This window comes from Sagittula sp. S175, from assembly GCF_049800975.1.
Taxonomy (GTDB): Bacteria; Pseudomonadota; Alphaproteobacteria; order Rhodobacterales; family Rhodobacteraceae; genus Sagittula.
In genome coordinates, this window is record NZ_JBNAGB010000002.1 from 168,724 (window position 1) to 213,271 (window position 44,548).

The window sequence follows — 44,548 nt, forward strand, 5'->3', positions numbered from 1 at the left end:
ACATGGCGACCCGCCGCCGACACCTCGGACTCCATGCGGCGCTGGAACAACATGGGGACGGACCGGCTGCCCAATGGCAATATCCCCGGCCTGCCGCGCGGCTACGGCGGCTCTGACGCCGAGCGTATCCGCTGGATCGACGGCCATTACGACATGCTGCGTGACCTGTTCGGTGACGATCCGCGTTACCTCGAACTGCCCGTGGGTGCCGACAATGCCCGCGACCTGCTGTCCGCGCATCTAGGGATCGACCTGCCGTGGTGGGGCCGCCTGAACGTCAACGACACGCCCGACGGCATGGAGGGGGCCGCATGACCCCGCTCCGCCCGCCGCATCGCCCCGTCGTTCGTCCAATCTCAAGGGTTTTCGGCCCAGACTTCCGGCGCACCCGCGCCACGGAAGGACGCCGCATGACCCGCGCCTCACGCCTGAAGATCGTCAACCTCGGCCTGCCGAAGACCGGGACCACCACGCTGGCCCGCGCCCTGCGCGAGGCGGGGCTGTTCGCCGCCGACCACCGCGTCCGCGAGGACGACACAACCGACCGCCGCGTGCGCAACACCTTTGTCGCGCTCAGCCTTTACGCGGGCTGGTACGACGATGGCGACCCGCTGGGACGCCTGACCTTTTACGACGCCCTGACCGAGATCAGCGCCCTGCGCCCGCCCCTGTCGCTGTTCCCGCAATGCGACTACCCGGTGCTTAAGGCCATGCGCGACCGCCACCCCGAGGTCAAATTCGTCGCCACGACCCGCCCGCCCGAGGACGTGTGTGAAAGCATGGACAACTGGCGCGACCTTGGCCGCCGCATCGCCGACGGCACGATCCCCGGCCTGCCGCATGGCTACGGCGCGGACTGGTCCGAACGCATCCACTGGATCGAATCCACGCTGCAAACCCAGCGCGACGTTTTTGCCGGGCGGGACAATTTCCTCGAACTCGACGTGGGCGCGCCGGACGCGCAGGAGCAGCTCTCCGACTTTCTCGGCCTCGCGCTGCCCTGGTGGGGCCGCGAGAACGCCAATCCGAAACGCAAAAGACACAAGGTTGCCTGATGCGGATCTACGTACATATCGGCCCCGACGGGGCCACCGCCGACCGGCTGCAACACATCCTCGACGCCAAGCGCGACCAGATGCTTGGCAAGGGCGTGCTCTATGCGCGCTCGCCCGGCGCGCGCAACCACACGCGCCTGTTCATGGCGGTCACCGACCCGGACAACATCGACAGTCTGCGCTTCAACCGGGGCTACATCGCGCCCGAGAAACAGCAGGTCCTGCATGACGACGTGGCGCGATCGCTGGCCGAGGAAGTCGCGCGCGCCAATTGTCACACGCTGATTCTGTCCGCCCACCAGCTGGGCAGCTCGCTTGTGACCCGCTCGGAACTGGAACGGCTGAAGGCGCTGCTGGCCCCGATCTCGACCGACATCCGCATCGTCGCGCATCTCGACGACCCCGCGCGCCTGCTGATCCGCCGCTATGCCGCGCAACTGCTCGAAGGGCGCTCGACCTCGCTCAGCGCCGAACTGGACTGCTGCGCGGCACCGTCCTTCTGGGACGCGGCGCTGGTCACGCGGCCCCCGTGCGACCCGCAGGGCGGCCAGTTCGGCGAGGTGCAGGGCGCGTGTTTCTGGCTGGATTTCAAACGCCTGCAATACGAATGGGAAGCGGTGTTCGGCCCCGGCACGATGTCCTTCCGCGCCACGGACATGGACCTGCTGACGTCCGAGAACGCCCCCGAGGAAGCCCGCGCCGCCTTTGGCATCACCGACACCATCGGCAAGGCCGAGCCGTGGGAGCCGCCGCAGCAACCCGCCGCAGCCTGGCTGACCCGCTGCCGCATGTTCAACGACGCCGTGCTGCGCCTTCTCGCGCTGAAACAGGTGATCCTGCCGCGCCAGCTGTGGCGCAAGTTCCTGGGCGAGATCAAGGTCCATGGCCCCGCCATCGAGCCCGGCACATTGCATGCCCTCTCCGAGCGTTTCGCCAAGGATATCAAGCTGATCTGCGTCGAACATGATCTGGACGACGAACTGATTGCCCCTGACGCACCGCTGGACAACTGGACCGAGGCCGATCCCACGCGCGGCTTCCGCGCAACGCAATACCTGATGGCCTTCCGCTGGCGCATCAACCAGGCGACCAAGGAAGAACTGGCCAACAAGGCCGCCGATCTCGCGCGTCTGGCTGCTGCGACGCCTGTCCCGGTGGCGGCCCCGGCCATGACTCACGCGATGGCCCCCGCCATGGCGATGGCCGCTGCGGCCCCCACGGCAATCTCCGTCACCCTGCGCGAGGCCGCAGAGGCCGCGCCGCCCACCGCGCCCGCAGACGTGGACGCGATCCTCTCGCCCACCGCCCGCGCGCTGATGCCCGATCTGGCGAAACAGAACTTCGTGAAACTCCAGACCTCGCCCTTTGCGCCGCACAACCGGCTGGGCCGGGTGAACGAGGACGTGCAAGGCCCTGACTACGCCGCCATCGCACCGCGCCAATTGCCAGCTGGCAATTCTGGCCGCGTCATCGTCGGCTGCATGAAGAACGAAGGCCCCTATATCCTCGAATGGGTCGCCTACCACCGCGCCGTGGGCTTCGACAACTTCCTGATCTACACCAACGACTGCTCGGACGGCACGACCGAGATCCTCGACCGCCTGCAGGACCTCGGCCTCCTTCAGCACCGCAACAACGACAAGTGGGAAGGCAACTCGCCCCAGCAATTCGCGCTGGACAATGCTCTCGAGGAACCGGTGATCAGGAACGCCGAGTGGATCGCCCATATCGACGTCGACGAATTCGTCAACATCCGCACCGGCAACGGCACGCTCGACGACCTCTTTGCCGCCGCGCCGGATGCGACAAACTGGGCAATGACCTGGCGGTTGTTCGGCCACAACGACGTGCTGGCGCTGGATGACCGCCCGGTGATCGAGCAATTCGACGCCTGCGCCCCGAAATTCTGTCCCAAGCCGCATACCGTCTGGGGCTTCAAGACCATGTTCGCCAATATCGGCGCCTACGAGAAGATCTCCTGCCATCGCCCGAACAAGCTGGCCGACGGATTTGACGACCGGGTGAAATGGGTGAACGGGTCCGGCAAGGACATGACCGGCGAGGCGATCAAGAACGGCTGGCGGTCCTCCAAGAAATCCATCGGCTACGACCTGGTGCAGCTGAACCACTACGCGCTGCGCTCCGCCGAAAGCTACCTGGTGAAACGCCAGCGCGGCCGCGCCCTGCACGTCGACCGCAACATCGGGATCAACTACTGGATCCGCATGGACTGGTGCGATCACCGCGACATCACGATCAAGCGCAACCTGCCCCGGTTGCGCGCGGAACTGGACCGGCTGAAGGCCGATCCGGTCCTGAAGGAATGGCACGCAAAAGCCTTTGAATGGCACCGCGCCAAAGCCGCTGAGCTGCATGGGATGCCCGAGTTCGAGGAACTCTACCAACAGGCCCTCACGCTGAAGCTCACGGAAACCGAACGGGTGGCCTATGCGCTCGCCCTTGACCTGGAGAACTGACATGGATGGCAAGATCGACGTTGCAGAAGCGACCGACGATACCACGGTGACCGATGTGGCCGCAGCCACCGAACGCAATCCCTACCTGCGCTCGCGCGGGCTGCGGATTCCGAAGCACCCGGAACTGACCGTGGGCCGCGTGCGCGCGGCGCTGAAGGAAGGCACCTACGAGCGCAAGGAATGCGACGCGGTGATGAAGGTCGTGAACCCGGGCGACACGGTTCTCGAACTGGGCGCGGGCATGGGTTACATGTCGACGCTGCTGGCGGCCAAGAAGAAGGTGAAGAAGGTCCTGACCTTCGAGGCCAACCCGACGCTGATCGACTACATCAAGTCGGTGCACGACGCCAACGGCGTGGACAACGTCGAAGTGCGCAACGCGCTGCTCTCGCCCGAGGCCGGTGACCCGGTGCCGTTCTACATACGCAAGAACTTCCTGGCCTCCTCAATGGATGGCGAGATCGACAAGGAGGCCATCACCGGCGAGGACCTGATCGAACGTCAGGCCATCGGACCGGTGCTGGAAGAGCTGCAGCCCGACGTGCTGGTCTGCGACATCGAAGGCGCCGAGGCAGAGCTGCTGCCCGCGGGCGACTGGTCCAGCTTGCGCTGCGCCGTGATCGAACTGCATCCGCAGTGGATCGGCCAGAAAGGCGTGCAGGCGGTGTTCGACGCCATGCAAAAGGCCGGGCTGACCTTCTATCCGAAGGCCTCCGAAGGCAAGGTCGTCACCTTCCGCAAAGGCTGGTAATCGCCACCCGTGAAGGCTTTTCGTCGAAAAGCCTTCACCCCCGAAGCGTTTTCGTCCGAAAACGCTTCGCACCCACAACACATTGATCTCATGACCATTACCGCCGTCCTTTGTGTCCGAAACGAAGCCGCCTTCCTGCTGGACTGGCTGGCACATCACCTCGCCTGCGGGGTGGATCACGTGGTGGCCCTGTCGAACGACTGTCAGGACGGAACGGATGCCATGCTCGACCGGCTGGCCGAGATGGGACATGTCACCCACATCCGCAACGACGGCCCCTACGATCAGGGCGGCATCCAGTTCACCGGGCTGAAGCTGGCCGACAAATGCAAGGCAGTACAACGCGCCGACTGGCTGCTCCCGCTCGACATCGATGAATTCGTCAATGTCCATGTCGGCGACCGTACCCTGCCCGCGTTGATCGCCGCCTGCCCCGAGGCCACGGCCATCACCCTGACGTGGCGGCTGTTCGGCAACGCGGGCGTGGTGCGTTACACCGAAGTGCCGGTGACGCAGCAGTTCACCCACGCCGCCCCCGAGATCATGCACTGGCCATGGCGCGCGGCCATGTTCAAGACGCTCTATCGCAACGACGGCACCTACCGAAAGCTGGGTGTCCACCGCCCCCGCGGCCCAGACGAGGGAAAGCTGCCGAGTGCCAGATGGGTCGACGGCAATGGCGCGCCGCTGGACGACCAGTTCCGGACCCGACGGATCTTTTCCAATTTTGGACGTCCCATGTACGGGCTGGTGCAGCTGAACCATTACCCGCTGGGGGCCATGGAAAGCTATGTTCTGAAGGCCGATCGCGGGCGTGCCGTGCATTCCGACCATTCACTCGGCATGGACTACTGGGTCGAACGCAACTGGTGTGTCGAAGAAGACACCTCGATCCAGAACCTGCCCGGCGTCACCGAGCTGCGCGGTTCTCTTGGCGCTGATCCGATCCTTGGCGACCTTCACGACAAGGCCGTGCGCTGGCGGCAGCAGCGGTTCGAAGCGCTGTTGGCACAGGAACCGATGCGGGCCTTGTTCGCGCGGCTCCTGATGACTCCCCCGGCGCGCCCGGTGCCCCTTGATGCCGCGCTGTTCCTTGCGCATCACGCGACGATGGCCCGCCAGACCGAGGGCGGCGCCCAGGATTGACGCCAGAGGGGGACGCTGTCCCCCGCTCCTTCGGAGCCCCCCTGAGGTATTTCCCAAACCAAAGAAGCAGGGGCCCGGGCGCCCTACGCACAGAATTACCCTGTGTTTGACACAAATTTGCCAGTTCCGCCGGACATTGTTTCCTGAAACGCCGCCAGAAGTGCGGCGCGTGAGGGTATCGACGTGGCAGCACAGAACGGCTTCTCCCCCGATTTTTCCGAACTCGCCCGTGGCGAGTGGCTGGCGGCTTTGCGCGCGCTGGGTGACGAACACGGTTTCGCGGAACCGCTGGGCAAGCGCCATGCCGGGATATTTGTCGAGGATGGCGACACGCTGCTGGTGTCCTTCGAGACCATGTCCGGAATCGAGGCCCTGTCGGAGACTCGGACGCCGCTGGGCTTCGACATGGTGCGTGACTTTGGCTGGTCGTCGCTGTCCCTGCTGTCGCATGGCGACACCTGGTTCCGGGACCCGATGGTCTACGGCTTCTTTGACCAATTGATTGACGACGACTTCTTTGACGAGTTCGAGACGGTAATCTTCTACGGCGCGGGCCCCTGCGGTTACGCTGCGGCGGCCTATTCCGTTGCCTCGCCGGGCGCGCGGGTGTTGGCGCTGCAACCGCAGGCGACGCTGGATCCCAGGGTCACGGAATGGGATGATCGTTTCACCGACCACCGGCGGTCCGACTTCACCTCGCGCTACGGCTATGCTCCGGAAATGGTGGACGCTGCCGATCAGGTTTACGTGCTGTATGACCCGCGGGAACGCCTCGATGCCATGCATGCCGCCTTGTTCGAACGGCGCAACGTCGCCCGCTATCGCATGCCGTTTTTCGGCGGCGCGCTGCAAACCGACCTGAGAATGCTCGACCTGTTGCCGCAGATGCTCCAGGCCACGGCGGAAGCCAGCCTGACTCCCGACCGCTTTGCCGCGATGTTCCGCGGGCGTCGCGGCTACCCGCCCTACCTGCGCAAGTTGTTGGCGCATCTGGACGGCGAGCGCCGGGATCTGCTGACCCGGATGCTGTGCCGCAATGTCTCGACCCGCATGAACGCACCGCGTTTCCGCCGCAGGTTGGCCCAGCTGGAGGCCGAGGCAGGTGCCACGCCGACGGCCCCAGAGGACGACCCGACCGTCCTGTAAGACGCGTCAGGGTTTGCGGTTCAGTGCGAAATCCCGCAACTCCTGTTGGAAATACCCCAGGCTCGCCAGCAGGGTGAACAGGAACACGCGCCCGCCCTCGCCCAACAGCGACAGAACCGCCGCTGCGGTCAACAAACAGACCAGAAGCGCCGCGACTCCCCGGTCCTGATCGGCGATCATGCCTTCGTCGCCCAGCCAGCGATAAAGCTGATCTGTCACCTGCGGTTCTATCCGTTTGGCCCCCCAGCCAGCCAGCGCCCCAGCGATCAACGTCAGGATCATCTTCCTGCCCCCGTCTTCCATGTACGTCCGCACTCCACCGCAAAAGGCATAGCCCACCACGCCCCTCTGGTGAAGTCCGCCTGCGTCATGCTAACGGGATCGCATGACCCATATCACGCTCCCCCGCCCCGATGACTGGCACCTGCACCTGCGCGACGGCGCGATGCTGCGTGCCGTGGCCCCGGAAACCGCGCGCCATTTTGGCCGCGCCATCATCATGCCGAACCTCGTGCCGCCGGTCGTGACAGGCGCACAGGCAGCCGCCTACCGCGACCGCATCCTGGCGGCGCTCCCCGAGGGCAGCGCCTTCACGCCGCTGATGACGCTCTACCTGACCGAGGAGACAGACGCGGCCGACCTCGTGCAGGCGCATAAGGACGGCATCATCACCGCCGTCAAACTCTACCCGGCGGGCGCGACCACGAACTCGGCCTCGGGCGTGCGCGACTTTGACAAGGTCCGCCCCGTGCTGGATGCCATGGCCGAGAACGGCGTGCCGCTTTGCGTGCACGGCGAAGTGGTGGACAGCGACATCGACATCTTTGACCGCGAGGCCGTGTTCATCGACCGCGTCCTCGACCCGATCCGCCGCGCCACGCCCGGCCTGCGCGTCGTGATGGAGCACATCACCACCTCGCAGGGGGCTGATTATGCCCGCGAAGGCGGCGATACCCTTGGCGCGACCATCACCACGCATCACCTCGTCATCAATCGCAACGCCATCCTCGTTGGCGGGATCAAGCCGCATTACTACTGCCTGCCCGTGGCCAAACGCGAAGAACACCGCCTCGCGCTGCGCCGCGCCGCGACCTCGGGCGATCCGTCCTACTTCCTTGGCACGGATTCCGCGCCGCACCTCGACCCGCTGAAGGAAAACGCCTGCGGTTGCGCCGGGTGCTTCACCGCGACGAATACGCTTTCGATCCTCGCCGAGGTGTTTGAACAGGACGGCGCGCTGGACAAGCTGGCCGCCTTCGCCTCGGAAAACGGTCCGCGTTTCTATGGCCTGCCGGTCAGCAGCGATACCGTGACCCTGACCAAGGGAAATCCGGTCACCTACCCGGCCAAGATCGAGACCGAAGACGGCGACGTCACGGTGTTTGACCCCATGATGCCGTTGCACTGGGCGGTATCGTGATGAAATAGCAGGCACGGGGCGGTCAATCAGCCGCCCCATGCCACCGTGACCTGCGACCAACGTCGTAGACGTGTTATCCTGGTCGAAGGGAGGAGCCGCAACGCGAGGCTCCCATGGATGCACTGATCGACTTGCTTCTGGACTGGATCGGCGACAACTCCGCCTATCGCACAAGCAACCTGCCCCATCCCGATGTGATCGAACTCTCGCCGCAACAACTGACGCGCGAGTTCTACAGCGGCGTGGCCCACCTGATGCCCGACAGTGGCATCGACGAACGGCTGAACGCGCTTTATGCGGCCGGCGACGGGCCGCATGGAACCGTCTATATCCTCGCGCCCAAGGCTGTGGCCGATGCCGGGCACTTCGAAGACCCGCATGACAATCCCCTGTGGCGCGAAATCCTGCTGCATGAACTGGTGCACCACGTGCAACACATGTCCGGAGCCGTCGAGGGATACGCCTGCGTCGCCATGGGCGAGGCGGAAGCTTACGGTCTGGGCGGCATTTACCTGCGCCAGCGCCACGTCACCGACCCGCTGCCGAACCGCAATTTCTGGGCCGCGATCTACGCACGCTGTTGAACCATAACGTCATGCGCCCTGCCGTGTCGGCAAATTTTTGCGGAACAATTGTTCATCTTTTACATACGCTTACCGTCGAAAGCCGGAAATAAGCACATGTCCCGGGAACCTTTTATTGAAATCGAAAACCCATAGGTTTTAGGCTGATCCCAATGACCTTCAAGAGGTCGAGGGACAGAAAAGGGAGCCAGCCATGGACGCGCTTCTCGACGCGCTGCTTGCCTGGATCGGCGACAACAGCACCTATGACACCGCGCATCTTGCCCACCCGACGGTGGTCGAGGTCAGCGCCGAAGACCTGACCGCCCGGTATTACCAGGGCAAGGCCCACAAGGCCCCCGCTGACGGGGTCGAGGATCGGCTGAACGCGCTGTACATCGCAGGTGACGGCGCAGACGGTACGATCTACATCCGGCCCGCGACGACCATCGAGGGAGCGAAGTACTTCGCCGACCCGCACGAGAACCCCCTTTGGGCGGAAATTCTATTGCACGAACTGGTCCACCACGCGCAGCACGCCCGTGGTGCCGAGACCTGGACCTGCGTCGCGCGAGGAGAGGCGGAGGCTTATCGCATGGGGGGTCTGTGGTTCAAACAGCGCCACCTGCCAGACCCCATGAGTAACCGCGAGATCTGGCGCGATCTGTACGACGACTGCTGACGCGCAGCGGCGTCTACTCCAGAAGCCGCCGTCGCAGCTCCGGGTCGGGCATGGCGCAGAGATCCGTTTTGCCGAAGTGATACCGGTTCCGGGCGATGCGCGCGTATAGCCAGTCTTGCAGGCCGGATGGCAGCCAAGACAGCGCCCGTAACGGCAAGTACGCGCGATGCAGACCCGGCAGCAGACGGATCATGGCATCCAGCGATCCGTAGGCACGCCCTTCCCTGATGAACACCCATGACTCCGGATCGTCGGGCGAGAGGCCGAAATGCGCCAGCAGCGCCCGACCCAGCCGGGATTGTGCCCTGCAGATCCGCACCCGATCATCCCGGTCCAGCCGCGCAATGCGCCGTGCCGTGGCGGAGCACAGCGCACAGTCGCCGTCCATGACGACCAGCCACAGGCTGTCGTCGAATGTCGGCACCGAAGGGTCCAGCCGCCATGAAAACGCGGAGCGTGATCGGGGTCGCATTGCCCTCTCCTTTCCGGCCATCGCCCCGACAGCCTTCTATCAGCGCGATCAATGCGCAAGGCGGCAAAGCGTCCGACGCCCTTTTCCCCGACCGCAAAACCCGCTAAGGGCCACGCCAACCAAAGGAGTGCCGCCCATGATCCCCTCGACCTATCCGACTGCCGAAGAAATGGCCCGCCTGACCGCGCGCATGCTGTGGGAAATCGAGGCGGTGAACTTCATGGGCGACGAACCGTTCAAGCTCGCCTCCGGGCAGCTCTCGCCGGTCTACATCGACTGCCGCAAGCTGATCTCCTTCCCGCGCATCCGTTCGACCCTTATGGATTTCCTGACGGTCACCGTGATGCGCAACGCGGGTTTCGAGGCGTTTGACAACATCGCGGGCGGCGAAACCGCGGGCATTCCCTTTGCCGCGCTGGTCGCGGAACGCATGGGCCTGCCCATGACCTACGTGCGCAAGAAGCCCAAGGGCTACGGCCGCAACGCCCGGATCGAAGGTGCCATGACCGAAGGCCAGCGAGTCCTGCTGGTCGAGGACCTGACCACCGACGGCGGGTCAAAACTGTCCTTCGTGGATGCGATCCGTGACACCGGGGCCACCTGCGGCCACACGGCGGTGATCTTCTACTACGGCATCTTCCCCGAGACGATCAAAACGCTGGGCGACCACGGCGTGCAGCTGCATCACCTCTGCACCTGGTGGGAAGTCCTGGCCGAAGCACCGGCCAAACACGCGGGCGTTCTGTCCGAGGTCGAGTCGTTCCTGAAGGACCCGCACGCCTGGCGCGCAGCCCGCGCGTGAATTAATCATTATTAACGCTACGGAAAGGCGTTCTTTACGCGCGACAAGCGCCTGGCAGAACGCATTTGCCTGTTGCGCAGGCGCAACGCGCGGCGAGTCGCCCCGCCGATCCGGTCAAGATGTTGACGGGGCGGCGGGCAAAATGCCAATATGCGGTAACGATAAGCGAGGCGCAGCTTATCCCCAGAAACATACATTTTGCCCTCTGGCGGGAACCTCTGGTAGGCGGACCGCCTGAGCAGATGGGGGAGAAAATGAACGAGATCACGACGATCAATGCGACGGGTGTCGAGGTCCAGCAGGCCGACACCATGCCCCATTCCATCGAAGCCGAGCAGCAGCTGCTGGGCGCGATCCTGACCGACAACGAGATCTTTGACCGGATCGCCACGTTGATCCGGGCCGAGCATTTCTACGACCCGGTGCACAAGCGCATCTTCGAAATCGCCTCCGCGCGGATCGCGAAAAACAACCTCGCCTCTCCGGTGACGCTGAAGGCCTTCATGGCCGACGACGAGGGATTGCAGGAACTGGGCGGCGCCGCCTACCTCGCGCGCCTCGCGGCCTCTGCCGTGTCCACCTTTGCCGTGCGCGACTACGCGCAGATGATCTATGACCTGTCGATCCGCCGTGACCTGATCCGCCTGGGCCGCGACATCGCCGATCAGGCGGCCAAGGTCGACGTCGCCTCGGAGCCGCGCGAACAGATCGTTGCCGCTGAACAGAAGTTGTACAAGCTGGCCGAACAGGGTCAGTCGGAATCGGGCTTCCAAAGCTTCCTGCGCGCCGTGACCGAGGCCGTGAACGTCGCCAACGCCGCCTATCAGCGCGAAGGCGGCATGGCGGGCATCTCCACCGGTCTGATCGACATGGACAAGAAGCTCGGCGGCCTACACCCCTCGGACCTTCTGATCCTCGCGGGCCGTCCGTCGATGGGCAAGACCTCGCTCGCCACCAACATCGCCTTCAACGTGGCCAAGGCCTACCGCAAGGGCCAGAAGCCCGATGGTTCGGTGGGCGCACTCGAAGGCGGCGTGGTTGGCTTCTTCTCCCTCGAAATGAGCGCCGAGCAGCTGGCGGGCCGTATCCTTGCCGAGGCCTCGGAAATCTCCTCGCACAAGATCCGTCAGGGCGACATGGAAGAGGAAGAGTTCCGCCGCTTCGTGCAGGCGGCGAAGGATCTCGAGGCCTGTCCCCTGTACATCGACGACACGCCCGCGCTGCCGATTTCGCAGGTCGCCGCCCGCTCGCGCCGCCTGAAGCGGACGCACGGTCTGGACCTCATCATCGTCGACTACCTCCAGCTGTTGCGCGGCACCGCCGACAACCGCGTGCAGGAAATCGCGGAAATCTCCATGGGGCTGAAGGCCATCGCCAAGGAACTCAACATCCCGGTCATCGCGCTGTCGCAGCTGTCGCGTCAGGTCGAAAGCCGCGAGGACAAACGCCCGCAGCTGTCCGACCTTCGGGAATCGGGCTCGATCGAACAGGACGCCGACGTCGTCATGTTCGTGTTCCGCGAAGAATACTACGTGGAACGGGAAAAGCCGGGCGAACACGAGCTGGACAAGATGGTGGAATGGCAGGAGCGCATGGCCCGCCTGCACGCCAAGGCCGAAGTCATCATCGGCAAGCAGCGTCACGGCCCCATCGGCACCGTGGAACTGTCGTTCGAGTCGCAGTTCACCCGCTTCGGCAACCTCGTCAAACCCTGGCAGCAGGGCGAATGACCGATCAGGGGGGCCTCGCGCCCCCCTGTCTCATGCCACCAATGCGATGCCCAGCAGCGCGCCCAGTTCGGCGCATATCTGCACCGCCGCCAACCCCTCGCGCGTGTAACCGCCGAGCCGGGTGACGAAGACCCAGCGCATCACCTGTCCCGACACCACCGCACCCAGCCCCGCCGCCAACCCGGCAGCAGGCCCGGAGACCAGCACCGGCCCGGCACACAGCAGCAGCGTCTGCGCCAACGCCATGCGGTAGCCATCGTCCGTCACCTCGAACAGACGCGCCTTCATCCCCTCGCGCCGCACGGCCAGCGTCGTGGCCTTGACATGCACCCGCGCCATCTGCCCCAGCCCCAGCACCGTGATCAGCGCCACTCCGGCAACCTCAGCCGGAAGCCCGGACAGCAGCGCCGCGTAAAGGCCGATCCCCAGAACCAGCGCCAGCCCGCCTGCACCGTCCAGCCCGGGCAGCGACATGCGCGCCAACACTTCTGTTCTGCGCCGCCCCGACGCTAGGGCGTCAAAGGTCGCGGCGAAACCGCGCCACCCCCACCCGCGTGTCATGAACACCACAACGATCAGCGACAGCATCGCCCCCACCGCAGGACCAAGCACCACCGCCCCCAGCCAAAGCGCCAGCGCCCCGCCAAGCCCGACCAGTGCCCCCGCCAGCGGCGCATGGCGCAGCGCCCTGACCCGCAGGTCGTCGACGCCCCCGATGCGTGGCACGGCCACCCGCCGCGTCACGTCGTACAGCGCCAGCTGCAAGAGCGTGGCTTCCAGTCGCAGCCCGTTCATCATGATCCTTCACCGTTCACCATGACCAGCATAGTTGCGCCAAATCCCCTCACAAGCCGTTATCGCCGCGCCATTTCCCTCTTGACCCCGAACGCCAAGAGGGCAAACACAGGCGCCATGGCACAGGCGAAACTGACAATCGATCTCGACGCGCTCTGCGACAACTGGCAGAGCCTGAACGCCCTTTCCCAGTCGGAAACCGGGGCGGTGGTAAAGGCCGACAGCTACGGGCTGGGCGCGGATCGCGTCGCCACAGCACTGGCACAGGCGGGCGCGCGCACCTTCTTTGTCGCCGTCGCCGAAGAGGGCGCGAAACTCCGCCGCACCCTCGGTCCCGGGGTCGAGATCTGCGTGTTTTCCGGCCATATGCCCGGCGACCTAGGCCTGATCCGCGACGCCAACCTCGTGCCGATGATCAATTCCATCGACCAGATGCTGTGCCATGTCGAGGGCCTGCCTGGTCACCCCTTCGGCATTCAGCTCGACAGCGGCATGAACCGCCTCGGGATGGAGCCCGCCGAATGGTCTGCCCTGCGCGACATAGCGCTGGCGCAGAACCCGCGCCTCGTCATGAGCCACCTCGCCTGCGCCGATGAACCCGACCACGCCATGAACCGTCAGCAACTGGCGCAGTTCACCGCCATGACCGACGGCATCGACGCGCCGCGCTCGCTGTCCGCCACGGGCGGCATCCTGCTGGGAGAGGATTACCACTTCGACCTGACCCGCCCCGGCATCGGCCTTTATGGCGGCATGCCCTTCGTCGATGCGCGCCCCGTGGTCCGGCTCGACATTCCCGTCATCCAGACCCGCGAGGTCCTCGCGGGCGAGACCGTCGGCTACGGCAACTCCTGGGTCGCCCAGAAACCGACCCGCGTCGCGACCATCGCCAGCGGCTACGCCGACGGCATCCATCGCGCCATGGGACCGCAGGCCCACGTCTGGGTGGGCGAGCACCGCGCCAAGATCCTCGGCCGCATTTCCATGGACCTCATCGCCGTCGACCTGACCGGCGTCGACGGCACGCCCGAGACCGTGGAACTGCTCGGCCTGCACCAGGGCGTCGACACCCTCGCCGACTGGGCCGGCACCATCGGCTACGAAATCCTGACCTCGCTCGGCGCCCGCTACGACCGCGTCTATATCGGCGGATGACCCTTCTCGCGCCCCTTGGTGCGCTGGGGCGCGCCACGCTGAGCCTTCTGGCCGCCATCGGACGCGTGGCGCTCTTTGCCCTGCGCGCGCTCAGCCACATCGTCCGCCCGCCCTATTACCCGCGTGAACTGGCGCTGGCACTGCTGAACATCGGCTGGCTGTCCCTGCCCGTCGTGGGCATGACCGCCGTCTTCACTGGCGGCGCGCTGGCGCTACAGATCTACTCCGGCGGCGCGCGTTTCAACGCCGAGGCCGTGGTTCCCCAGATCGTTGCCATCGGCATGGTGCGCGAACTGGGTCCCGTCCTCGTCGGCCTGATGATCGCCGCCCGCGTCACCTCCTCCATCGCTGCGGAAATCGCCACCATGAAGGTGACCGAGCAGATCGACGCCCTCGTCACGCTCTCCACCAACCCGATGAAATACCTCGTCGCGCCACGCCTTCTGGCCGCGCTGCTGGTCGTCCCCCTGCTGGTCGCCGTGGGCGACGTCATCGGCATCTTCGGCGGCTGGGCCGTCGCCACCGGCTCGCTCGGCTTCAACGCCGCCGCCTACCTCAAGAACACGGTCGACTTCCTCGAACCCCTCGACATCATCTCCTCGCTGGCAAAGGGCTGCATCTTCGGCGGCATCGCTGCCACCATGGGCTGCTACTACGGCATGGCATCGGGCCGTGGCGCACAGGGCGTGGGCGCCGCCACCAAGGGCAGCGTCGAAGCCGCCGCCATCCTGATCCTCGCCGCCAACTTCCTGCTGACGGGGGCCTTCTTCTCGCTATGATCCCTGCCCCGCGCCCCTGCTTCTTCTTGGTCGAAATACTCATGCCCGCCCTCCACCAGAACGGAGGCCGGACGTGATAACCCTCGACGCGGTCCGCAAATCCTTTGGCCCCAAACACGTCCTGCAAGGCGTCGACCTGACCATCCCCAAGGGCACCTCCATGGTCATCATCGGCGGCTCCGGCACCGGCAAATCCGTGCTCCTGAAGTGCGTCCTGGGCCTCGTCACCCCCGACGCAGGCACCATCACGCTCGACGGTCAGGACGTGACGACGCAGGACCGCGACGCCTTCCTCGCCCGCTTCGGCATGCTGTTCCAGGGCGGAGCGCTGTTTGACTCGCTCCCCGTCTGGCAGAACGTCGCCTTCCGCCTGCTGCGCGGTTCACTTAAGCGTCCGACCAACGAGGCGCGCGAGATCGCCATCGAGAAACTCCGCCGCGTCGGCCTGACCCCGGACGTGGCCGACCTCTTCCCCGCCGAACTCTCGGGCGGGATGCAAAAACGCGTGGGCCTCGCCCGCGCCATCGCCGCCGAGCCCGAGATCATCTTCTTCGACGAACCCACCACCGGCCTCGACCCGATCATGGCGGGCGTCATCAACGACCTGATCCGCGAGATCGTGGTGGAAATGGGCGCAACGGCCATGACCATCACCCACGACATGACCTCCGTCCGCGCCATCGCCGACAATGTCGCCATGCTGCACGGCGGCCAGATCCAGTGGACTGGCCCGGTGGCCAGCCTCGACTCTTCGGGCGATCCTTACGTGGACCAGTTCATCCACGGCTCTCCCACTGGCCCGATCGCGGCAGTACGCTGACCCGTTGCCACCCGCGCGCCCCGGTGGCACAAGGCACCACGCCAAGTGGGGACCCCGATGGAAAGCCTGTTCCAACCACCGCCCGAAGTGGCGGCCTTCTTCTTCATCAAGAAGTTCGTCTACCTCGAACTCCTCGCACTGCTGGCGCTGATCCGCGTGATCGTCGGACGCGGCATCGCGCGCTGGCCCGCACTGGTGACGCTTATCCTCGCGGGCGGCGGCGTCCTGACCACCTTCGCACCGGCTTACGGCTGGAACGAAGGACCGCTCTACGTCACCTACGCCCAGTTCATGGCTGGCGGCGGCGGCATGGCGGCCCTGCTGGTGCCCTCGACGGTCTTCCTCATCTGCTCGATCACCCCGCGCGCCCGCTGGCGTGTATTGGATTGGGTCCACCTCGCCATGATGCTGGGGATCGTCGCACTTTGGTGGTGGACGTCCTAAGGCATGACCGCCACAGGGGGAAAGGAACGAACGCTTTCCCACCTTGCGGCAAAGCCTCCTACTGACGATCTGACTGATATGCGCTGGCTCAACCTCTCCTTCCTGATCCTCTACCCGTTATCGTGGTTCGCCCCCCTGATGCGCGCGGGCCTACTGCCGCTCTTCGGCATGTCCGAGATTTCTGTCATCTCCGGACTGCAATCGCTGTGGAAAACCGACGTTTTTCTTGCCTTGGTCGTCACTGCTTTCGCTCTCTTTGCCCCGATGCTGAAGACACTCGGCCTTGCGCTGATCCAGTTCGACCTGCTGGACCGCCGCGCCTTGCCGGCGCTGAACATCCTGGGCAAGTTCGCCATGGCCGACATCTTCCTGATCGCGCTCTATGTGACCCTGGCCAAGGGCCTTGGCGTCGGTCGGCTGGAAACCGCCTGGGGCCTGTACCTTTTCACCGCGCTTATCCTCGGCTCCGTCATCCTCGGCGCCATCGAAGCCAAGCGCCTGAAAACGGTTTCGGACAGCTGACGCTGTCCGATCCGCACGCCTTCGGCGTGCAAGGGGGCTCTGCCCCCGGCCTGCGGCCTCCCCCGAGGGTATTTGCATCAAGATGAAGGGCATGGAGCGCGCGTCTCCTTCATCTTGATGCAAATACCCTCGGGGTCTGGGGCAGCGCCCCAGCCGCGCCGAAGGCGCGCCGGTCGGGCGGGCGCAGCCCGGCCGAAACCCTTCATTCCCATCCGCGCAAAACCCCGCTACACCGCAGGTCCAACGCGACGAGGACACCGACCATGGCCAAAGCATCTGCCCGCTATGTCTGCCAAAGCTGCGGCACCGCCGGAACCAAATGGGCCGGGCGCTGCGAAGCCTGCGGCGAGTGGAATTCCATCGTCGAGGAAACTCCGCTGGCGCAAGGTCCCGCCGGAAAATCCCTTGGTCAAAGCCGGGGCCGCAAGCTGCCCCTGACCGACCTCTCGGCCAAGGAAGCCCCGCCGCCGCGCACCGCCTGCGGCATCGACGAGTTGGACCGTGTGCTGGGCGGCGGGCTTGTCCCAGCCTCTGCCGTCCTCGTCGGCGGCGATCCGGGCATCGGCAAGTCCACGCTGCTGCTGCAGGCCGCCGCCGCCTTTGCCCGCGCCGGGCTGAAGGTCGTATATATCTCCGGCGAGGAAGCCTCCGCACAGGTCCGCCTGCGCGCGCAACGGCTCGACCTTCAGGATGCCCCGGTGAAACTGGCGACGGAAACCAACCTGCGCGACATCCTCACCACGCTCGACGAGGTCAAACCCGACCTCGCCATCGTCGATTCGATCCAGACCATGTGGGCCGACAACGTCGACAGCGCGCCCGGCTCGGTCTCCCAGGTCCGCGCCGCCGCCCATGAGCTGACCAGCTTTGCCAAACGCCGCGGCTGCTCCGTCGTCATGGTCGGCCACGTCACCAAGGAGGGCAACCTCGCAGGCCCGCGCGTCGTGGAACACATGGTCGACACCGTCCTCTACTTCGAGGGCGAGCGCGGCCACCAGTTCCGCATCCTGCGCTCCGTCAAGAACCGCTTCGGCCCCGCCGACGAAATCGGCGTCTTCGAGATGACCGGCGGCGGCCTGTCCGAGGTCCGCAACCCCTCCGCCCTGTTCCTCGCCGAACGCGGTGAACCGGCCCCCGGCTCGGTGGTCTTCTCCGGGATCGAGGGCACGCGCCCCGTGCTGGTGGAATTCCAGGCGCTCGTCGCCCCCTCGCCCCATTCACAACCCCGCCGGTCGGTCGTGGGCTGGGACGGCTCCCGCCTTGCCATGATCCTCGCCGTGCTCGAATCGCGCTGCGGCATCCCCTTTGCCGGCCTCGACGTATACCTGAACGTCGCGGGCGGCATGCGCGTGGGCGAACCCGCCGCCGATCTGGCTGTGGCGGCTGCGCTACTTTCCGCCCGCGAGGACGCGGCGCTCCCCCCCGAGACTGTCGTTTTCGGCGAAATCAGCCTATCAGGTGCCCTGAGACCCGTCGGACAGACCGAAAACCGCTTGAAGGAAGCCGCCAAACTTGGTTTCTCCACCGCGATTCTGCCGACAGGCGGCAAGGCGCAGGGCGGGGCCGAGATGAAGCTCACCCAGATGAGCGATCTGGCCGGGTTCGTCGGCGAGGTCTTCGGGGCCGGCTGACGCAAACACACGGCCCCGGATGTGTACGGGTATACAGGAACTGAGGCGAAAGGCGCGGGTATGGAAGGTTTCACGATCGTCGACGGCATTGTCGGCCTGATCATCGTCATGTCGGCATTGCTGGCCTATTCGCGCGGCCTCGTGCGTGAGGTCATGGCGATTCTCGGCTGGGTCGCGGCGGCCATCCTCGCCTTCATGTTCGCCGCACAGGTCCAACCGCTGGTCAAGGAAGCGCCCGTCGTTGGCAAGTTCCTCTCGGACAGCTGCGAACTGTCGGTCATCGCAGCCTTTGCCGCCGTGTTCACCCTGGCGCTGCTGGTGGTCTCGCTGTTCACGCCGCTCTTCTCCTCGCTGATCCACCGCTCGGCGCTCGGCGCTTTCGATCAGGCGCTTGGGTTCTTCTTCGGCGTGGCACGCGGCATCCTGCTCGTGGCGATCGGCTTCTTCGTCTACCAGACGGTCATCACCTCGCAGGACATCCCGATGATCAACGACTCGCGCTCCGCCGCCGTGTTCAGCCAGTTCACGGGCAAGATCGAGGAACAGAACCCCGAGCAGGCGCTCGGCTGGATCACCGCGCAATACGAACAGCTGGTGGGCGTCTGCGCCGCGCCGCAGCAGTAAGCGCCACTCACACCACATCGAAGGGGCCCACGAGGCCCCTTTTTCATGCGCCCGACGAAGTCTTCAAAAGACTTCGTCCCGGAAACTTTCAAAGTTTCCGGCCCCGCCGCAAATCCATGCATCCCGCATGCAACCACGGCCTTTGTGCCCATTTTCCCCCGCGACAACGCTTCTCACGCATAGTTTTGTGATCCTTCCGTGACACTCGGCCCGATACCCCTTATGTGAGCCATCAACTGCCCCGGAATCGGAGACCTCCCCTTGTCCGAACCCCGCTTCATTGCCGCCAACCCCTTCGACGCAGCCGGTGACGAACTCCACGAAGAATGTGGTGTCTTCGGCGTCGTTGGCGTTGCAGATGCTGCCAACTTCGTCGCCCTCGGCCTGCACGCCCTGCAACACCGCGGACAAGAGGCCGGGGGCATCGTGTCCTACGCCCCCTCCGAAGGCTTCAACTCGGTCCGCCGCTTCGGCTACGTGCGGGACAACTTCACCCGCGCCTCGCTGATGGAAACCCTGCCCGGTGCGCTGGCCATTGGCCATGTGCGCTACTCCACCGCCGGGTCCAAGGCCCCCGCGATCCGCGACGTGCAGCCGTTCTTTGGCGAATTCTCCATGGGCGGCGCGGCGATTGCCCACAACGGCAACATCACCAATGCCAACGCGCTCCGGCGCGAGCTGATCGAGCGTGGCTCGATCTTCCAGTCCTCGTCGGATTCGGAATGCATCATCCACCTGATGGCACGCTCGCTGCAACGCGACATCCCCTCCCGCATGGAGGACGCGCTGCGCCGCGTCGAGGGCGCCTTCTCGGTCGTCGCCATGACCCGGACGAAGCTGATCGGCGTGCGCGACCCGCTGGGCGTGCGGCCGCTGGTGCTGGGCAAGATCGGCGATGACGGCTGGGTGCTCTCGTCGGAAACCTGCGCGCTCGACATCATCGGTGCCGAATACATCCGCGAGATCGAGCCGGGTGAGATGGTGGTCATCACCTCCAAGGGCGGCGTCGAATCCTCGCACCCCTTCCGCCCCGCGCAATCGCGCTTCTGCATCTTCGAACACGTCTATTTCTCGCGCCCCGATTCGATCATCGGTGGCCGCAGCGTGTATGAAACCCGCCGCCAGATCGGCGTGGAACTGGCGCGCGAAGCCCCGGTCGAGGCTGACCTCGTCTGCGCCGTGCCCGATTCCGGCACCCCCGCCGCCATCGGTTTCGCCCATGAATCCGGCATTCCCTTCGGCATGGGCATCATCCGCAACCAGTACATGGGCCGGACCTTCATCGAACCGACCGAGCAGATCCGCAACATGGGCGTGCGCCTGAAGCTCAACGTGAACCGCTCGCTGATCCAGGGCAAGAAGGTCATCCTCGTCGACGACTCCGTTGTGCGCGGCACCACCTCCCGCAAGATCAAGGAGATGATCCTCGACGCGGGCGCTGCAGAGGTACACTTCCGCATCGCAAGCCCGCCCACCGCCTGGCCCTGCTTCTACGGCGTCGACACGCCCCAGCGCGAAAAGCTGCTGGCCGCCACCATGTCCGAGGACGAGATGCGCGACCACCTGGGCGTCGACTCGCTGAAATTCATCTCGCTCGACGGGCTCTACCGCGCCGTGGGCGAGGCCGAGGGCCGCAATTCCAAGTGCCCGCAATACTGCGACGCCTGCTTCTCGGGTGAATACCCGGTGAAACCCGCCGACATGGTCGAACAGGGTTTCAAGATGAAGGCGGCGGAATAAGCCTCTCGGATTAAACGATAAAGGGCGATCCACCGGGTCGCCCTTTCGCTTTGGGACATGACATGAACCTGCTCGACCTCGACGCCCGCTGGAAACGCCTGAACGACCCGACTTACAGCAGCCAGATCGACGGGCGCAGCTTTGACGGGATCTTCGACATCGGCTTCGAGGAACCCGAGGACTGGCCCCACGGCCCGCGCGACAGCGACGACATGCACGTGGGCGAGGACCGTCTGACCGCCGACCTCTGCCGCCTCGATGGCCGCTACTTCCTGCGCGCGACCCTGCCGCTGCCCCTGCGCGGGGCGGATGAGACCTTCAACTTCGGCCTCTGGGTCGAGGTCACGCGCGAGACCCTGCACGCCTATCTCGACACCTTCGACACCGGCGCTGGTTTCACCGCCGAGGGGCTGACCGCCAACACGCTCCCCGGTTTCGATGCCGAGGCCACGCCCGTCACCCTGACCGCCCCCGACGCCACCCAGCGCCCGACGGCCACCGCGACCGAAGGTCCGCTACAAGAGGCGCAGACAAACGGCATTTCCTTCGACGACCTGCTCGACATCTACGCCGCCGCCGGTCAGGACATCCGCCCGCATCTGGCAGGCTGATGCCACTTGCGCCAAGGCCCGGCCACGCGCATTTTCGCGCCATGCGTGTGCTTCACATCCTCATTCTGCCTCTTCTGTTCCTGCCTGGCACCCTCGCCGCCGCAGACCCCGAGATCGTGACACTCAACGGCCTCACCGTGACCCTTCCCGCCCTGCCATGGAACCGCGACGGCTGGACACCCTCCTGGCGTTCCGTGACCGAGGGCCAGACCGAAGGCGGCAGCACCCTGACCACCGCCACCTGGCACCAGCGGCCGCAGTCCCCGGCCAACTGGAGCGACCGCATCAGGCTGACGCTGGAAACGCCCTCCGAGGCGACCCTGACCGAGGCTCTCACCGATCTTGCCGCCCCCTATGGCTGGGCTTGCGACACCGCCGGGACCGAAATCCACTCGGAGTCCCCGGACCGCCTCAACGCCCTTCTCACATGCTTCGGCACCAAAGCCGGCTTCGACGCGCCCGAAGGGCTGGACGAAATCACGTTCGCCGTGCTGACCCGCCGGGGCGACATTCTGGTCACGCTGTCCTACTCGGCGCGGGCGCGCAGTTTCGCAAACGACCCCGACCTGCAGAACACGCACTGGCGCGCCGAAGTCTTCGCTTACCTCTCACAGTTCTCCATCACCCAGCGCTGAGCCTTCGGCAGATGTCTGCGCAACCATCGCGAGGGTCGGCGGGTGGGCGCCTTCGGGCGCAGCCCGAACAGTGCCACCCGACGCGCCCGTCAGAGCCCCGGCAAGAACATGCCGCACCGCAGCACCGCGACCGGCAAACCTCCGCACAGCCTGCGCCACCCGCCTTTCAGCGTCCGATGTCGCGCAGTAGATGCCCCCGGCGAACACAGTCTCGAACACATTGGGGGCCGATATGGCACAGGAAACCACACCCGCCGCGGTGGCTCAGGCCGCGACCGAACAGGCCGCAGGCAATCTCTCCGGGCTGATCCTGCTCGGCACCTTCGGCAGCGATACCAAACCCCGCGCCCTTGTGCGCACCTCGGGCGGCGATGTGGTCGAACTCAAGGTCGGCGACCGCATCGGCAAAAGCCCGATCATCGCCATCGAAACGGGCCGCCTCGCCTTTGCCCAGAACGGCGCGACAAAGTGGCTCGCGCAGCCCGTGACCAACTGATCCTCAGCTGGTCACTTCCCGGCAGCGCGTCCACAGCACCGCCTCGGCCTCGCCAAAGCTGACCATGGACTCTTCCTCGGACAGCTGCCGGATCACCACGCTCTCGCCTGCACCCGCCTCGCCCTCGGGCAGCAGGAACTCGTAGCGGTGGCGGCTGTACCACCCCGGCACCTCGGTCCCGCCCGGCGTCACCACCGTGTCGCCCAGCACCGTCACCGACCGCCCGTCCGGGCCACACCATTGTCCGCTGATCTCGTCCGCCTGCGCCGCACCCGCCGCCAGGGCGATACACACCCCGATCCATCCGTATTTCATCGCCAGACCTCCACAACCTTGCCAGCAGCCTGCCCGATGTCTTCCCGTCAGGCCAGTCACATCGCCGCGCGCAGCCCCTCGCCAAACACGCATCCCCCCGTTAACCTGCACAAAACGCCATTTCACGCAGCACATGTCAGACACATCCTATTCCCGCGCCATCCTCGAAACCGACACCGATCCCGACACGCTGGCCATCCGCCTGCGGGTAAAACGCCAGCCGGTGAAACTGGTCTTCGTCGGCCTTTGGCTCTGCGGCTGGGCCGCCGGCGAGGTCAGCGTCCTGCTCGCCCTCTTCTGGTTCGGGATGGAGCCAATCGTGGCGGCCTTCATGCTGATCTGGCTCACGGCATGGACCCTCGGCGGGTTTCGCATCATAACCGATTTCCTCTGGGAACTCGGCGGGTACGAGCGCCTCACCGTCTCGGACCACCTTGTCACCGTGACCCGCGCCATGCCCTTTCGCCGCCGCGTCACGACCTGCGACGCCAGCGCCGTCACCAACCTGCGCGCGACGCATACCGACAGCGAAGTGGCCAGCCTGCCGGGCTCCGGCCTGAAGGCCCGCCGCGACCTTGGTACGCTGAAATTCGACTACGGCAATTACACCATCGGCTTTGGCATGGGCCTTGACCCGGACCAGGGCCGCGATCTGGCCGCGCTCATCCACCGCCGCTTTCCGCAATTCGCGCCGCGCGGCTGACCGGCCCCTGCGGCCTCCTGCCCTGCCAAGCCCGCTTGACCTGCCCCCGATTCAGCGCCAAACCGCGCTTATGACCAAGATCGCCCTCATCACCGGTGCCTCGCGCGGCCTGGGCTACGCCCTCGCCCTGTCCCTCGCACCCGAGTATCACATCTTTGCCGTCGCCCGTACCGTGGGCGGTCTCGAAGACCTTGACGACGCCATCAAGGCCAAGGGAGGCGAGGCCAGCCTTGCGCCCATGGACATCACCAACCGCGATGCCATGGCGTATCTCTGCCGCTCGATCTACGACCGCTGGGGCGGCATCGCGCTATGGGCGCATACGGCGATCCACACCGCCCCCCTGACGCCCGCATGGCAGCTTGACCAGAAGGACTGGGACAAGTCGGTCAACACCAATGTCTCTGCCATGGGCCACATGATCCCCTTCATCGCGCCGCTGCTTGGCACCGAGGGGACAGCGCTGTTTTTCGACGACCCGCGCGGTGGCCAGAAGTTCTATGGCCACTACGGCACGACCAAGACCGCGCAGATCGCCCTGGCCCGGACGTGGCAGGGCGAATCGGAAAAGACGGGCCCGAAGGTCCACATCCTGAACCCGGCTCCGATGGGCACCGCGCACCGCGCCCGGTTCTATCCTGGCGAAGACCACGCCGCGCTGGCCACTCCGGCCGAGGAAGCCACGCGCCTTCTGGGCGAACTCGACCTCTGACGGTACGGACAGAGATCGGGGCGGTTCCGGTGGCCGCCCCAACTTGCCTGACACGGCCCTCGCCCGGTTAACACAGCGTCGCCCCACGGCCATCCCTTTGCCATACCCCCTGCATCGCTGGCATTTTCCGCCCCAGGCCGCGCGAGGTCGCGCACCAATCCAACAACGCAACGGTGCCGTGTCCGCCCCGCGCCCGCACCGCTTGCCCCACGCCGCCCCATCCCATAAAGACAACGAAACACGAGGGGCAGGCACATGCGTATTCTCATCACCAACGACGACGGCATCAATGCACCGGGCCTGCACGTGCTGGAACGCATCGCCGCCGACCTTGCAGGCCCCGATGGCGAGGTCTGGACCGTCGCGCCTGCCTTTGAGCAATCTGGTGTCGCGCATTGCATTTCCTACGCGCATCCCACGATGATCTCGGAACTCGGTCCCCGCCGGTACGCCGCCGAAGGCAGCCCCGCCGATTGCATCCTCGCCGGGGTGCATGACGTGCTCAAGGGTCAGCCCATCGACCTCGTGCTGTCGGGCGTGAACCGGGGCAACAATTCTGCTGAAAACGCGCTCTATTCCGGCACCCTCGGCGGTGCGCTCGAAGGCGCGTTGCAAGGCCTGCGCGCCATCGCGCTGTCCCAATACCTCGGCCCGCAGAATTATCACATCGACAACCCTTTCGAGGCCGCCGCCGAACATGGCGCCGATACCATCCGCAAGATCCTCGCCTTCGACGCCGCCGATCAGTCCGGCTACCGCCTGTTCTACAACGTGAATTTCCCGCCGGTGCCGGCCTCGGGCGTCAAGGGCCTGCAAGCCTGCCCGCAAGGCATCCGCGAGAACACGCGTTTTACCGTGGAACCGCACCTGTCTCCGTCGAACCGCCGGTTCCTCTGGGCCAAGGGCGGCGACCAGCGTGCCCCCGTCGCCGCCGGCACCGACGCCGCGCAGAACCTCGACGGCTGGATCTCGGTCACGCCCATGCGCGCCGACCTGACCTGCCACGCCTCGCTTGCCGCCATGCAGGACGCGCTGAAATGAGCTTCGACGCAGAGGCCAAGATGCAGTTCCTTTTTGCGCTGCGCTCCAAGGGCGTGACGGACAATGCCGTCCTGTCCGCCATGGAAAAGATCGACCGTGGCCTGTTCATCCAGGGCTACTTCTCGGAACGTGCCTACGAGGACATGCCCCTGCCCATCGCCTGCGGCCAGACGATCTCGCAGCCCTCCGTTGTGGGCCTCATGACGCAGGCGCTCCAGGTCGGCCCGCGCGACAAGGTGCTCGAGGTCGGTACAGGCTCCGGCTACCAGGCCGCCGTCCTCAGCCAGCTGGCCCGCCGCGTCTACACCGTCGACCGCCACAAGCGGCTGGTGACGCAGGCGCGCAAGGTGTTCGACGCGCTGGAACTGGTGAACATCACCGCCTTTACCGCCGACGGCAGCTTTGGCCTGCCCGATCAGGCCCCGTTTGATCGCATCCTCGTGACCGCCGCCGCCGAAGACCCGCCCGGGCCGCTCTTGGCCCAGCTCAAGATTGGCGGTATCATGGTCGTACCGGTGGGCCAGTCCGATGCCGTGCAACACCTGATCCGGGTGCTGCGGACGGAAACGGGCTTCGAATACGAGGAAATGCGCCCCGTGCGCTTCGTGCCGCTGGTGGAAGGTCTGGGGAAGGACTGATCCCCGTGAATTGGTTTTGGCGTGACGCCCCGGAACAAGGGGCGCATGGAACGAGGACATCGAGATGACGACGAAATCCCTGACATGGGCGCGCCCCCTCTCTGCCATGGCCATGATGGCCGCGCTCGGCGCCTGTTCCGGTCCACTCGACGTGGACATGCGAGGACGCATCGGCGGTCCCGTGGACACCTCCACCGCCGCAGCCAACGCCACCGGCACGCGTCCCAGCCCGGACAACCGCGGCGTGATCTCTTATCCCAGCTATCAGGTGGCCGTCGCCGGCCGTGGCGATACCGTGGCCCAGATCGCCGCCCGCGTCGGCCTGCCCGCCGAAGAACTGGCCCGCTACAATGGCGTGAAGGTTGACGACCCCCTGCGTCGCGGCGAGATCATCGCCCTGCCGCGCCGGGTTCCGGAGCCCTCGCCCGCCACCGGTGCCGCCACCACCGGTCCGATCAAGCCCGCCGCCACCGTGGACGTCACCACACTGGCCGGGGCTGCCATCGACCGGGCGCCCGCCTCGACCCGTCGCGACGTTGCCGCTGCCACCGAAGGCGTCGAACCGATCCGCCACCAGGTCGCCCGCGGTGAAACGGCGTTCACGATCGCGCGGCTCTACAACGTCAGCCCGCGCTCGCTGGCGGAATGGAACGGTCTCGACAAGGATTTCACCATCCGCGAAGGCCAGTTCCTGCTGATTCCACCCACCGCCGAAATGGCGGCGTCCGGCACCTCCACCACGCAGCCCGGCGCCGTCTCTCCGACCCCGGTGCCGCCGTCTTCGGCGACTCCGCTGCCGACGGTGGACGAAACGCCACTCGCCTCGACGACGCCCGCCGCCGCGACCGCGACCGCCGCACCCGCCCCGAAACCCGCCGCACCCGTGGCCGACATCGGCCAGAGCGCCGCGAAACCGGCGTCGTCGTCGGCCCAGATGGCCATGCCTGTCTCCGGCTCCATCATCCGCGAATATTCCAAGGGAAAGAACGAGGGCATCGACATTTCCGCCTCTGCCGGACAACCGGTCAAGGCCGCCGCCTCCGGCTCCGTCGCCTCGATCTCCACCACCACAGAAGGCGTGAAACTGCTGCTGATCCGCCATCCGGGCGACCTGATCACCGTCTACACCCATGTCGACGACATCTCGGTCAAGAAGGGCGACGCCGTCAGCAAGGGCCAGACCATCGCCCGGGTGGGCGCAGGCTCGCCCTCCTTCCTGCACTTCGAAGTCCGCAAGGGCTTCGACAGCACGGACCCGATGGCCTATCTCAAGTAATCACCGTCGAAGGGGGCTCTGCCCCCGCCGTCGGCTCCCCCGAGGTATTTTGAAAACCAAAGAAGCAGGACCGCGCGCTCCTGCTTCTTCTTGGTGCAAATATCCTGGGGGTTTGGGGGCAAAGCCCCCAACCGGTCGCCTGAGCGTCAGCTCAGGCGAAACCGCTTACAGCGTGACGCCCTTGCGTCCCGCGAGATCGACAAAGAACTGCCAGGCCACCCGGCCCGACCGCGACCCGCGCGTTGCCTGCCACTCGATGGCCTCGGCGCGCAGCACCTCCGGCTCGACCTCCACACCATGCGCGGTACAGTAACCCCGGATCATGTCGAGGTACTCGTCCTGCGAACAGGGATGGAACCCCAGCCACAGACCAAACCGGTCGGACAGGGACACCTTTTCCTCCACCGCCTCGCTCGGGTTGATCGCAGAGCCACGCTCGTTCTCGATCATGTCGCGCGGCATCAGGTGGCGCCGGTTCGACGTCGCATAAAGCACCACATTGTCCGGACGCCCCGCGACACCGCCATCCAGCACCGCCTTCAGGCTCTTGTAATGCTGGTCGTCATGCGAGAACGACAGGTCGTCGCAGAACAGCACGAACCGGTAAGGCGCGCGCCGCAGCACTTCCAGAAGGCGACCCACCGTCGGCAGGTCCTCGCGCTGCAGTTCCACCAGCTTCAGGTCCAGCCCCTCGGCGCACACGGCGGCATGCACCGCCTTTACCACCGACGACTTGCCCATGCCCCGCGCGCCCCAAAGCAGCGCGTTGTTCGCAGGCAGTCCCTTGGCAAACTGCAGGGTATTGGCGAACAGCGTGTCGCGCGCCCGGTCGATGCCGATCAGCAGGTCCAGTGCCACGCGGCTCACCCGGTCGACCGGCACCAGCCGGTCCGGTTCAGTCTCCCACACAAAGGCCTCGACCCCGAAATCCGGCTGTCCCATCGGTGGCGGAGACATCCGCTCCAGCGCCCCGGCAATCCGCTCCAGCGGCTGCGCCAGGGCCATCACGTCTCGGTCACTGGTGGTCACGGCTTCTCACCTTCGTCAAACTCCTTCAGCAGCGGATCGTCCTTCGACGCCTCTGCCGGGTCGTCATCGAACCACAGGCCCTGGGCCTTCAGGTCCTTCTCGCGCTTCTTCTCGGTGTGGCGCACGAGGAAGATCGACACCTCGTAGAGCCCGTAAACCACGGTAAACAGGATAACCTGAGACACAACGTCCGGCGGCGTCACCACGGCGGCGAGGATCAGGATCGCCACGACCGCGTATTTGCGCACCGATCCCAAGCCTTCGGCGGACACCAGTCCCGCCTTGCCCATCAGCGTCAGCAGCACCGGCAGCTGGAAACACAGGCCAAAGGAGACGATGAACACCAGCGAGGTCTGGAGCGACTCGTTCACCTTGCCGAAGAAGGTGATCCTGATGCCTTGCGCCGTCTCCGGCACAACCGCCGTGGCTGCGGGAACATCCACCGCACCGCCCAGCAGGTTGGCAAAGATCGACGGCGCGTCGGTGAAGCCCAGGAAGAAAGTCATCGCCAGCGGCGTCACGACGAAATGCGCGAAACTGCCGCCCAGCAGGAACATCACCGGCGAGGCGATCAGGAAGGGCAGGAACGCCCCCTTCTCGGACTTGTACAGCCCCGGCGCAACAAAGCGCCACAACTGATAGGCGATCACCGGGAAGGACAGCCCGAAGCCGAACACCATGGCGATGCGGAACAGCACGAACAGGTATTCCTGCGGGCTGGTGTATTGCAGCGTCGGTGCCGGGTCGCCAAGCGCGCGCAGCGTCGCCTCGATCGGCCCCAGCAGGAAGCGCAGCACATACTCCGCCAAGAAATCGCCCTGGATCGGAATGAACATCACGCAGATGCCCACGAACAGCGCGAGGATCGACCGGATCAGCCGCGTACGCAGCTCGGCCAGATGCTCGATCAGCGGGGCAGAGCTGTCCTCAAGCTCGTCTTGTGTCTGGCTCATGCCTTATCAGCCTCGTCCTTGCCCGATGCCTCGGTGGCCGCATCCTCGGCCAGGGCCCGCTCCATCTCGGCCGCCTTGGCCGCAGCCTCCTCGGCCTCGCGCTTCTTGCGCTCGGCCGCGGCGCGGGCGGCATTGGCCTCGATCTTCTTTCGGGCGTCCTCGCGTTCCTTCGCCAGCTTGCCGGTTTCCGAATTCGGATTGATGTCCGTCATCGACTTCGCGGCATCCTTGACGCTGTCCATCGCGCTGCCGACCGGGTTGGTGGCCGTGCGGATGGTCTTCTGGATGTCCTTGACGCCCGCCTCGTCGGCAGCATCGTTCATGGCCCGGCTGAACTCGCGCGCCATGCCGCGGGCCTTGCCCATGAACTGACCAACCGTGCGGAACAGCTGCGGCAATTCCTTGGGACCGACGACGATCAGCGCCACGATCCCGATGACCAGCAGCTCGCCAAAGCCGAAATCGAATACCAGCGGCATAAAGGATTACACCTTGTCCTTGTCGGAGGCCGGGGTCACGTCCTTGGCCTCGTCAGCCTTCTGGTCCTCGATTTCCTTGCCGCCTTCGCTCACGCCCTGCTTGAAGGCGGTGATGCCCTTGCCCACTTCGCCCATCAGCGAAGAGATCTTGCCGCGCCCGAACAGCACCAGCACGACGACAGCAATCAGCAGAAGGCCCGGCAGGCCGATGTTTCCGATACCCATGGGTTTGTCTCCGTTGTCTCGGCAGCCCCTTCCCGGGCCGCACGTGTAAATTCGGACTGCTGAATACGGCATGGTGCGAAGCGGGAAAAGGACCAAACGGACGCATCACACAGGTGTATGTGTCATGAGGTTGTCAGTTGTCAGGATTCTGTCAGTATGTCCGCCCGGACCGCCCGAATTTTCGCAGAAAATTCGCGCGCTCCCGGCCACGAAAGGCGCGCAGATGAATCGCAAGGACCGCCTCTACGCCCTCACCCAGCGCCTGCGCGACGGGCGCCTGCACACAGCCGAGGCCATGGCCCAGGACCTGGATGTCTCGGTCCGCACCATCTACCGCGACATGGAGGTCCTCGCCGCCTCCGGCGTCCCGGTCGAGGGCACGCGCGGCTACGGCTACACCGTTCAGGCCGCCATCACCCTGCCGCCGCTGAACCTGACCGAAGCGGAACTCGAGGCCCTGCACCTCGCCCTCGCCGCCCTCGGCGCATCCGGCATGGAGGAGCACGCCGCCGCCGCCCGTGCCCTCGCGGCCAAGATCGACGCCATCCTCCCCGAGGATTCCTCGCAACCCTCCGCCCCCTTCGGCTTTGCCACCGATGCCTTCGCCGAGGCCGCCCGGGGCTTCACCCACATGCCCGCTATCCGCGCCGCCATCCGTGCCCGTCAGAAACTGCGCGTCACGCTGGCAGGCACCACCCACGACCTGCGCCCGCTGCACATCGACTACTTCGGCCGCGTCTGGACCTGCATCGGCTGGTCCGAAACCACCTCCGACTTCCTCGGCTTCCGCATCGACCGGATCGAGGATCTCCGTCCCCTGCCCTCGCTCTTCGTAAACGAACCCGGCCGCACACTCGCAGACTGGCGCGCCCGCAGCACCTGACCGCGCCCCTGCTTCTTTGGTTTCCAAAATACCTTGGGGGTTTGGGGGCAAAGCCCCCACCCGTCGCGCTCAGCGCGGCAAACCGCAACCGGTTTTGGGGGCAAAGCCCCCCGCAGGCCACGCCGCTCCGCCAACAAAAAAGGCCCCGCGCACCGCGCGAGGCCTCAACCCATCAATCAGCCGAACTTACAGCGACGCCTGGTAGATCTTGTCGATGTTCGACCCCAGCGCCGCGTTGAAATCCGCATCCGACATCTGCTTCGTCAGCCCCTCGGCCAACGCGCGCGAGAAGGACGCGATCATCTTCGGCTGACGTGCCAGCCGCTCACAGGCCTCATCGGTCGAATAGCCGCCCGACAGCGCCACCACGCGCACCACGCGCGGGTGATCCGCCAGCGAATCGTACAAGCCGTCCACCGTCGGGATCGACAGCTTCAGCATCACGTCCTGCCCCTCGTCCAGAGCGTCCAGCCCCTTGGCCAGTTCCGCCTTCAGGATCTCCTCCGCCTCGGCCTTGGTGGCGGATTTGATGTTCACCTCCGGTTCGAGGATCGGCACCAACCCGCAGGACAACACGGTCTTGCCGACCTCGAACTGCTGCGCCACCACGGCGGCGATGCCCTCGGCATTCGCCTCGTTGATGACCGAGCGCTCCTTGGTGCCGAAGATGCCGAAACCCGCCGCTTCCTTCAGCGTCTCTTCCAGACCCGGGATCGGCTTCATCATCTGCACGCCGTTGGCCTCGGCCTCCAGACCCTTGTCGATCTTCAGGAACGGCACGATACCGCGATCTTCCCACAGCGCCAGGGCCGTCGGCTTGCCGCCCACTTCGCCGCGCATGGTGCGCTCGAACAGGATCGCGCCCAGCACCTTGGCCTTGGTGAAATCCGGTGCCGTTATGATCCGCGTGCGCATCTGGTGGATCTCGTCATACATGGCGGCCTCGCCGTCATACATGTCCTCGGTCACACCATAGAGTCCCAGCGCCTTTGGCGTCGACCCGCCGGACTGGTCCAGCGCCGCGATAAAGCCCTGCCCTTCGGCCATCTGTTTCTTCATGTCTGCAAAAGCTGCGGATGCCATCATGCCACTCCCGGTCAAATTGGTTACCCATCCGTTACCCGGCTTTTTCCCGCAAACCTAGAGGCAGATCAGGCTGTTATCGCTAAACGTGGCAAAGCTTTCATGCCCGGCAGCGCCGCGCTGATGGAGATGATGGATTTGAGTATTTGCACCAAGAAGAAGCACGAACGCGCGCCCTGCTTCTTCTTGGTTCAAATACTCACAACGATGCTTGCCACGGCCACCACCGTCACCGCTTTTCTACCTGCAACCAGATGCCGTCGCGCGCCCTGACAGTCAGATGCGCCTCCGGCACCGGATCGCGGCCGTCGACGCGACCGACCTTCAGATCACGCAGCAACAGCGCCAGCATCAGTGGCCCCTCGACCATGGCGAATCCTGCGCCGGTACAGACCCTCGGTCCGGCCGAAAAAGGAATCCACGCGTCCCGCCCGCAGGTCTTGCCCGCTTCGGTCTGCCAACGGCCCGGGTCGAAGTCGTCCGGGCGTTCCCAGATGCGTTCATGCCGATGCAAATGCCAGGGCGACAGCACCACCTGCGCCCCCTTCGGAACGTCCCGGTCGCGGAACCGTTCGGGACAAGTCGTCTCGCGCACCATCATCGGCACCGGCGGATAGAGCCGCAGCGTCTCGCGGAACACATCGCGGCTTACCCGCAGCTTGGCCACTTCGGAGAACGTGCCCTCCTTCAGTCCCGCCTGCGCTTCCTCCGCCAGACGGTCCTGCCACTCCGGGAACAACGCCAAAAGATACAGGGCCCATCCCAAGGCCGAGGCGCTGGTCTCGTGCCCCGCGAGGAAGAAGATCGCCACTTGGTCGACCATCTCGGCGGGGGTAAAGGTCTCTCCCGTCTCGGGGTCCACCTTGGTCATGATCTTGGTCGCGAGGTCATCCGGCGCGGTCCCGGCGGCGATTTCCGCCGCCCGCCGTTCCGTCAGTTGCGTAATCAGCCCCCGGATGCGTTTCGCCGCCGCCTTGGTATCGCGCCGGAAGAACCGCGGCATCCAGCGCGGACCGGGGATGAAGGCGGCGAGGTTCAGGATCGGCTGCGTCCGCTGGTAGGCGCGGAACTCGTGGAACACCCGGCTGGCCACCGCGTCCTCGATCGGGATCGAGAACAACGTGCGAAAGATCACGTCGGCGGCAAAGTGGCTGGCTTCCTCCTCGATCTCCACCACCTGACCGGCCCTGGCCGCCAGACGGTCCCGCGCCGCAGCCGCCGCCGCCCACATGGCTGGGAAGGTCTCCTTCAGCCGCCCGCCTTCGAAAGCCGGGTCGATGATCCGCCGCTGCCGCTTCCACGTATCGCCATTGGTCAGGAAGACCGACTCGCCCAAGAGCGGCCGCAGACCCGCGCCGATCCGGTCCGATTTCGGAAAGTCCATCGGGCGCGCCTTCAGCACTTCCGCCACGAGGTCCGGCTGGTTCACCAGGTAGGACCGGAAGAAGGGCGTCCGGAACTCCGCCATCCACGCCCGGTACAGCCGCGCGGGCTGCGCCGACAGGATGTCTTGCCGGAACAGTTTCACGTAGCGCCACAGCGACACGCGGTCCGGTCGCGCGGCGGGTTTCGGCGGCAGCCCGGTCACGGGGCCATGCCCCTATATTTTGACACCGCATAGTCGATCCGGCTGGCCGAGGGCGGCCTGTCCGCATAGCGCGCCGCCAGCGTCAGCGGCCCGGCGGTGATGCGGAAGTAGTCGTAATCCAAGGGCCGGTCGAAGGCGCAGAGATACTGAAAATGCAAGCGGAAGAACTTCCACCGCAGCGCCTTCCACCGTTCGGGCGAGAGCGATTTCGTGAACTGTGCCGAGAAGACCAGCGGCCATTTCTTGCCCTCGGGAGCCACGCCCGACACCGAAACCGGATCGCACAGCGCAAAGGCACAGCCATCACCGGGCGCGGTGACGTCTACCCAGGTCAGCTCCGGACGGGCCGACAGGTCGTGCAGATCGCGCCGCAGCCGATGCGCATCACGCAGGAACGACACCATCGGCACCACCTGCCCAAGGCTCAGGAACCCCAGCGCCGGACCCTCCGCAGGCACGCGCCCCCCCCGCACCAGATCCGCAAGGATCGACACACCGAGATGCGCGCCAGAGGAATGACCGACCACCAGCACCTCGTCCCAGTCCTCCGTCAGCGCCTGCGCGATACTGTCGCCGAACGCCGCCATCCGCGCCTCCAGCGCCGGAGGGTTCGCCCCCCGCCAGCGCGCCGAATAGGCGTAGTCATGCATCAGGTAATAGGCGAAAACCTTGCCGTCCTTCGCCTTGAACCAGCGCAGCACCGACCAGACGACAGCCAGACCCAAAACCATGGCGGGCCATATCGTCCAGCCGCCGATCAGCCAACCGGCTCCGAAAGCCGCGACAACGAAGCTGTACCAGCCAAGCACGAGCGCCAGCACCAACTGCAACAACAAGGCGCCGATCGGGTAGAGCGCCGCGATCACCGGTCCCTTGCGCAGCTTCATCAGCCGCCACAGAGCGCCCGTCGCAATATACTCCCACGCCGTGCGCACCAGTTGCGCATAGGTCGCAGGGATGGTGTTCGACATCGAGTCCCGCACGATGTCAGACCAGACCAGCACCTCCACATCCGCCGCGACCGCGACGCCGTCCTGCTCGCTCTCCACGTGCCAGCCATAGGCCCTGCCGGTCTGCTTCGGCTTCAACGTCAGGGAATAGTCCGAGATCTCCGCCTGCGCCGCGCCCTCTTTGCGGTACAACTCCCGGTAACGGCGCGGATGAATCGGATCGTAGCCCGGAATGTAGAACACCCGGCGCCTGCGGACGGTGGTGGATTGGGCTGCCTGCTCTGTCATGCCTCGCCTCTTTGGGGCAAGATTAACCAGTTATTCAGGCAAGAGTAAGGCGCAGGGGACCGCGATTTTGCCGTGGAAAAATCGCCCCACCCCCGGAAAAACCGAAACCGTGCCTCAGCCCAGAGTCGCCAGCGCCGGAAATGTCTCCAGCAGCCAGAACGAGAAGGTTGAGAACGCCCCGGTCACCAGCGCCAGCCCCACCACGATCAGCAAGCCGCCCATGACCTTCTCGATCATGGCCATGTGCCGCTTCATGCGGTTCATCAGACCCATGGCGCGACTCAGGAATATCGCCGCCAAAAGGAACGGCAAACCCAGCCCCGCCGCGTAGACCCCCAGCAACAGCGTGCCCCGCGCCACCGAGGCCTCTGTCGCGGCCAGCGACAGGATCGCGCCCAGCTGCGGCCCGATGCAGGGCGTCCAGCCGAACGCGAACGCCAGCCCCAGCAGGTAGGCGCCAAACGCCGATCCGCCCGCCTCGCCCGCGTCCATCCGCGCCTCGCGGTCCAGGAACCCGATCCGGAATACCCCAAGGAAATGCAGGCCGAACACGATCACCACGACGCCCGCCGCCCGTCCCAGCCACACCTGGTTCTGCAAGAAGAACGACCCCAGCCAGGACGCCGTGAACCCCAGCAGCACGAAGACCGTCGATAGACCCAGCACAAAGAACAGCGCCGCCAGCGCCACCCTCCCGCGCGCGCGCCCCTCCTGCATCTCGCCCATGCTGACACCCGACATGAACGCCAGATAAGGCGGCACGATCGGCAGCACGCAAGGGCTGAGGAAGGACACAATCCCGGCGACCAGCGCCACCAGCATCGCAGGCAGCAAGGACGCGTCTATGATCTCGATTCCGAACATGGCTCAACGCTTAGGCCATCCGCGCGGTCCCGTCACGCCCCGCACGCTCACATCCCCGTGGACGCTTCGTCACATCAAGGCTAAATCCGCACCATGACACACGAACTCGACGCCCTCGGTCTGCTTTGCCCCCTGCCGGTCCTCAAGGCGCGCAAACGCCTTCAGGCGCTGGCGCCGGGCGACACGCTGACCGTCACCACCGATGATCCGGCGGCGATCATCGACATCCCGCATTTCTGCAACGAATCCGGACATACGCTGGTCGACAGCCGCGAGGACGGATTAGCAATGGTCTGGACCATCCGCAAAGCCTGAGCTTCGCCGCACAAAGCCCTGACGCCAAAAGAAAAAGGCCCGCATCCATCAGGACGCGGGCCTCATCTTTTCATCTCTTCCGGTTCAGCGGCCCAGCGACCACCAGCCCTTGCGCTTGGGCTTGTCCGCCTCTGCCTCGGCGGCGGGTTCCGTCACGACCTCAGCCACAGCTTCCGCCGTCTCGGGAACGGCCTCGGCGGGCGCATCCGCAACCACCTCGGCAGGCGATTCAGCAGCCGCATCAGCCGCAGCTTGCTCCGCCTCCGGCCCGGTGCTGGCCGCCATCTGCGCAACGTAATCCGACGCTTTGACGCGGGTCCGTGCCGGGCGGGCCTTCTCCTCGACAGCCGCGGGCTCTTCGGCCACAGGCTGCGCCTCGGCGGCAGGCTCAGCAACATCCGCAGATGCCTCGGGCTCCGCCACGGACGGGGCCTCTGCCACCTCGGCGACCGGCTCGTCCACCTTGGTCTCAGCCTCGGCACCGTCCTTGTCAGACGACTTGGACTTGCTGCGCGAGCGCGACCGGGACCGCGAGCGGCTGGACTTCTTCTTGGTCTCGCCCTCATCCGAAGCATCGTCCGCAGCAGCGCCATCGGCCGCCTCGTCGCCAGCCTCGGACGCAGCGCCCTCACCTGCGTCGGTGGATGCATCCGACGAATCGCTCTCGTCGTCGCCGTCGTCCGAGTCGTCGCCATCGGACTCGCCGTTGCTGTCATCGCGCTGGTCGCCGTCCTTGGACTTCGACTTGCGGCGGCGACGACGGCGCTTCTTCTTGGGCTTGTCTTCGCCCTCCTCCGACCCGTTCGAGTCGTTGGACGAGCCACCGGACCCGTTTGAAGTCGACGCCTTTTCCTCGACCTCGTCTTCCTCGGCCTCTTCCTCGTCGAGATCGTAATCCCCGGCCTCATCCACGAGGTCCATCAGCGAGGTATCCACCGAAACCACATGCGCCGAAGGCTCGGGCACCGTGCGGGTCGCGGTCTTGAACTTCTCCATCGAGAAGTCGGGCGCAATCAGATGCACGTCACCCTCGATGCGCACGGCCATGCCGTAACGCGCCTCGATCATCGCGATATGCTCGCGCTTCTGGTTCATCAGGTAATTGGCGATGCCCACCGGGCACTTCACCAGAACCTCGCGCGACCGCTTGCGGACGCCCTCTTCCTCGATCTGGCGCAGGATCTGCAACGCCATGTTGTCATCCGAGCGGATTAGGCCCGTGCCGTGGCAGGCGGAACACGGCTGTGTCGTCGCCTCGATCATGCCCGGACGCAGACGCTGGCGCGACATCTCCAGCAGGCCAAAGCCCGAAATCCGTCCCACTTGGATGCGCGCGCGATCCGTCTTCAGCTTGTCCTTCAGCTTCTTCTCGACGGCGGCGTTGTTCTTGCGCTCGTCCATGTCGATGAAGTCGATGACGATCAGGCCCGCGAGGTCACGCAGGCGCAACTGGCGCGCGACTTCCTCCGCCGCCTCCAGGTTCGTCTTCAGCGCGGTCTCCTCGATCGACCCTTCCTTGGTCGCCCGGCCCGAGTTCACGTCGATGGCAACCAGCGCCTCGGTCACACCGATCACGATGTAACCGCCCGATTTCAGCTGCACCACCGGGTTGAACATGCCACCGAGGTAGCTTTCGACCTGATAGCGCGCGAACAACGGCATCTGCTCGGTGTAATGCTTCACGTTCTTGGCATGGGACGGCATGATCATCTTCATGAAGTCCTTGGCCACGCGGTAGCCGCGCTCGCCCTCGACCAGAACCTCGTCGATCTCGCGCGAGTACAGGTCGCGGATCGAGCGCTTGATGAGGTCACCTTCCTCGTAGATCTTCGCCGGTGCGATGGATTTCAGTGTCAGTTCGCGGATCTGCTCCCACAGGCGCTGCAGGTATTCGTAGTCGCGCTTGATCTCGGTCTTGGTGCGCTTGGCCCCCGCCGTGCGGATGATAAGGCCCGCGCCCTTCGGCACGTCGATCTCGTTGGCAATCGCCTTCAGCTTGGAGCGGTCCGCCGCATTGGTGATCTTGCGCGAGATACCGCCCCCGCGTGCGGTGTTCGGCATCAGAACGCAATAACGACCGGCGAGCGACAGGTAGGTGGTCAGCGCAGCGCCCTTGTTGCCGCGCTCTTCCTTCACCACCTGCACCAGCATGATCTGGCGGACCTTGATGACTTCCTGGATCTTGTAGCGGCGCGGACGCGCCTTGCGGACGGGGCGAATATCCTCGTGCGTATCGTCATCGGCCACGGATTCGATGGTCTCGTCGCGGGCCACGGCGTCGTCGTCTTCGTCGTCCTCATCATCCGACTCGTCGCTGTCGTCTTCGTCCGAAACGGTCTCGCCGGGTTCGGCGCTGACCACGAGCGCATCATCCTCGGAATCAGCCGCCATCGGACGCTGAGACCCTTCTTCCCCATCTTCGGACCCGTCGGCGGCGGTTTCCTCAGCCGCGTCTTCCGCGGCCTCTTCAGCCACGGTTTCGGGTGTCTCTACCGGAGCGGCAGGTTCCGCATCGACCGGAACCGCCTCGGCCACGGGGGCCTCTTCCGGCGCGACGTCTACGACAGCCTCTTCGGTCGCAGCGTCCTCGACCGGGGCCACTTCGGCCGGCGTGTCGGCAACAGCCTCAGCCTCCGCGACCGGCTCTTGCGCCGGAACGGCCATCTCGGGCGCAACCTCAGCTGCAGCGGCCACGTCGGCCACGGTCTCGTCCGAACCATCCGACTCGACAGAATCGACCGGCTCGCCCATCGGCGCTTCGTGTACCGTCTCCATCGGCGACAGGCCCTCGCCCGGAGCGCCCGCCTCGGCGATCACTTCCGCCTCGGTGTCCTCGCTCAGGTCGATGGTCTCCATGCCGGAGATCTCGCGCGGCGACTCATCCGACGGCTTCGACGACGAAGACTTGGACTTCGACGACGATTTCGACTTGCTGCGCGACCGCGACCGCGAAGACCGCTTGGGCTTCTCGTCTTCGTCCTCGGCAGCGGCCAGCGCAGCCTCTTCCTCCATCAGCGCCTGACGGTCGGCGACGGGGATCTGGTAGTAATCCGGGTGGATCTCGGAAAACGCGAGGAATCCGTGGCGGTTGCCACCGTAATCCACGAATGCCGCCTGCAGGGACGGCTCGACGCGCGTCACCTTTGCCAGGTAGATGTTGCCAGCTAGCTGGCGCTTGTTTTCCGATTCAAAGTCGAACTCCTCGACCTTGTTTCCGTCAACCACCACGACGCGGGTCTCTTCCGCGTGGGTGGCATCAATGAGCATCTTCTTTGCCATGTAACCTTATTGCACACCGCAAGGCCCCCTGAACCGGGTGGCGCAAGGAGTCGTAGGGCGTGTCTTGTCTGGGCGAATAGTGACGGTCGTGCGCATGGCTGCGGGGCGGCGTTTCCGCTCCTGCCCTTGTGCCTCTCATGCGTCGCGCGCGTCATCGCGGTTCTTCTCCGACGTTCTTGCCGCGCATACTCCGCGACGAACGCCCGTTCATGAAGCCCGTCGCTTTTGGCGGTCCGGGCTCGGTTCATCGGCCTCCGGGGTGCTGCGGCGCGTGTCCGCTGCGCCCCTCGGGACCCAATCGTTCTGCCTCGGGCGCCAATTGGCGCGGTCCGCGGCAGCGAAACTCTCTGGCTGGCGCTCGAACGCGCTCTGGCCTGTCCGCTAACATAAGGCCGCAGGGCAACAAATGACAATGGGCAAAAGCGTGCGAATAGGATTAGACCGTACCCCCTTGGGTTGACACGCCCCCCATGGCCGCTATCCAAAAACCGAAGATTTGAATGAGGCCTCCATGTTGAACCTGAGTAACGCGGTTCTGGACCTTGAGATCGACCGTTGGCGGCTGGAAGCCTCGCGCGAGATGGCAAAGGACCTGCTGGCCCGCCAGCCCGAGCGCCTTGCGGGCTGGACCGAGGACGAGCTGACCGGCTTCGTCTTTCACAAGACCCGCGATGCTGAAGCCTTTGGCCTGCGCTCCAAAGCGGACGCATCGGCCTTTGTGGAAACGCTGTTGCTGATCGCGCCCTCGCTTGATCTGACACGGGAATTCCGCGAGGCGGTGGCCAGCGCGCCGGATTCGAAACAGCGCATGGTCCACGCAATTTCCATGCTGCCACCGGGCTTTTTCGCGCAGCTTGCCGTCTCTGACGCGCCCGCGCGCTGGCTGGACAGGATGCGCCAACCATGACCTGCGCCGATACCCATGGGCCGCAGGTTGCGGCGCTCTCGACGGCGGTAACGGCGGTCAACGCGGGCACCGACCCCTTGTGCACCGGCACCACGCCCTGCCCGACAAGGATCGTCCGCGACGCGGGCGTCGAGGCGGTCGAGGATTCGGTCTTTTGCGATGTCATGTGCTGCTGCCGCACCTCGCCGGGCACCGGCGCGCGGCAACGCTGCGTGCAGGAAACGCTGGACCGTGCCGACCAGATGCTGGGCTACCAAAGCCGCTACAAGGCCGAGTTCAGCTACAACATGACCACCGTTCCGCCCTCGCCTTTCATGCATCGCGGCGGCGGGGGGCAGCAGCGGTCCACCTACTGGCAAGGCCGCGCCCAGTCCGAGATTCCCGGCTACACCGCAGGCAGCGGCATGGTGCGCCGCCCCGACATCGTCGTGGTCCGCGACCCCACCGCACCACCGCAAGCGCCCAACATCGAAAGGGTCATCGAACAGAAATTCGCGGGCGACCCGGAGAACATGGAACAGCTCGCCGCCTATCAGGCCATCGCGGGCCCGACCGGCAGCGCTCAGATCCAGACCGAAGGCTCCTGCGATTGCGGCAACGACCAGCGCAGGCGGGTGCCCTTTCCGGCGCCTTTGCCTGCCTCTCAGAACGATCCCTCGCAGCAGCCCGTCCCCGTCCCGGTGCCTGCGCCCGCCCCGGTCCCCGCACCACCACCGCTGCCCGCGCCCGAAAACGGCGGTGTCGGCGGCTGGACGCTGTTCGGTCTGGGCGTGGTGGCGGCTGCCGCGATCCTGTCACCCTTTGACGGCCCCATTGGCGATATCGCCGCCGGGGGTGCCTTCCTGACGGCGCTCGGTGCACAATGATCCGACCCGCGCCCAACGCAACCGCTTGAAAGTCCCGGCCATGGCAAACGATCCCTCCGCTCTCACCGCCGAAACCATCGACGACATCCGCATCCCCACGCGCGGCGGCCAAGTGATGCGCGTGGGGCCTGCGGTCTCGCTCTATCATGCGCGCCCCCGCACCGCCGAGACCACAGCCGCCGTCGCCCATGCGCTGCAGTTGTTCCTGGACCTCGCAGGACCGCATATCCGTTTTGCAGGCATTGACGGCCAGCACCTGCTGCCGATCTCGCAAACCGACCCGGCCGCCCTCCCCGCCTTTGTCACGCAACAGGACCCGGCGCGCGGGTTCGGCCTGCACCTGCACGGCGGCGCGGACCGGGACGACGCCCACCCGCTGTATTTCCGATGCCTGCTGCCCGCCGCGTGGAACCCGCAGCCGATGACCTATGTCAGCATGGGACTGACCATGGCGCGGCAGATGACAGAGGGCCTGCCCCCCCTGACCCACTGGACCGCCGATGCCGCCGCGCGCTTTGGCGCATGGCATGGCAGTGCAGGCTTTGCCCTGACAGCACATGGCGCGTGGTCGCACGGCAAGGCAGTGATGGCCGACGTGGCCTCTGTCCTCGATCGCTTCCCCGGTCTCGATTACCCCGCACAAGGTGCAGCGCTGCACGTGGTGCGCGAAGGCCCCGTGGCGGCCAATTGGATCACGCTTCTGGCCGATGATCTGGCGGACCGGATCGGCGGCGCGGCAAAGGTCGCAGAGGTCATCACCGGCTTTGGCGGACAGGTCCGGCCATGGGCGGGTGGCCTGTCCCTGATCGCGGCAGGCGCCCCCCAGATCGGCGACACCGAGCAAGGCATGACAGCCGAAAGCTACACCATCCCCGGACGGCTGATCGCATCGCTGCGGGGCGCACCGGACGCGGCCTATTTCCCCGGTGCCGCCGGGCGCGACATGATTGCCTTTGGCAAGGACTGGCGCGCGCGCTTCGACTGACGGCACCGACCGGGGATCACGCCACTGAGGATCAGCCGACCGGCGCCGTCTCCGGGCGGGAAATCTGCCCGCCGCCCACCGGGGCCGCGACGCCCGTGGTCCCCGGGGCCGAGGTCGGCAGGCCGCGCGCCACCCGCACGGCGAGATAGGCAAAGGCCTGCGCCTCCAGCATGTCACCGTCCAGTCCCACGGCCTCCACCGGCTCGACCGGACAATCCAGTCCAACCGAAAGCATCTGCATCATCACCGGGTTCTTGCGCCCGCCGCCGGTGACCAGCACCCGCGCGGGCGGCGTGGGGCAATGCTCCATCCCCACCATCACCGCCGTCGCCGCCATGCCGGTCATGGTCGCCGCCGCATCAGCGTCGTCCAACTCGCGCACCAGATCCAGCATCAGCGAAAAATCGTCCCGGTCCAGCGACTTTGGCGGCATCCGGCGAAAGAACGGCTCCTCGAGGAACAGCTCCAAAGCGCCGTCCTCGACGCGCCCTTGCTTCGCCAGCGCGCCGCCTTCGTCAAAGGCCAAACCGCGCCGCTCTGTCATCAGGTCATTCAACGGCGCATTGGCAGGCCCGGTGTCGAATGCGAGCAATGCGCCATCCGCCTCGGGATTTGCCGATCGCGGATCGACCCATGTGATGTTGCCCACCCCGCCAAGGTTCAGGAAACACACGGGCTCTGTCAGGCCCGCCCATTTTGCACAGGCCCAGTGAAAGAACGGCGCAAGCGGCGCGCCCTCGCCCCCCAGCGCCACGTCCGCCGAGCGGAAATCCCAGACCACCGGCAGCCCCATCGCCTCGGCCAGAGCGGCCCCGTCCCCCAACTGATGCGTGCCGCGCCCCTTCGGGTCATGCGCCAGCGTCTGGCCGTGAAAGCCCACCAGCTGCACGCCGTCGAAATCCGCCAGCGCCTCGACATGTGCACGCTGAACGACCTCCAGTGCCGCCTCCAGCCCCTCGCCGGGCCACTTCCCGAGCGCCGCGCGCAGCACCGCGACCTCGGCATCCGAATAGGGACGATACCCACTCTCGCCAAAGCTTTCGATCGTCACGCCGTCGGTCAGCACGCAGGCCGCATCCACACCATCCAGCGACGTCCCCGACATCGCCCCCAACGCCCAGATGTGTCCCGAACCCTTCATGCCTGCAACATGCCCTTTTCCTCGCGCGTCCCGCCCCTTATACGGCTCCCACGTTATATACGAGAGGCCCCCCATGACCTACCATCCCAAATCGGACTTCATGCGCGTCATGATGGAGCGCGGCTACCTCGCTGATTGCACCGATTACCAGGCGCTGGACGAGAAGCTGACGCAAGGGGTGGTCACCGCTTATATCGGCTATGACGCCACGGCGAAATCCCTGCACGTCGGGCACCTTCTGAACATCATGATGCTGCGCTGGCTGCAAAAGACCGGGCACAAGCCGATCACGCTGATGGGCGGTGGCACGACAAAGGTGGGCGATCCGTCGTTCCGCTCCGATGAACGCCCGCTGCTTGGCCCGGAGCAGATCGACGCCAACATCGACGGCATGAAGCAGGTCTTTGCCAAGTACCTGTCGTATGGCGATGGGGCCACCGTGCCTTCAGGCAGCGAAGCGGTCGGGCCGCACAATGCAGCGCTGATGCTGAATAACGCCGAATGGCTGGACAGCCTCAACTACCTCGATTTCCTGCGCGACATCGGGCGGCATTTCTCTGTCAACCGGATGCTGTCCTTCGAATCCGTGAAATCGCGGCTGGACCGGGAACAGTCGCTGTCCTTCCTCGAATTCAACTACATGATCCTGCAGGCCTACGACTTCCTCGAACTGAACCGCCGCTATGACTGCGTGTTGCAGATGGGCGGGTCCGACCAGTGGGGCAACATCGTCAACGGCATCGACCTGACGCGCCGTGTTCTGGATCACGAGATCTACGGCCTGACCTCGCCGCTGCTGACCACCTCAGACGGCAAGAAGATGGGCAAGTCGCAGGGCGGCGCCATGTGGCTGAACGCCGATATGCTCTCCCCTTACGAGTTCTGGCAGTTCTGGCGCAACACCACGGACGCGGACGTGGGCCGTTTCCTGAAGCTCTATACAGAGCTGCCTCTTGAAGAATGCGAACGCCTCGGGTCCCTTGGCGGGCGGGAGATCAACGATGCCAAGATCATCCTCGCCAACGAGGTCACGACCCTGTGCCACGGCGCCGAAGCGGCCGCCGCCGCCGAGGCCACCGCACGTGAGGTGTTCGAAAAAGGCGGTGTGGGTGACGACCTGCCCACGCTGCTTCTGACGGCGGAAGAGGTCGGCGACGGCATCTCGATCGTGCAGTTGCTGGTCCGCTCCGGTCTGGCCAAGTCCGGCAAGGACGCCAAACGCCTCATCGCCGAGGACGGCGCGCGAATGGACGACGCGGCCCTGACCGACGCAGGCCTGATGGTTGACGCTGCCGTGTTGAGCGTCGCACCGATCAAGCTGTCCGCCGGGAAGAAACGCCACGCGCTTGTGAAGCTGGAGAACTGAGGACGCGCCGCATACGGCCTTGGCGCGGTTTGTCGCTCTATGTACCGGCCCTTCGGGGCGATTGGTTGACAAGGTGTTTCGCCTCGCTGCGCGAGGCGACCGGGGGGGGGGGCCCCCCCCCCGATTTTTATGCCCGGAAAAAACACCAAAAAAAGCGGGACACCCC

47 protein-coding genes (1 of these 47 cut by a window edge) are annotated in these 44,548 nt (G+C 65.6%); 33 read left to right on the plus strand and 14 right to left on the minus strand.

What is annotated here, in order from left to right:
- The 6 genes from ACP16H_RS03890 to ACP16H_RS03915 form a co-directional block, all read left to right on the plus strand.
- Positions 1-315, plus strand: partial view of a hypothetical protein gene (locus tag ACP16H_RS03890; RefSeq protein WP_425070940.1) — the 3' portion only. It extends 327 nt beyond the left edge of the window; the window shows 315 of its 642 coding nt (coding positions 328-642); its start codon lies beyond the left edge, outside the window; its stop codon occupies positions 313-315.
- A gap of 95 nt (positions 316-410) precedes the next feature.
- A complete protein-coding gene (locus tag ACP16H_RS03895; RefSeq protein WP_425070941.1) occupies positions 411-1,055 on the plus strand; it encodes a sulfotransferase in 645 nt (214 codons plus the stop codon).
- Entirely contained in the window at positions 1,055-3,532 is a 2,478-nt protein-coding gene (locus ACP16H_RS03900; RefSeq protein ID WP_425070942.1) for a glycosyltransferase family 2 protein, read from the plus strand. Before ACP16H_RS03895 ends, ACP16H_RS03900 begins: the two co-directional genes overlap by 1 nt.
- A gap of 1 nt (position 3,533) precedes the next feature.
- On the plus strand, positions 3,534-4,283 hold the full coding sequence (locus ACP16H_RS03905) for an FkbM family methyltransferase (RefSeq protein ID WP_425070943.1): 750 nt from the start codon (positions 3,534-3,536) through the stop codon (positions 4,281-4,283).
- 90 nt (positions 4,284-4,373) lie between these two features.
- Positions 4,374-5,429, plus strand: coding sequence for a glycosyltransferase family 2 protein (locus ACP16H_RS03910; RefSeq protein WP_425070944.1), 1,056 nt, complete (start codon positions 4,374-4,376; stop codon positions 5,427-5,429).
- Positions 5,430-5,612: 183 nt separating this feature from the next.
- Positions 5,613-6,575: a phosphoadenosine phosphosulfate reductase gene (locus ACP16H_RS03915; protein WP_425070945.1), complete on the plus strand. Its 963-nt coding sequence runs from the start codon at positions 5,613-5,615 to the stop codon at positions 6,573-6,575.
- Between the two features lie 6 nt (positions 6,576-6,581).
- On the opposite strand, the gene ACP16H_RS03920 is transcribed toward ACP16H_RS03915, so the two are convergent.
- A complete protein-coding gene (locus ACP16H_RS03920; protein ID WP_425070946.1) occupies positions 6,582-6,857 on the minus strand; it encodes a hypothetical protein in 276 nt (91 codons plus the stop codon).
- 103 nt (positions 6,858-6,960) lie between these two features.
- Here ACP16H_RS03920 and pyrC point away from each other — a divergent pair, with 103 nt between their 5' ends.
- The 3 genes from pyrC (at position 6,961) to ACP16H_RS03935 (ending at position 9,240) form a co-directional block, all read left to right on the plus strand.
- Positions 6,961-7,995 (plus strand): dihydroorotase, encoded by a 1,035-nt coding sequence (gene pyrC / locus ACP16H_RS03925; protein ID WP_425070947.1) that lies wholly within the window; start codon positions 6,961-6,963, stop codon positions 7,993-7,995.
- A gap of 113 nt (positions 7,996-8,108) precedes the next feature.
- Positions 8,109-8,579 carry a hypothetical protein gene (locus ACP16H_RS03930; RefSeq protein WP_425070948.1) on the plus strand — a complete coding sequence of 157 codons (471 nt, stop codon included), beginning with the start codon at positions 8,109-8,111 and terminating at the stop codon, positions 8,577-8,579.
- 193 nt (positions 8,580-8,772) lie between these two features.
- Positions 8,773-9,240, plus strand: a complete 468-nt coding sequence (locus ACP16H_RS03935; RefSeq protein WP_425070949.1) for a DUF6647 family protein — start codon at positions 8,773-8,775, stop codon at positions 9,238-9,240.
- Positions 9,241-9,253: 13 nt separating this feature from the next.
- Here the strand turns inward: ACP16H_RS03935 and ACP16H_RS03940 are convergent, their stop codons facing one another.
- Positions 9,254-9,712 carry a thiol-disulfide oxidoreductase DCC family protein gene (locus ACP16H_RS03940; RefSeq protein WP_425070950.1) on the minus strand — a complete coding sequence of 153 codons (459 nt, stop codon included), beginning with the start codon at positions 9,710-9,712 and terminating at the stop codon, positions 9,254-9,256.
- A 136-nt stretch (positions 9,713-9,848) separates the two neighbouring features.
- On the opposite strand from ACP16H_RS03940, the gene ACP16H_RS03945 reads away from it, so the two are divergent.
- Together ACP16H_RS03945 and ACP16H_RS03950 are read left to right on the plus strand one after the other, a co-directional pair.
- The gene (locus tag ACP16H_RS03945) at positions 9,849-10,514 is read left to right on the plus strand and encodes an orotate phosphoribosyltransferase (protein WP_425070951.1); all 666 of its coding nucleotides are present in this window, start codon (positions 9,849-9,851) and stop codon (positions 10,512-10,514) included.
- Positions 10,515-10,768: 254 nt separating this feature from the next.
- Positions 10,769-12,244, plus strand: a complete 1,476-nt coding sequence (locus tag ACP16H_RS03950; protein ID WP_425070952.1) for a replicative DNA helicase — start codon at positions 10,769-10,771, stop codon at positions 12,242-12,244.
- A gap of 30 nt (positions 12,245-12,274) precedes the next feature.
- Here the strand turns inward: ACP16H_RS03950 and ACP16H_RS03955 are convergent, their stop codons facing one another.
- Positions 12,275-13,042 (minus strand): adenosylcobinamide-GDP ribazoletransferase, encoded by a 768-nt coding sequence (locus tag ACP16H_RS03955; protein WP_425070953.1) that lies wholly within the window; start codon positions 13,040-13,042, stop codon positions 12,275-12,277.
- 114 nt (positions 13,043-13,156) lie between these two features.
- Here ACP16H_RS03955 and alr point away from each other — a divergent pair, with 114 nt between their 5' ends.
- From alr to ACP16H_RS04010, 11 genes are all read left to right on the plus strand, one after another.
- Entirely contained in the window at positions 13,157-14,194 is a 1,038-nt protein-coding gene (gene alr / locus ACP16H_RS03960) for an alanine racemase (protein WP_425070954.1), read from the plus strand.
- Positions 14,191-14,973, plus strand: coding sequence for an MlaE family ABC transporter permease (locus ACP16H_RS03965; protein ID WP_425070955.1), 783 nt, complete (start codon positions 14,191-14,193; stop codon positions 14,971-14,973). The genes alr and ACP16H_RS03965 overlap by 4 nt, the downstream gene beginning before the upstream one ends.
- A gap of 73 nt (positions 14,974-15,046) precedes the next feature.
- The gene (locus ACP16H_RS03970; RefSeq protein ID WP_425070956.1) at positions 15,047-15,793 is read left to right on the plus strand and encodes an ABC transporter ATP-binding protein; all 747 of its coding nucleotides are present in this window, start codon (positions 15,047-15,049) and stop codon (positions 15,791-15,793) included.
- A 57-nt stretch (positions 15,794-15,850) separates the two neighbouring features.
- On the plus strand, positions 15,851-16,237 hold the full coding sequence (locus ACP16H_RS03975; RefSeq protein ID WP_425070957.1) for a hypothetical protein: 387 nt from the start codon (positions 15,851-15,853) through the stop codon (positions 16,235-16,237).
- 78 nt (positions 16,238-16,315) lie between these two features.
- Positions 16,316-16,759, plus strand: coding sequence for a paraquat-inducible protein A (locus ACP16H_RS03980; protein ID WP_425070958.1), 444 nt, complete (start codon positions 16,316-16,318; stop codon positions 16,757-16,759).
- 263 nt (positions 16,760-17,022) lie between these two features.
- Entirely contained in the window at positions 17,023-18,390 is a 1,368-nt protein-coding gene (gene radA / locus ACP16H_RS03985) for a DNA repair protein RadA (protein ID WP_425070959.1), read from the plus strand.
- A 60-nt stretch (positions 18,391-18,450) separates the two neighbouring features.
- Complete coding sequence (locus ACP16H_RS03990; RefSeq protein ID WP_425070960.1) at positions 18,451-19,014, plus strand: CvpA family protein; 564 nt, start codon at positions 18,451-18,453, stop codon at positions 19,012-19,014.
- 261 nt (positions 19,015-19,275) lie between these two features.
- On the plus strand, positions 19,276-20,754 hold the full coding sequence (gene purF, locus ACP16H_RS03995) for an amidophosphoribosyltransferase (protein WP_425070961.1): 1,479 nt from the start codon (positions 19,276-19,278) through the stop codon (positions 20,752-20,754).
- Between the two features lie 62 nt (positions 20,755-20,816).
- Positions 20,817-21,365 carry a DUF2199 domain-containing protein gene (locus ACP16H_RS04000; protein ID WP_425070962.1) on the plus strand — a complete coding sequence of 183 codons (549 nt, stop codon included), beginning with the start codon at positions 20,817-20,819 and terminating at the stop codon, positions 21,363-21,365.
- Positions 21,366-21,406: 41 nt separating this feature from the next.
- Entirely contained in the window at positions 21,407-22,000 is a 594-nt protein-coding gene (locus ACP16H_RS04005) for a hypothetical protein (RefSeq protein ID WP_425070963.1), read from the plus strand.
- A 232-nt stretch (positions 22,001-22,232) separates the two neighbouring features.
- Positions 22,233-22,496: an amidophosphoribosyltransferase gene (locus ACP16H_RS04010; protein WP_425070964.1), complete on the plus strand. Its 264-nt coding sequence runs from the start codon at positions 22,233-22,235 to the stop codon at positions 22,494-22,496.
- 3 nt (positions 22,497-22,499) lie between these two features.
- On the opposite strand, the gene ACP16H_RS04015 is transcribed toward ACP16H_RS04010, so the two are convergent.
- On the minus strand, positions 22,500-22,811 hold the full coding sequence (locus tag ACP16H_RS04015) for a hypothetical protein (RefSeq protein ID WP_425070965.1): 312 nt from the start codon (positions 22,809-22,811) through the stop codon (positions 22,500-22,502).
- Positions 22,812-22,944: 133 nt separating this feature from the next.
- Here ACP16H_RS04015 and ACP16H_RS04020 point away from each other — a divergent pair, with 133 nt between their 5' ends.
- From ACP16H_RS04020 to ACP16H_RS04040, 5 genes are all read left to right on the plus strand, one after another.
- On the plus strand, positions 22,945-23,514 hold the full coding sequence (locus ACP16H_RS04020) for a hypothetical protein (protein WP_425070966.1): 570 nt from the start codon (positions 22,945-22,947) through the stop codon (positions 23,512-23,514).
- A gap of 70 nt (positions 23,515-23,584) precedes the next feature.
- Complete coding sequence (locus ACP16H_RS04025; RefSeq protein WP_425070967.1) at positions 23,585-24,226, plus strand: SDR family NAD(P)-dependent oxidoreductase; 642 nt, start codon at positions 23,585-23,587, stop codon at positions 24,224-24,226.
- A gap of 255 nt (positions 24,227-24,481) precedes the next feature.
- Complete coding sequence (surE, locus tag ACP16H_RS04030) at positions 24,482-25,267, plus strand: 5'/3'-nucleotidase SurE (RefSeq protein WP_425070968.1); 786 nt, start codon at positions 24,482-24,484, stop codon at positions 25,265-25,267.
- Positions 25,264-25,905 (plus strand): protein-L-isoaspartate(D-aspartate) O-methyltransferase, encoded by a 642-nt coding sequence (locus ACP16H_RS04035; RefSeq protein ID WP_425070969.1) that lies wholly within the window; start codon positions 25,264-25,266, stop codon positions 25,903-25,905. Before surE ends, ACP16H_RS04035 begins: the two co-directional genes overlap by 4 nt.
- Positions 25,906-25,969: 64 nt before the next feature.
- Positions 25,970-27,181: a peptidoglycan DD-metalloendopeptidase family protein gene (locus ACP16H_RS04040; RefSeq protein WP_425070970.1), complete on the plus strand. Its 1,212-nt coding sequence runs from the start codon at positions 25,970-25,972 to the stop codon at positions 27,179-27,181.
- Positions 27,182-27,346: 165 nt separating this feature from the next.
- Here the strand turns inward: ACP16H_RS04040 and ACP16H_RS04045 are convergent, their stop codons facing one another.
- From ACP16H_RS04045 to ACP16H_RS04060, 4 genes are read right to left on the minus strand one after another with little or no spacing between them, the layout of a single operon-like run.
- Complete coding sequence (locus ACP16H_RS04045; RefSeq protein ID WP_425071128.1) at positions 27,347-28,186, minus strand: ATP-binding protein; 840 nt, start codon at positions 28,184-28,186, stop codon at positions 27,347-27,349.
- Between the two features lie 20 nt (positions 28,187-28,206).
- Positions 28,207-29,163: a twin-arginine translocase subunit TatC gene (tatC, locus tag ACP16H_RS04050; protein ID WP_425070971.1), complete on the minus strand. Its 957-nt coding sequence runs from the start codon at positions 29,161-29,163 to the stop codon at positions 28,207-28,209.
- The gene (gene tatB, locus ACP16H_RS04055) at positions 29,160-29,642 is read right to left on the minus strand and encodes a Sec-independent protein translocase protein TatB (RefSeq protein ID WP_425070972.1); all 483 of its coding nucleotides are present in this window, start codon (positions 29,640-29,642) and stop codon (positions 29,160-29,162) included. The genes tatC and tatB overlap by 4 nt, the downstream gene beginning before the upstream one ends.
- Before the next feature lie 6 nt (positions 29,643-29,648).
- Entirely contained in the window at positions 29,649-29,867 is a 219-nt protein-coding gene (locus ACP16H_RS04060) for a twin-arginine translocase TatA/TatE family subunit (RefSeq protein ID WP_425070973.1), read from the minus strand.
- A 223-nt stretch (positions 29,868-30,090) separates the two neighbouring features.
- Here ACP16H_RS04060 and ACP16H_RS04065 point away from each other — a divergent pair, with 223 nt between their 5' ends.
- Complete coding sequence (locus ACP16H_RS04065; RefSeq protein ID WP_425070974.1) at positions 30,091-30,750, plus strand: helix-turn-helix transcriptional regulator; 660 nt, start codon at positions 30,091-30,093, stop codon at positions 30,748-30,750.
- Between the two features lie 186 nt (positions 30,751-30,936).
- On the opposite strand, the gene ACP16H_RS04070 is transcribed toward ACP16H_RS04065, so the two are convergent.
- The 4 genes from ACP16H_RS04070 to ACP16H_RS04085 form a co-directional block, all read right to left on the minus strand.
- A complete protein-coding gene (locus tag ACP16H_RS04070; protein ID WP_425070975.1) occupies positions 30,937-31,833 on the minus strand; it encodes a fructose bisphosphate aldolase in 897 nt (298 codons plus the stop codon).
- A 229-nt stretch (positions 31,834-32,062) separates the two neighbouring features.
- Positions 32,063-33,421, minus strand: coding sequence for a cytochrome P450 (locus tag ACP16H_RS04075; RefSeq protein ID WP_425070976.1), 1,359 nt, complete (start codon positions 33,419-33,421; stop codon positions 32,063-32,065).
- A complete protein-coding gene (locus ACP16H_RS04080; RefSeq protein WP_425070977.1) occupies positions 33,418-34,659 on the minus strand; it encodes a hypothetical protein in 1,242 nt (413 codons plus the stop codon). Before ACP16H_RS04080 ends, ACP16H_RS04075 begins: the two co-directional genes overlap by 4 nt.
- A gap of 114 nt (positions 34,660-34,773) precedes the next feature.
- The gene (locus tag ACP16H_RS04085) at positions 34,774-35,523 is read right to left on the minus strand and encodes a cytochrome c biogenesis CcdA family protein (RefSeq protein ID WP_425070978.1); all 750 of its coding nucleotides are present in this window, start codon (positions 35,521-35,523) and stop codon (positions 34,774-34,776) included.
- 93 nt (positions 35,524-35,616) lie between these two features.
- Between ACP16H_RS04085 and ACP16H_RS04090 the strand changes: the two genes are divergently transcribed.
- A complete protein-coding gene (locus ACP16H_RS04090; protein ID WP_425070979.1) occupies positions 35,617-35,838 on the plus strand; it encodes a sulfurtransferase TusA family protein in 222 nt (73 codons plus the stop codon).
- Positions 35,839-35,922: 84 nt separating this feature from the next.
- On the opposite strand, the gene ACP16H_RS04095 is transcribed toward ACP16H_RS04090, so the two are convergent.
- Complete coding sequence (locus ACP16H_RS04095) at positions 35,923-39,117, minus strand: Rne/Rng family ribonuclease (RefSeq protein ID WP_425070980.1); 3,195 nt, start codon at positions 39,115-39,117, stop codon at positions 35,923-35,925.
- A gap of 511 nt (positions 39,118-39,628) precedes the next feature.
- Here ACP16H_RS04095 and ACP16H_RS04100 point away from each other — a divergent pair.
- From ACP16H_RS04100 to ACP16H_RS04110, 3 genes are read left to right on the plus strand one after another with little or no spacing between them, the layout of a single operon-like run.
- Positions 39,629-40,024, plus strand: a complete 396-nt coding sequence (locus ACP16H_RS04100) for a hypothetical protein (RefSeq protein WP_425070981.1) — start codon at positions 39,629-39,631, stop codon at positions 40,022-40,024.
- Entirely contained in the window at positions 40,021-40,890 is an 870-nt protein-coding gene (locus ACP16H_RS04105) for a hypothetical protein (RefSeq protein WP_425070982.1), read from the plus strand. The genes ACP16H_RS04100 and ACP16H_RS04105 overlap by 4 nt, the downstream gene beginning before the upstream one ends.
- A 40-nt stretch (positions 40,891-40,930) precedes the next feature.
- Positions 40,931-41,875, plus strand: a complete 945-nt coding sequence (locus ACP16H_RS04110) for a type VI immunity family protein (protein ID WP_425070983.1) — start codon at positions 40,931-40,933, stop codon at positions 41,873-41,875.
- A gap of 31 nt (positions 41,876-41,906) precedes the next feature.
- Here ACP16H_RS04110 and ACP16H_RS04115 read toward each other — a convergent pair whose 3' ends face one another.
- Positions 41,907-43,016: an anhydro-N-acetylmuramic acid kinase gene (locus ACP16H_RS04115; RefSeq protein WP_425070984.1), complete on the minus strand. Its 1,110-nt coding sequence runs from the start codon at positions 43,014-43,016 to the stop codon at positions 41,907-41,909.
- 73 nt (positions 43,017-43,089) lie between these two features.
- Between ACP16H_RS04115 and tyrS the strand changes: the two genes are divergently transcribed.
- Entirely contained in the window at positions 43,090-44,382 is a 1,293-nt protein-coding gene (gene tyrS, locus ACP16H_RS04120; protein WP_425070985.1) for a tyrosine--tRNA ligase, read from the plus strand.
- Positions 44,383-44,548 lie beyond the last annotated feature (166 nt).

What these genes read in the sequence shown, in the direction of transcription:
- ACP16H_RS03895 (WP_425070941.1), top strand. Translation starts at nt 411, where the DNA reads ATGACCCGCGCCTCACGCCTGAAGATCGTCAACCTCGGCCTGCCGAAG.
- ACP16H_RS03900 (WP_425070942.1), top strand. Translation starts at nt 1,055, where the DNA reads ATGCGGATCTACGTACATATCGGCCCCGACGGGGCCACCGCCGACCGG.
- ACP16H_RS03905 (WP_425070943.1), top strand. Translation starts at nt 3,534, where the DNA reads ATGGATGGCAAGATCGACGTTGCAGAAGCGACCGACGATACCACGGTG.
- ACP16H_RS03910 (WP_425070944.1), top strand. Translation starts at nt 4,374, where the DNA reads ATGACCATTACCGCCGTCCTTTGTGTCCGAAACGAAGCCGCCTTCCTG.
- ACP16H_RS03920 (WP_425070946.1), bottom strand. Translation starts at nt 6,857, where the DNA reads ATGATCCTGACGTTGATCGCTGGGGCGCTGGCTGGCTGGGGGGCCAAA.
- pyrC (WP_425070947.1), top strand. Translation starts at nt 6,961, where the DNA reads ATGACCCATATCACGCTCCCCCGCCCCGATGACTGGCACCTGCACCTG.
- ACP16H_RS03930 (WP_425070948.1), top strand. Translation starts at nt 8,109, where the DNA reads ATGGATGCACTGATCGACTTGCTTCTGGACTGGATCGGCGACAACTCC.
- ACP16H_RS03935 (WP_425070949.1), top strand. Translation starts at nt 8,773, where the DNA reads ATGGACGCGCTTCTCGACGCGCTGCTTGCCTGGATCGGCGACAACAGC.
- ACP16H_RS03940 (WP_425070950.1), bottom strand. Translation starts at nt 9,712, where the DNA reads ATGCGACCCCGATCACGCTCCGCGTTTTCATGGCGGCTGGACCCTTCG.
- ACP16H_RS03945 (WP_425070951.1), top strand. Translation starts at nt 9,849, where the DNA reads ATGATCCCCTCGACCTATCCGACTGCCGAAGAAATGGCCCGCCTGACC.
- ACP16H_RS03950 (WP_425070952.1), top strand. Translation starts at nt 10,769, where the DNA reads ATGAACGAGATCACGACGATCAATGCGACGGGTGTCGAGGTCCAGCAG.
- ACP16H_RS03955 (WP_425070953.1), bottom strand. Translation starts at nt 13,042, where the DNA reads ATGATGAACGGGCTGCGACTGGAAGCCACGCTCTTGCAGCTGGCGCTG.
- alr (WP_425070954.1), top strand. Translation starts at nt 13,157, where the DNA reads ATGGCACAGGCGAAACTGACAATCGATCTCGACGCGCTCTGCGACAAC.
- ACP16H_RS03965 (WP_425070955.1), top strand. Translation starts at nt 14,191, where the DNA reads ATGACCCTTCTCGCGCCCCTTGGTGCGCTGGGGCGCGCCACGCTGAGC.
- ACP16H_RS03975 (WP_425070957.1), top strand. Translation starts at nt 15,851, where the DNA reads ATGGAAAGCCTGTTCCAACCACCGCCCGAAGTGGCGGCCTTCTTCTTC.
- ACP16H_RS03980 (WP_425070958.1), top strand. Translation starts at nt 16,316, where the DNA reads ATGCGCTGGCTCAACCTCTCCTTCCTGATCCTCTACCCGTTATCGTGG.
- radA (WP_425070959.1), top strand. Translation starts at nt 17,023, where the DNA reads ATGGCCAAAGCATCTGCCCGCTATGTCTGCCAAAGCTGCGGCACCGCC.
- ACP16H_RS03990 (WP_425070960.1), top strand. Translation starts at nt 18,451, where the DNA reads ATGGAAGGTTTCACGATCGTCGACGGCATTGTCGGCCTGATCATCGTC.
- ACP16H_RS04000 (WP_425070962.1), top strand. Translation starts at nt 20,817, where the DNA reads ATGAACCTGCTCGACCTCGACGCCCGCTGGAAACGCCTGAACGACCCG.
- ACP16H_RS04005 (WP_425070963.1), top strand. Translation starts at nt 21,407, where the DNA reads ATGCGTGTGCTTCACATCCTCATTCTGCCTCTTCTGTTCCTGCCTGGC.
- ACP16H_RS04010 (WP_425070964.1), top strand. Translation starts at nt 22,233, where the DNA reads ATGGCACAGGAAACCACACCCGCCGCGGTGGCTCAGGCCGCGACCGAA.
- ACP16H_RS04015 (WP_425070965.1), bottom strand. Translation starts at nt 22,811, where the DNA reads ATGAAATACGGATGGATCGGGGTGTGTATCGCCCTGGCGGCGGGTGCG.
- ACP16H_RS04020 (WP_425070966.1), top strand. Translation starts at nt 22,945, where the DNA reads ATGTCAGACACATCCTATTCCCGCGCCATCCTCGAAACCGACACCGAT.
- ACP16H_RS04025 (WP_425070967.1), top strand. Translation starts at nt 23,585, where the DNA reads ATGACCAAGATCGCCCTCATCACCGGTGCCTCGCGCGGCCTGGGCTAC.
- surE (WP_425070968.1), top strand. Translation starts at nt 24,482, where the DNA reads ATGCGTATTCTCATCACCAACGACGACGGCATCAATGCACCGGGCCTG.
- ACP16H_RS04035 (WP_425070969.1), top strand. Translation starts at nt 25,264, where the DNA reads ATGAGCTTCGACGCAGAGGCCAAGATGCAGTTCCTTTTTGCGCTGCGC.
- ACP16H_RS04040 (WP_425070970.1), top strand. Translation starts at nt 25,970, where the DNA reads ATGACGACGAAATCCCTGACATGGGCGCGCCCCCTCTCTGCCATGGCC.
- ACP16H_RS04045 (WP_425071128.1), bottom strand. Translation starts at nt 28,186, where the DNA reads ATGGCCCTGGCGCAGCCGCTGGAGCGGATTGCCGGGGCGCTGGAGCGG.
- tatC (WP_425070971.1), bottom strand. Translation starts at nt 29,163, where the DNA reads ATGAGCCAGACACAAGACGAGCTTGAGGACAGCTCTGCCCCGCTGATC.
- tatB (WP_425070972.1), bottom strand. Translation starts at nt 29,642, where the DNA reads ATGCCGCTGGTATTCGATTTCGGCTTTGGCGAGCTGCTGGTCATCGGG.
- ACP16H_RS04060 (WP_425070973.1), bottom strand. Translation starts at nt 29,867, where the DNA reads ATGGGTATCGGAAACATCGGCCTGCCGGGCCTTCTGCTGATTGCTGTC.
- ACP16H_RS04065 (WP_425070974.1), top strand. Translation starts at nt 30,091, where the DNA reads ATGAATCGCAAGGACCGCCTCTACGCCCTCACCCAGCGCCTGCGCGAC.
- ACP16H_RS04070 (WP_425070975.1), bottom strand. Translation starts at nt 31,833, where the DNA reads ATGGCATCCGCAGCTTTTGCAGACATGAAGAAACAGATGGCCGAAGGG.
- ACP16H_RS04080 (WP_425070977.1), bottom strand. Translation starts at nt 34,659, where the DNA reads ATGACAGAGCAGGCAGCCCAATCCACCACCGTCCGCAGGCGCCGGGTG.
- ACP16H_RS04085 (WP_425070978.1), bottom strand. Translation starts at nt 35,523, where the DNA reads ATGTTCGGAATCGAGATCATAGACGCGTCCTTGCTGCCTGCGATGCTG.
- ACP16H_RS04090 (WP_425070979.1), top strand. Translation starts at nt 35,617, where the DNA reads ATGACACACGAACTCGACGCCCTCGGTCTGCTTTGCCCCCTGCCGGTC.
- ACP16H_RS04095 (WP_425070980.1), bottom strand. Translation starts at nt 39,117, where the DNA reads ATGGCAAAGAAGATGCTCATTGATGCCACCCACGCGGAAGAGACCCGC.
- ACP16H_RS04100 (WP_425070981.1), top strand. Translation starts at nt 39,629, where the DNA reads ATGTTGAACCTGAGTAACGCGGTTCTGGACCTTGAGATCGACCGTTGG.
- ACP16H_RS04105 (WP_425070982.1), top strand. Translation starts at nt 40,021, where the DNA reads ATGACCTGCGCCGATACCCATGGGCCGCAGGTTGCGGCGCTCTCGACG.
- ACP16H_RS04110 (WP_425070983.1), top strand. Translation starts at nt 40,931, where the DNA reads ATGGCAAACGATCCCTCCGCTCTCACCGCCGAAACCATCGACGACATC.
- ACP16H_RS04115 (WP_425070984.1), bottom strand. Translation starts at nt 43,016, where the DNA reads ATGAAGGGTTCGGGACACATCTGGGCGTTGGGGGCGATGTCGGGGACG.
- tyrS (WP_425070985.1), top strand. Translation starts at nt 43,090, where the DNA reads ATGACCTACCATCCCAAATCGGACTTCATGCGCGTCATGATGGAGCGC.